Genomic DNA, 57,346 nt, shown 5'->3' with positions numbered 1-57,346 from the left:
GCACCGGCGCGGGCGGCCAGATCGCGGTGGGCTACGTGAAGGGCCGCCCGGCCGACGGCAGCACCATCCTGCAGACGCCGACCTCGATCCTCACGATCTACCCGCACATCTACAAGAAGCTGCCGTACGACCCGGTGACTGACATCACGCCGGTGAGCCTGGCCTGCGTGTTCGACTTCGGCTTTGCCGTGGGCCCGGCCGTGCCGGCCAGCGTGAAGACCGTGCCGGAGTTCCTGGCCTGGGCCAAGGCCAACCCGGCCGGCGCCAACTACGGCTCGCCGGCATCCGGCTCCACGCCGCACTTCATCGGCGCGCTGCTGGGCAAGAAGGGCGGCGTCGAGCTCAAGCACGCGGCCTACCGCGGCACGCAGCCGGCCATGCTCGACCTGCTGGGCAGCAACATCTCCGCGGTGTCGGGGCCCATCGGCGACATCACGCAGCACCTGCCCACCGGCAAGGTGCGCATCCTGGGCGTGTCGGGCGCCAAGCGCAGCCGCTTCGTGCCCGACGTGCCCACCTTCGGCGAACAGGGCCTGAAGGACATGGCGCACAGCGAGTGGTTCGCCTTCTTCCTGCCGGCCAAGGCCTCGCCCGAGCTGGTGGCGAAGCTGAACACGGCGATGAAGAACGCGCTCGCGCAGAAGGACGTGATCGACGGCCTCGGCACCTTCGGCCTGGAAGCGATGTCTTCCACGCCCGCCGAGCTGACGGAACTGTTGAAGAAGGACACCGCCAAGTGGGGCCCGATCGTGAAGGACGTCGGCTTTACAGCGGAGGGATAGGACCACCCCGTTTCTTGCTCACTTCGTGTAGCCGAATCCCCCTCAAGGGGCAACACCAGCGGCCCGGCAAAGCCGGTTCCGCGGTGTTCCCCGCGAAAGCCTCGGAAAGCACAACGAGCAAGCCATTTAAAAGGAACTGCCATGAACACTCTCGCCACCCCGGCCGCCTCGGCGCTGGTCCATCCCTCGATCCACCCCGACGAGCGCGCCGCGCGCGAGGAGCTCGCGGCCTGCTACCGCGTGTTCGCGATGCTGGGCTGGGTCGAGATGATCTACAACCACATCACGGTGCGGCTGCCCGACAGCGTGACGGGCGGCGAGAAGCAGTTCCTCATCAACCCCTTCGGCCTGCACTACAGCGAGGTCACGGCCAGCAACCTGGTGAAGATCGACCTGCGGGGCAGGGTGCTCGACGGTTCGTCTTACCCGGTGAACCCGGCCGGCTTCACGGTGCACGCGGCCATCCACGACGGCCTGCCCGGCGCGCACTGCGTGATGCACACGCACACCACCGCCGGCGTGGCCGTGGCCTGCCTGCAGGGCGGGCTGCAGCAGACCAACTTCTATACCGCCCAGCTGCACGGCATGGTGGCGTACCACGACTTCGAGGGCATCACCATCCATGCCGACGAAGGCCCGCGCCTGCTCAGGAGCATCGGCGACCGCAACGCGGTGATCCTGCGCAACCACGGCCTGCTGGCCTGGGGGCAGACGCTGCCGCAGACCTTCGCGATTTTGTGGACGCTGCAGCGCGCCTGCGAGATCCAGATGGCCACCTTCTCGATGGGCGCGGCCATTCCGGTGAGCGAGGAGATCGCGCAGCGCTGCACGCGCGACGCGCTGCAGTTCAGCCCCGAGCACGGCGCCGGGCAGGATGTGTTCAATGCGCTCGTGCGCCAGGTGGACCGCATCGACCCTTCGTACCGCAACTGAACTGAGGCGAGCTTTCCCATGAAGATTTGCATCTACGGCGCCGGTGCCATCGGCGGATGGATCGGCGCCGGCCTGGCGCAGGCGGGCCAGCGGCTGAACGTGGTGGCGCGCGGCGCGACGCTCGAGGCGCTGCGGCGCGACGGCCTGTCGCTGATGCGCGGCAGCACGGGTGGAGAGGTGCGCACGCGCGTGCCCGTCAACGCGGTGGCCGACCCTGCCGACCTCGGCGTGCAGGACCTGGTGGTCATCGCCGTGAAGGCGCCCGCGCTGGCCGGCGTGGCCGAGCGCATCGGGCCGCTGATCGGCGCCGACACCATCGTGCTGGTGGCGATGAACGGCGTGCCGTGGTGGTTCCTGGAAGGCGGCTTCGGCGGCGAGATCACCGGCCACCGGCTCGCGGCGGTCGACCCCGAAGGCGCCATCGCCAAGGCCATTCCGTCGCGCAACGTGATCGGCTGCGTGGTGCACGCGAGCTGCTCGCTCGACGGGCCGGGCGTGGTGCGGCATCACTTCGGCAACGGGCTGATCGTGGGCGAGCCTTCGGGCGAGGCCACGCCGCGCGTGCGGAAGCTGGTGGAGCTGCTCAGCGCCGCGGGCATCGACACCACGCTGTCGCCGCAGATCCAGAAGGACGTGTGGTTCAAGCTGTGGGGCAACATGACGGTGAACCCGATCAGCGCGCTGACGGGCTGCACCACCGACCTCATCATGGGCGACGACTATGTGCGCGGCTTCATCTCGGCGGTGATGCTGGAGGCCAAGGAAATCGGCCGCCGCATCGGCATCGAGATCACGCAGAGCCCGGAAGACCGGCACGCCGTCACCATGAAGCTCGGCGCGTTCAAGACGTCGATGCTGCAGGACGTGGAAGCCGGCCGCTCGGTGGAACTGGACGCGCTGGTGACCGTGGTGCGCGAGCTGGGTGAACTGACCGGCGTGGCGACGCCGTTCACCGACGCGCTGCTGGGGCTGGCGCGCCTGAGGACGCGGCAGCTCGGCCTGTACTGAGCCGATCCGGGCCCCCGTCGCAAGATCGCTTGACCCGGCCCCTGCGGCCGCCTCGATAAAGGCGCTGTCCGTTCCAAGCCAAGAGGTGATCTCGTGAATTCTCCAGCCGCCCGATTCCTGAACCCTGCCGAGGCCGCCCGGCGGCTCGGTGTTTCCGCCAAGGCGCTGCGCCTGTACGAGCAGCGCGGGCTGTTGACGCCGGCCCGCACCGAGGCCGGCTGGCGCTCCTACGGACCCGGCGAAATGGCCCGGGGCGCGGAGATCGCCGCGCTGCGCAAGCTCGGCCTGAGCCTCGCGCAGGTGGCGCGCGTGCTGCAAGGCGACGCCGCGGGGCTGGAGCCGGCGCTGGCGGCGCACCAGGCGATGCTCGAGGGGCGCGTTCGCCAGCTCGGCGACACCATGGAGAAAGTGCGCGGCCTGCGTGCCGGCCTCGCGCGCGGCCAGGCGCCGGCAGCCGGCGAGCTGGCGCGCCTGCTGAAGCCGGCCGAGGGGCTTTGCATCGCCTTCGATCTGCCGTGGCCCTGGGGCGGCGAGCGCTTCGAGCTGCGCGGCATACGGCCGCTGAACTACATCGTCGGCCCGCTGGGCAGCGGCAAGACACGGCTGGCGATGCGCCTGGCCGAGACCATTCCGGGCGCCGCATTCCTCGGGCTGGACCGGACGGCGAGCCCCGGCGCGGCCCTCGCACCGGCTGTCGCACCGGCTGTCGCCGAAGCCCTGGCGTGGCTGGTGGAGGACGGCGCCACGGCCTCCGACGCGCTGGCCGCCCTGCTGGCCGGGCTGGCGGCAGAAGGACCCTCGGCGCTGGTGGTCGACCTGGTGGAACAGGGGCTGGACCCTGCGACCCAGCAGGCGCTCATCGCGCACCTGCGCCGGCGCGGCCCAGGCGTCAGGCCGCTCTTCATGCTCACGCGCTCCTGCGTGATCCTCGACCTGGCCGCGGTGGGCGACGACGAATCGATCATCCTCTGCCCCGCCAACCACAGCCCGCCGACGCTCGTCGCGCCGTACCCTGGCGCCGCCGGCTACGAAGCCGTCGCCAGTTGCCTCGCCACGCCGGAAGTGCGGGCGCGCACGGAAGGCGTCATCGCCTGGCGGCCGAGAAGGGAAGCGGCCTGAATCAACGGTGATCGGGCCCGGGCAGCGTCACCCACCACGCCGCCGCCACGATCAGCAAGCCCCCGGCCCATCCCCAGGGCCCGATGCGCTCGCCGAACCCGTGCACCGCGATCAGCGCACCGAACACCGGCTCGCTGCCCATCAGCAGCGACACCCGGCTCGGGCTGGAGCGCGAGGCCGCACGGTTCTGCGCGAAGAATGCGAACACGGTGCACAGCAGCACCAGGTACGCCATGCCCCACCAGAAAGACGCGGTGGCCGGCGGCATGTGCCACGCGCCGTTGGCCGGCGAGGCGACCAGCGCGATCGCCGCCGCGCCGAGCGCCATCACGCCGGCCTGCACCGCCGTGAGCGTCAGCGCCGGCAGCGCGTGGCGGCCGGCCAGCCGGCGCGTCAGGCACACCATCACAGCGCGCAGGAAGGCGGCGGCCACCATGAGCCCGTCGCCCCAGCCGAGCGACAGGTCGGCGGGCGAAGTAGCCGACAGCATCGCCGCGCCGAGCGCCGACAGCCCCGCCGCCCAGAACACGCGCCGCGCCGGCCGCCGGCCCAGCAGCCACCATTCGACGAAGGGCGTGATCGCCACGCACAGGCTGACGAGAAAGGCCGCGTTGCTCGCGCTGGTCAGCGACACGCCGAAGGTCTCGCACACGAAGATCGCCAGCAGGTTGGCGCCGAGCAGCCCGCCCACCGCCAGGCCCTGGCGCCATTGCGCCCCGAACAGCGGCCCGAGCGCCGGCAGCAGCACCACGAAAGTCAGCCCGAAGCGCAGCGCGATGAACTCCAGCACCGGCAACTGCTGCGTCGCCTGCTTGGCCACCGCGTAGCTGCCGCCCCAAACGGCCGCCACGAGCAGCAGCATGATTTCGGCCGAGCCGATGCCTGCCCGCGTCTTTGAATCCATACTGTCGGCCCGCCGTCGATGAACAACCCAGGGGGAATTGTTCCGGGCATCAACCGGGCCGCACAGCCATCGGCCGGAACAGGACTATTGCGTCGTGGGAACGAATTCATTTCTCAAAGTGCTGCCCGAGATGGTGACCTTCCTGCGGGTCGCCGAGCTGGGCAGCTTCTCCGCGGCAGCCGATCTGCTGGGCATGACGCCCTCGGCCGCGAGCCGGCAGGTGAAGCGTCTGGAAAAGGAGATCGGCGTGCAGCTGCTGCAGCGCACCACGCGCCAGCTGAGGCTGACCGAGCCCGGCGCCGAGGCCTTCGCGCGCTGCCGAGAACTGGTGCTGGCGGCGCAGGGCACGATGGACATCGCGCAGCGCTTTTCGAAGACGCCGAGCGGGCTGGTGCGCATCAGCGCGCCGAAGGCCTTCGCGCGGCGCGTGCTGCATCCGCACATCCTCGACTTTCTCGGGCGCTACCCCGAGGTCGACGTGCAGCTCGTGGTGGCCGACCGCGACGTCGACCCGATCCGCGAGGGCGTGGACCTGGTGGTACGGCTGACCACCGAGCCGCCCGAGGGGCTGGTGGCACGCCGGCTGATGGCGGTCGAGCACATCCTGTGCGCGGCGCCGGCCTATCTGGTGCGGCATGGCGCCATCGCGCATCCGCTCGATCTGCCGGCGCACAGCTGCCTGTCGCTGGGCGAGCACGAGCGCGACAACCACTGGCGCTTCAGGCAGGGCGACGAAGAGGCCGAGGTGGTGGTGCGCGGGCGCTATGTGTCCAACCACAGCGAGGTGCGGCTTGACGGCGCGCTCGCGGGGCTGGGCGTGGCCTGCCTGCCGGCGTTCATCGCCCGGCCGGCACTGGACGACGGCCGCGTGGTGCGGGTGCTGGCCGATTGGGAGTTCCAGGGCAACTATCGCGGGCACGCCTACATCCTGCACCCGCCCGACCGCTTCATGGCGCCCAAGTGCCGGGTGCTGATCGAGCACCTGCTGGGCGCGCTCAGTGCGTCTTCGTCAGGACGCGAACGGCCTCGGGCAGCGAGTTGACCTGCGGCATGAAGCGATCGAGCAGCGCGCCGAGCGCGACCGCGCAGATCACCGCGCCCAGCAGCGGCTTCCACGTCAGCCGCACGGCGGCCATGAGCCAGCCTTCGCGCGCCACGCGCACCGCGGCGCGCGCCGACACGTAGGAGAACGCGATCTCGATCGCCACCGCCAGCAGCGCGTCCCAGCTGAAGTACAGCAGCACCAGCGACCCCGCGCCGAGCACCACGGCCACGCAGATCAGGAAGACCGCGACGATCGGCACGACGATGATCGCGCCCTCGTCGGCACTGCCCGCGACTTCGAGCGCGCCGCCGACCATGTCGGAAAGGCCGCCGTCACCGCCACCACCACCTCCTCCGTCCCCCAGGTTCACGTGGCCGTGCGAACCGCTGCCGCTGCCGCCGCCGCGTCCGCCGCCGAACTCGACATCGGGCGCATCGAGGTCGACATCCAGCGCCCGCCCCTCGACCAGCCGCTTGGCCCACCAGCGCAGCACCAGCAGGTAGCCGAGGTACCCCACGCCCAGCGTGAGGAAGTAGCGCACCGCCAGCGAATCGACGTGCAGCAGGTGCATCTGCAGCGCCGACACGCACCACATGAGCAGCAGCGTGAAGCTGCCGATCAGGATGCCGTGCGTGCGCAGGCTGTAGTTGCGGTGCAGGTCGCGTTCGACCTGCGTTTCCCAAAGGCGCACGGAGCGCCAGTTGGAAAGAACCTTCATTCGCCTTCGGTGGCGGCGGCGAAGGGCACGCGCTGGGCCACGGCGCACATGAGCTCGTAGCCGACGGTGCCGGCGGCCCGCGCGACTTCGTCGATGGGCAGCACCGCGCCGGTCTTCGCCGAGTTGCCCCACAGCGTGACCTCGCTGCCGAACCCGGCGTCGGGCACCGGCGTGAGGTCGACGGTGATCATGTCCATGCTCACGCGCCCGACCATGCGGGTGCGCACGCCGTTCACCAGCACCGGCGTGCCGGTGGTGCAGTGGCGCGGATAGCCGTCGGCATAGCCGACCGCCGCGACGCCGATGGTGAGCGGCCCCTCGGCCGTGAAGCTGGAGCCGTAGCCGATGGTGTCGCCGGCCTTCAGCGTCTGCACCCCGATGAGCTGGGTCGACAGCGTCATGGTCGGCTGCAGCTGCCAGTGCGCGGCGTCGTGTTCCGGGTAGTCGGGGGCGCTGCCGTACAGCACGATGCCGGGGCGCACCCAGTCGCCGCGCGTCAGCCTGGCGTGGCGCAGCGTGGCCGCGCTGTTGGCGATGGAGCGCTCGCCCGGCAGGTCGCGCGTGAAATGCTCGAACACCTCGAGCTGGTGGGCGATGCCGCGCGGGCCGTCGGCGTCGCTGAAGTGCGTCATGAGCGAAATCTCGTCGACCTGGGTCAGCGCGTTGAGGCGGGTCCAGGCGGAGCCGAAGCGCTCGGGCGTGAAGCCCAGGCGGTTCATGCCCGAATTCATCTTCAGGAACACGCGCTGCGGCTTCAGGGTCTTGTGGGCGGCGAGCATGTCGATCTGCTCGTCGCAGTGCACCGCGTGCCACAGGTCCAGGCGCGAGCACAGCTCCAGGTCGCGCGCGTCGAACACGCCTTCGAGCAGCAGCACCGGGCCGCGCCAGCCGAGCGCGCGCACGCGTTCGGCCTCGGCCAGGTCGAGCATCGCGAAGCCGTCGGCCCCGCGCAGGCCTTCATAGACCCGCTCTATGCCATGGCCATAGGCATTGGCCTTGACGACGGCCCATACCCGGGCTTCGAGGGCCGAGCGGCGTGCGCGCTCGAGGTTGTGACGCAGCGCGTCGGTGTGGACGGTGGCGAGAATGGGGCGCGGCATGGGGGCTCTGGCAAGTCGGAGAAAATGCAGACCACGTTTTAGCACCTTCGGGAATGGGGTCGAACACCGTGGGGATGCGCAATTGCGCGCCGCACCCCCGTGCTATAACCGCCCATTCGCCTCGGACGCGACACTTTTTCACTACCGCCAGCAGACCCTCTGGCCAGCCAGCCCATCGATGAAGCGCGGTTTCTACACGATCATGTCGGCCCAGTTCTTTTCGTCGCTGGCCGACCAAGCGCTCTTCGTTGTTGCGGTCGACCTGATGCGGACTTCGGGCGCACCCGAATGGCAGCGGGCCGCACTGGTACCGATCTTCGCGGTCTTCTACGTGGTGCTCGCCCCGCTGGTGGGCGCCTTCGCCGACGCCTTGCCCAAGGGCAAGGTCATGTTCATCAGCAATGCGATCAAGGTGCTCGGCTGCCTGATGATGCTGTTCGGCTCGCACCCGCTGCTGTCCTACTCCATCGTCGGGCTGGGCGCGGCGGCGTATTCGCCGGCCAAGTACGGCATCCTGACCGAGCTGCTGCCGGCCTCCCAGCTGGTCAAGGCCAACGGCTGGATCGAGGGCCTGACCATCGCCTCGATCCTGCTGGGCATCGTGCTCGGCGGCGCGCTGGTGGGCCATGCGGTGTCCAGCAAGCTGCTGGCCTTCGACTTCCCGTTCATCGACACCGGCATCAACTCGCCGGCCGAGGCGGCGATCACGGTGCTGATCTTCGTCTACGCGCTGGCCGCGTGGTTCAACACGCGCATTCCGCACACCGGTGTCGAGATGCGCCCGCTGCGCTCGAACCCCGAGCACGGCCTGGCGCGCAACATCGCCGCGCTGCTGCCCGACTTCTGGCACTGCAACGCCCGCCTCTGGCGCGACCGCCTCGGCCAGATCTCGCTGGCCACCACCACGCTCTTCTGGGGCGCGGGCGGCAACCTCAAGTACATCGTGCTGGCGTGGGCCGCGCTGGCGCTGGACTACAACACCACCCAGGCCTCGGCGCTGACCGGCGTGGTGACCATCGGCACCGCCGTGGGCGCCATCGTGGCGTCGATGCGCATGCGGCTGGACATGGCCACCCGCGTGATCCCCATGGGCATCGCGATGGGGCTGATGGTGATCGCGATGAACTTCATCGGCAACGTCTGGCTGGCGGTGCCGTTCCTCATCATGCTGGGCGGCCTCGGCGGCTTCCTGGTGGTGCCGATGAACGCGCTGCTGCAGCACCGCGGCCACAACCTGATGGGCGCGGGCCGCTCCATCGCGGTGCAGAACTTCAACGAGCAGGCCTGCATCCTGCTGCTGGGCGCCTTCTACAGCGTGTGCACCGGCCTGGGCCTGTCGGCCTACGGAGCGATCAGCGCATTCGGCCTCGTGGTGGCCGGCTGCATGTGGATCATCAAGCGCTGGCACGAGAACAACCTGAAGAAGTACCCGGAAGAAGTCGAACACCTGCTGGCCATCGCCCGCAGCGACAAGCATCATTGAACTCCCCCAGGCTGCGCGCACTTCGTGTCGCTTCGCCTACCCCCTCGCCGGGGGCAACACCGGCGGCCCGGCAAAGCCGGTTCCGCGGTGTTCCTGAGAAATACGCGCCGTCATGCCCGCCCTCGCACTGATGTTCAATGCCTTCGTCTGGGGCGTTGCCTGGTTTCCGTTCCGCCAGATGGCCGGCCATGGGCTGCATCCGCTGTGGACCACCTGCCTGATCTACCTGGCCATCGCGGTCGTGATGGGTCTCGTGCGGCGTCACGCCTGGCGGGGCTTCGCGGCTTTTCCGGGGCTGGTGCTGCTGGGGCTGGCGGCCGGGCTCACCAACGTGGGCTTCAACTGGGCGGTGACGCAGGGCGACGTGGTACGCGTGGTGCTGCTGTTCTACCTGATGCCGCTGTGGAGCGTGCTGCTGGGCTGGCTGCTGCTGGGCGAGCGGCCCACCGGCGGCGCGCTGGCGCGGGTGGCGCTGGCGCTCACCGGCGTGGTGGTGGTGCTGAAGGCGCCCGGCACCGACTGGCCGGTGCCGTCGAGCCTGCCCGACTGGCTGGGCGTGGGCGCCGGCTTCAGCTTCGCGGTGACCAACATCGTGCTGCGCCGCCTGCGCGCGGCGCCGGGCGAATCGCGCGCGCTCGCCATGTTCTGCGGCTGTTCCACGGTGGCGGGCGTGGCCGCGCTGGCGGGCACGGCCTTCGGCGCCATCGATTCGCCGATGCTGGCGTCGCCCGGCTGGCTCGGCTGGGCCGCGCTGCTGGGCACGGGCTTCATCGTCGCCAACGTGTGCCTGCAATACGGCGCGTCGCGGCTGGCGGCCAGCGCGACCTCGGTGATCATGCTGTCGGAAGTGCTGTTCGCGAGCGTGTCGTCGGTGGCGCTGGGCGCGGCCACGCTGGACGCGCGCATCCTGATGGGCGGCGCGCTGATCGTGCTGGGCGCCCTCTGGTCGGCGTTTGCGCGAACGCCCGTGCCGCGCGATGATCGCGCTCCCGCTCCCACCTGAGGAAAAACCCGCATGACCAGCATCTACGACTTCGAGGCCAACCAGATCGACGGCAAGCCGGTGAAGCTCTCCGCCTTCAAGGGCAAGGTGCTGCTGATCGTGAACACGGCCAGCAAATGCGGCTTCACGCCGCAGTTCGCCGGCCTCGAGGCGCTGCACGAAAAATACGCGGACCAGGGGCTCACGGTGCTGGGTTTCCCGTCGAACCAGTTCGGCTCGCAGGACCCAGGCACCAACGAGGAAATCGGCGCCTTCTGCACCAGGAACTACGGCGTGAGCTTTCCGATGATGGAGAAGATCGACGTCAACGGCAGCAATGCCGCGCCGCTGTACCAGTGGCTCACCAAGGAAAAGCCGGGCCTGCTGGGCAGCACCGCCATCAAGTGGAACTTCACGAAGTTCCTGGTCGGGCGCGACGGCACCGTGCTCAAGCGCTATGCGCCGCTGGACACGCCGGCTTCGCTCACGCGCGACGTGGAAGCGGCATTGGCGGCGGCGGGCTGACCCCGCCGCAAGCCGTCAGAAGCGGAAGTCGGCGGTCTTGGAGCCGCCGCTGCCCACCGTCACCGTCTGGGACTTCGCGGCGCCACCGGCCGTGGACGCATCGATGACATAGCGCCCGGCGGGCACGTCGACCAGGCAGACCGGGCCGTTGGCGCGGAACGCCAGCGCCGCGGCGTTGCTGGCGTCGCCGCCCTTGATCGTGACGTCCACATTCGCCAGGTAGGCGCCGTCGGCACGTGCGAACAGCAGCGCCAGCGGATGTTCCTTCATGGCCGCGCGCATCGCCTGCGATTCGTCCGAGCCGATGCCGCCGCACACATAGCGTGCCGAGCCGGCGCCCTGCCACGCCGGCATGGCGCCCTGTGCCTGCGCCGCCACGGCGCCGGCTGCGCAGATGCCCGCGAGCAGCGCGCGCCGCAGCAGCCTGGAAGAAGAAACGAGGGGGGCGGAAACATGGGACATGGCACTGGCTCCTTGCGAAATCGGTGCCGCCATGATGCGCCGCCACGCGCCTTCGCGCGAGTCGGACCGCGCCCTCCCCTGCTGTGCGATCAGGCCGCGTCCAGCGCGGCGTCCAGCAGCTCGATCCAGTGCCGCACAGGCGTGTCGCCGCTGCCGCTTTGCAAGTGCGTGATGCAGCCGATGTTGGCCGAGGCGATGACCTTCGGCTGCAGCTGCTTCAGGTGCCCGAGCTTGCGGTCGCGCAGCGGGTAGGCCAGCTCGGGCTGCAGCACCGAGTAAGTGCCGGCCGAGCCGCAGCACAGGTGCGATTCGTTCATGGCCACGCGCATGTCGAAGCCCAGCGCGCGCAGCTGCGTCTCGACGCCGCCGCGCAGCTTCTGGCCGTGCTGCAGCGTGCAGGGCGGGTGATAGGCCACCACGCCCGCAGGCGCCTTCACGCGGGCCTTTAGCAAGGGCACGAGGTCGGGCAGCAGCTCGCTCAGGTCGCGCGTGAGTTCGCTGATGCGCGCGGCCTTCAGCGCGTAGGCCGTGTCGTGCTGGAGGATGTGGCCGTACTCGCGCACGGTGACGCCGCAGCCCGATGCGTTCATGACGATGGCCTCGACCTCGTTGCGCTCCACGAAGGGCCACCAGGCGTCGATGTTGGCGCGCATCTGCGCCTTGCCGCCGTCCTGGTCGTTCAGGTGGAACTTCACCGCGCCGCAGCAGCCCGCTTCGGGCGCAATCAGCGCCTGGATGCCGGCCGCGTCGAGCACGCGCGCGGTGGCGCTGTTGATGTTCGGCATCATCGACGGCTGCACGCAGCCCGCGAGCATGAGCACCTTGCGCGCATGCGTGGCGGTGGGCCAGGCACCGGCTTCCTGCTTCGCGGGCACCTTGGCCTTCAGGGCCTCGGGCAGCAGGCCGCGCACAGCCTGGCCGAGCTTCATCGCGGGGCCGAAGAGCGGCGACGGCAGGCCTTCCTTCAACAGCCAGCGCTTCGCAGATTCGGCCGCGGGGCGCGGCACTTTCTCGTCGACGATCTTGCGGCCGATGTCGACGAGGTGGCCGTACTGCACGCCGCTCGGGCAGGTGCTCTCGCAATTGCGGCAGGTGAGGCAGCGGTCGAGGTGCAGCTGCGTGCTGCGCGTCGGCGCCTTGCCTTCGAGCACCTGCTTGATGAGGTAGATGCGCCCGCGCGGTCCGTCGAGCTCGTCGCCGAGCAGCTGGTAGGTCGGGCAAGTGGCGGTGCAGAAGCCGCAGTGCACGCATTTGCGCAGGATGGCTTCGGCCTCGCGGCCCTCGTCGGTGCCGCGGAATTCGGGGGCGAGTTCGGTTTGCATGGTTGTTCTTGTCGTGCTCAGGAGGACGCGAGCAGGCGGCCGCGATGGAAGAGGCCGTGCGGATCGAACTCGCGCATCAGCGCGCGCTGGATGCGTTCGATGGGCGCGCTCATGCTGTCGAACCGCGGTACGTGGGTTTGCGCGGCAGCGGCAGGCAGGCGGAACAGCGTGGCATGGCCGCCCGCCGCGCGTGCGATCTCGCGGATGCGCACGGCCTGCCCGGGCGGCGCCTTGTACCAGCGCTGGCCGCCGTGCCATTCGATGAGCGGCGCGGCGGCGCCGTCGAGCGCCAGCACGGGCGCGGTCTGCGGCACGCTGAGGCGCCATAGCGCATCGCCGCCTTCGTCGGCGGAGAACCACGGCAGCTGCTGGTCGCGCAGCGACTGCCAGTCGGCGGCCGCGCGCAGGTCGTCCTTGCGCTCGCCGCCCAGATGCGCGCATGCGGCCTCCACGGCGGCGACGGCGCCGCGCAGCCGCAGGTACAGCGCGCCCGCGCCGGCGTATTCGAACCAGCAGCTCGCATTCAGCGGCAGCGGCCGGCCGCCCCACTCGTTGAGCAGCCGCAGCGCATCGGCCTGGCCGCAGGCGAATTCGAGCGTGGCTTCGGCCGGCGGGACAGGCAACACCTTGAGGCTCACCTCCGCGATCACGCCCAGCGTGCCGAGCGAGCCCGCGAGCACGCGCGACACGTCATAGCCCGCGACGTTCTTCATCACCTGGCCGCCGAAGCTCAGCACCTCGCCGCGTCCGTTGACGAGCGTGGCGCCGAGCACGTAGTCGCGCACTGCCCCGACGCTGGCTCGCGCAGGGCCACTGAGCCCCGCCGCGACCATGCCGCCGACGGTTCCGTCGTTGCCGAAGCGCGGCGGTTCGAAAGGCAGGCACTGGCCTTTGTCGGCGAGTGCCGCTTCGAGTTCGGCAAGCGGCGTTCCGGCCCGCACGGTGACGACCAGTTCGCTCGGTTCGTAGCTGGTGATGCCGGTGAGCGAGCGCGTGTCGAGCACCTCGCCTGGCGGCGTTTCGCCGTAGAAGTCTTTCGTGCCACCGCCGCGAATGGACAGGGGCGTGGCTTGTGTCGCGGCGGCACGGATGCGCTCGACTATCTGGTGGAGGGCGGTGTCGATGCTCATCGGGCTTGTTGTCTTTGATGTTGTTGTTCGGGGCGAGTGCACAGGCCACCGGGTACTCCCCTCCGCGAATGTCCCCCGCCTTCGGCTCCTCCTTTATTTCGCTGCGGGGAGCACCCGGCGCCCTGTGCACATCGGGCGCTCTCCCCGTGCTGTCGGATCAACCGCTGCGTCCATCGATCACGACGGCGGGGTACCTTGCGCAGCGAAATAAAGGAGGAGGCCGCAGGCCGGGGGACATTCGCGGAGCAAGGTACCCCGTCGGCGTGAGCGCGCCCCGAACGAGCCCGACAAGAAAAAACAAGACAACCCTTCATCAGAACCTCGGCAGATCCGGATGCGACAACTTCCCCCCTCGCACCACCTGCTTGCCGTACTCGGCACAGCGCTGCAGCGTGGGGATCACCTTGCCGGGGTTCAGCATCCCTTCGGGATCGAACGCGCGCTTCACCCCGAACATCTGCTCGTTCTCCGCCGCAGTGAACTGCACGCACATGCTGTTGAGCTTCTCCACGCCCACGCCATGCTCGCCCGACACCGTGCCGCCCATGGCTACGCTGGTCTCCAGGATGTCCGCGCCGAAGAGCTCGCAGCGGTGCAGCTCGTCGGGGTCGTTGGCGTCGAACAGCACCAGCGGGTGCAGGTTGCCGTCGCCCGCGTGGAACACGTTGCAGCAGCGCAGGTTGTATTTTTTCTCCATCTCCTGGATGGCCAGAAGAATGTCGGCGAGCCGCTTGCGCGGAATCGTGGAGTCGAGGCACATGTAGTCCGGGCTGATGCGGCCCGATGCGGGAAACGCGTTCTTGCGCCCGCTCCAGAACTTCATGCGCTCTTCCTCGCTGGTGCTGCAGGCGATGGCGGTGGCGCCGCAGCCGCGCAGCACGGCGGTCATGCGGCCGATTTCTTCTTCCACCTCCTCGGGCGTGCCGTCCGATTCGCACAGCAGGATGGCGGCGGCGTCGAGGTCGTAGCCCGCGCGCACGAAGTCTTCGACCGCGGCGGTCATGGGCTTGTCCATCATTTCCAGCCCCGCCGGGATGATGCCCGCCGCAATCACCGCGGCCACCGCGTCGCCGGCCTTTCGCACGTCGTCGAAGCTGGCCATGATGCAGCGCGCGAGCTGCGGCTTGGGCACCAGCTTGACGGTGACCTCGGTGGTCACGGCCAGCATGCCCTCGCTGCCGATGACCAGCGCGAGCAGGTCGAGCCCCGGTGCGTCGAGCGCGTCGCCGCCGAACTCGAGGGGCTCGCCCTCGGCCGTGAAGCCGCGCACGCGCAGCACGTTGTGCAGCGTCAGGCCGTACTTGAGGCAGTGCACGCCGCCCGAGTTCTCGGCCACGTTGCCGCCGATGGTGCAGGCGATCTGGCTGGACGGATCGGGCGCGTAATAGAGGTTGAAGGGCGCGGCAGCCTCGCTGATGGCCAGGTTGCGCACGCCGCACTGCACCACCGCCGTGCGGCTCACCGGGTCGATCTTCAGGATGCGGTTGAACTTGGCGAGCGACATCGTCACGCCCATGGTGTGCGGCATGGCGCCGCCCGACAGCCCGGTGCCCGCGCCGCGCGCCACCACGGGAACGCCGAGCTGGTGGCAGGTCTTGAGCACGGCGGCCACCTGCGCCTCGGTCTCGGGCAGGGCCACCACCAGCGGACGCGCCCGGTAGGCGGTGAGGCCGTCGCACTCGTAGGGCGTCGTGTCTTCGTCGTGCCAGATCAGCGCGTGGGCGGGCAGGTGCGCCTGCAGCGCGCGGACCACCTGGGACTGGCGCTCTGTTTTCTGTAGCGAATCGTGGTGCGTGGGGGTGAGCGGCGCGTTCATCGGCGGGCCTCTTTTCTTCTGTTCGCGGATGTCTCGGGTGTACCGCACTCTACGGACATTCCGGCAGCCCCGGGTTGATGGATTTTTGCCGGGTGCTTGAGAGAACTTTGCCGGCGGCGTCAGCGCAGGCTCTGTTCGAGCCAGTCGGCGAAGGCCGCGCACTCCCAGCGTTCCAGCGTGCCCGGCTGCCAGCAGATGTAGTGCCGGTGCGGCGACGCCACCGCCCGGTCGGACAGCGCCACCAGCCGCCCCGACTCGAACCACGCCGCGCCCATCTTCTGGCGCACCAGCGCCACGCCGAAGCCGCTGGCAGCGGCGTCGTACACCAGCCCCAGGTCGTTGAACTGCGAGCCGACGTGGGGCTCGGGCTGGTCGAGCCCGCAGCTCGCGAACCAGGTGCCCCAGGGCTCGAGCGGGCTGCGGATCAGCCGCGCGCTTGCGATCTCGGCCGCGCTGCGAAAGCCGTGGAACGGCCCGAACTCGTTGAGGTAGCTCGGGCTGCAGGAGGGCACCACCTGCTCCTCGAGCACGAGGCGGTGCTCGCAGTCGGCGTACCCGCCGGGGCCGTAGCGCACCTCCAGGTCGGCCTGCTCGGCCGTCACGTCGAGCAGCGGAATGGACACCTGCAGCACCAGTTCGATGTCGGGATAGATGTTGCGGAACAGCTCGAGCCGGGGCATGAGGAACTGCCGGCTGAAGGTCGGCGTGACGGCGATGCGAAGGCGCGTCGCGCGCTGAGCCGCGCCGCCGCCCAACGGCGTGGCCTGCAGTGCGGCAAGCCCGGTGCGCACGTTCGCAAGATAGGCCGCGCCGTCGGCCGTGAGGCTGAAGTCGCTGCGCCCGAACAGCTTGAAGCCCACGTGCGCCTCGAGCTGGCGGATGCGGTGGCTCACCGCGCTGGGCGTGACGCACAGCTCGTCGGCCGCGCGGCCCGCATGCCGCAGCCGCGCCACCGCCTCGAAGGTCAGCAGGCACTGGATCGGCGGAATGTGCTGCAGAGCCATGCGCGCCTGAGAACCCTCTTCGGCCTTCAGTCTTCGAAGAAGCTCACCGGCAGTCCCGGCGTGTCGACCCGCATCGCGATCACCATGCCCGAGGCCGGGCGCTGCGCGATCTCGTCAGCCGGGCGGCCCTTGCGGGCGCTGGTGACGAACAGCGTCTTCAGGTCGTCGCCGCCGAAGCAGGGCATGGTCGGGCACTGCACCGGTACTGCGACGGAGGCCACGCGCTCGCCCGAGGGCGAAAAACGCAGCAGCTGCGCGCCTTCGAACATGGCCACCCAGTAGTGGCCCTGCGCATCGATGGTGGCGCCGTCGGGGCGGCCGTCGTAGTGCAGCGGCGACGCGGGCGTCCAGCCTTCGGGCTTGGCGCCGAACTGCTGGAACACTCGCACATGCGAGAGCGAATTGGCCTCGGCGTCCCAGTCCCATGCATGCACCACGTGCGCCGCGGTGTCGGCCCAGTAGAGGGTGCGGGCGTCGGGCGAGAAGGCGAGGCCGTTGGCGGTGGTGGCCTGGTTGGCCATCTGCGTGATGGTGGGCGAGATGCCGGTGTCGCTGCGCGCGTCGAGGCAGTAGAGCGCGGCGTTGGGCCGGTCCTTGGCCTCGTTGAGCGAGCCGCCCCAGAAGCGGCCCAGCGCGTCGCACTTGCCGTCGTTGAAGCGCATGGTGCGCACGTCGTGCTCCACGCGCGCCATCGCGGCCAGCTCGCCGCCCCATTCGCGCGCACGGTAGATGCCGTCGCGCAGCGCAATGACGAGGCCGCCGCGCCGCGCCGGTGCCATGCAGCCGGGCTCGGTGGGCAGGGCCCAGCGCTCGACCGTGGCGCCCGGCGTGCCGATGTCGCCGCGCGTTCGCAGCACGGCGCGGCCGGGAATGTCGAGCCAGTAGAGCGATCGTTCCTGAGGGTGCCAGAACGGCGATTCGCCGAGCTCGCAGAGGCTGTCTTCGATGGAGGTCCACATGGTGGGCCGATTGTGCTCCCGCCCATTGCGCCTGCGGCCAAAAAAAAGCCCGCCGGCGCCGGAGCGCTTGCGGGCTGAACATCCAAAGGAGACCTCGCTTGAAAAACTTGTTCTTCAGTTCAGTAGCACCGCGGAACCGGCTCTGCCGGGCCGCAGGTGCTGCCCCCTGCAAGGGGGCTTCGGTTTACCTGTTGTATGCGGTTTCGCCGTGGGAAGAAATGTCGAGGCCTTCGCGCTCTTCTTCTTCCGACACACGCAGGCCGAGGGTCAGGTCGGCGATCTTGTAGGCGATGAAGGCCACCACGCCGGACCACACGACCGTGAGCGCCACGCTCTTGATCTGGATCCAGACTTGCGCGCCCATCGAGAAGGTGTCGGGCGTCGCGCCGCCGGTGCCGCCGAGGCCCTTGGCCGCGAACACGCCGGTCAGGATGGCACCCAGGATACCGCCCACGCCGTGCACGCCGAACACGTCGAACGCGTCGTCCGCACCCAGCATGCGCTTCAGGCCGCCGACACCCCACAGGCAGACCAGGCCGGCCAGCAGGCCCAGCACGATCGAACCCATCGGGCCGACGAAACCGGCGGCGGGCGTGACGGCCACGAGGCCGGCGACGGCACCGGATGCTGCACCCAGCATCGAGGCCTTGCCCTTGTGCAGGCTCTCGCCCAGGATCCACGACAGCGCGGCGGCAGCGGTGGCGAGCACCGTGTTGATGAAGGCCAGGCCGGCCAGGGCGTTGGCGGCACCAGCCGAGCCGGCGTTGAAGCCGAACCAGCCGACCCACAGCAGCGAAGCGCCGACCATGGTGAGCGTGAGCGAGTGAGGCGTGAACGCTTCCTTGCCGTAGCCGACGCGCTTGCCGACCATGTAGGCACCCACGAGACCGGCCACACCGGCGTTGATGTGCACCACGGTGCCGCCGGCGAAGTCCAGCGCGCCGTCCTTGCCCAGCAGGCCGCCGCCCCACACGATGTGGGCGATCGGCACGTAGCTGAAGGTGAACCACAGCACCGAGAACAGCAGCACGGCCGAGAACTTGGCGCGCTCCGCGAAGGCGCCGACGATCAGCGCCACGGTGATGGCCGCGAACGTGCCCTGGAAGGCGACGAACACGTATTCGGGAATGGTGGTCAGCGCACCGAAGGTTTCCTGCGTGATGCCCTTCATGAAGATCTTGTCGAATCCTCCGAAGAAGTTGCCGTCACCCGAGAAGGCCAGGCTGTAGCCGTAGACGGCCCACAGGATGCTGATGAGCGAGAAGATCACGAAGACCTGCATCAGCACCGACAGCATGTTCTTCGAACGGCCCAGGCCGCCGTAGAACAGCGCGAGGCCGGGGATGGTCATCAGGATCACGAGGAGGGTCGAAGTCAGCATCCAGGCGGTGTCGCCGGAGTCGATCTTCGGAGCCGGGGCAGCGGCGGGTGCGGCCGCGGGCGCCGCTGCGGCGGGTGCCGCGGCTGCATCGGCCGGAGCCGCCGCGGCGGGCGCTGCCGCTGCGGGAGCCGTTGCGGCCGGTGCCTCGGCAGCAGGCGCTGCCGGGGTCTGTGCGAAGCCGGAAGTACCGGCGGCAAGCACGCTCAAGCCGAGCGCAAGAGAGACAAGCAGTTTTTTCATAATCGTTGTTCTTTCGGGCCAGGACTCGATCAGAGGGCTTCGCGGCCCGTTTCGCCGGTGCGGATGCGAACGACCTGCTCGAGGTTGTAGACAAAAATCTTGCCGTCGCCGATCTTGCCGGTACGGGCGGCGCCTTCGACGGCTTCGATCACGCGATCCACGAGGTCGTCGGAGACGGCCGCCTCGATCTTCACCTTGGGCAGGAAGTCGACCACGTACTCCGCGCCGCGGTAGAGCTCGGTGTGGCCCTTCTGGCGTCCGAAGCCCTTCACCTCGGTGACGGTGATCCCCTGCACGCCGATGGCCGACAGTGCTTCGCGCACCTCGTCGAGCTTGAACGGTTTGATGATGGCTGTGACCAGCTTCATGAGTTTTCTCCTTTGGATGGAAATGAAACGATGCGGCAGCTTGGGCCGCATCTCGTTGTTCTGCTGCTTACAGCGTCTTCGTCAGCGTGAGGATGAAGCGCGCCTTGTTCGGCGAGTAGGTGGTCTGGCCGATGGGGCCGAAGCCGAGGTCGATGCCCGGGTTGGACACCGCGAGGTACGAGCTCTTCTTGTTGGCGCCCTGCACCGAGCCGGTCAGCGACAGGCCGTTGCCGAAGTCGTAGCTCGCGCCCACGTTGTAGTCCACGTAGCTCTTGTAGCCCAGGCTGCGGATGTCGCTGGACATGTTGGTGTAGCCCACGGCCGCCTTCAGCGTGACCTTGGGCACGATTTCCTTGCTGTACGACAGGTTCAGGTAGCCGGTGTTGGTGCCCTTCAGGCCCGAGCCGGCCTTGTTGCCGGCGTAGCCGAAGTAGTCCTTCGACACGGTGTGCGAGTACTTGGCGGTGAACGAACCGAAGGTTTCGTTGGCATAGGTCGCGCCGACGTACAGCTCGGTGGTGTTGCCCGCCGAGTTGCCCGGGTAGATGTAGGTGAGCGCACCCACGTCCATGTCGAGCGGGCCGGCCTTGAACTTGTAGCCGCCGTAGATGTCGCTCTCGATGCTGTTGCCCTTCTGCCAGTTGACGCTGGAGTTCCAGTTGCCCACGTAGAAGCCGCTGCTGCCGAAGGCGTAGTCGAAGCCGCCCTGGATCGCGGGCTTGAAGCCCTTGGTCTTGGCGTAGTCGTTCTTGCCGATCATGTCCTGGTCCTGGCCGCGGAACTTGTAGTTCGTGGTCAGCGAGACGTTGCCCGTGAAATCCGGGGCGGGCGCGGCGGCCGGGGCATCGGTCGTCGCCTGGGCCAGGGCTGCGCCCGAAGCGGTCAATGCAGCGGCCAGAACGATCATCGCCTTGGCGGCGGTACGGTGCGTCATCGGGAAACTCCTCGCAAGTGTGTTGTTGGACCTGAGAGGCTCAAAGCAGGGAGCGTGCCAAACTGCACAAATACCTGTGCCCCATGCGACTCGCCCGCGTCGTGTTGTGAGCGAAATCGTTACAACGCTTGTTTCGAGCGGTTGCGGCTTTCAACAGGTTCGCACCACCGCGGACACACCACAGATGGACGCACCATCTTGGGGACAGGGAGAGAAATGAGTTTGTCTTTGGTGCAGGGCCGAGCCTTGCTGGGGCTGGAAGCGGCCAGTGTCACGGTCGAGGTGCATCTGGCCAACGGCCTGCCCAGCTTCACGCTGGTCGGCCTGGCGGAAACCGAGGTCAAGGAAGCCCGCGAACGCGTGCGCTCGGCTATCCAGAACGCGGGGCTCGAATACCCCAACAACAAGAAGATAGTGGTGAACCTGGCCCCCGCGGACCTGCCCAAGGACTCCGGGCGCTTCGACCTGCCCATCGCGCTGGGCATCCTCGCGGCCAGCGGGCAGATCGACGGCGCCAGGCTGGCCGGACACGAGTTCGCGGGCGAACTGTCGCTCTCGGGCGAGCTGAGGCCGGTGCGCGGCGCCCTGGCCATGGCGCTGGCCCTGCACACGCGCGGCGTGGCGACGCGGCTGGTGCTGCCCCTGGACAGTGCGCACGAGGCCGCTCTGGTGCCCGACGGCGAGGTCTATGGCGCACGGCATCTGCTGGATGTGGTGCGGCAGTTCGTGGTCGACACCGAGGCAGCCTCGCAATGGCCCGATCCGCCGCCCGACGGCTGGGCGCGGATCCGTGCGGCGCCCGGCGCCAGCGCACCGCGCTACGCCGACCTGGCCGACGTCAAGGGGCACGCGGGCGCCAAACGCGCGCTGGAAATCGCCGCGGCCGGCGGCCACAGCCTGCTGATGATGGGCGAGCCGGGATCGGGCAAGTCGATGCTCGCGCAGCGCTTCGCGGGGCTGCTGCCGGCCATGAGCATCGAGGAGGCGCTCGAGAGCGCGGCGGTGGCCAGCCTGGGCGGCCGCTTCGCGACGGAGCGCTGGATGCTCCGGCCCACGTCTGCGCCGCATCACACGTCCAGCGCGGTGGCACTCGTAGGTGGCGGTTCTCCGCCCCGGCCCGGAGAGATCTCGCGCGCGCACCACGGCGTTCTCTTCTTGGACGAGTTTCCGGAATTCGCCCGCTCGGCGCTGGAGGCGCTGCGGGAGCCGCTGGAAACCGGCACCATCACCATTGCCCGCGCCGCCCGGAGTGCCGAATTCCCGGCCAGATTCCAGTTGATCGCCGCGATGAACCCCTGCCCTTGCGGCTACCTGGGTTCCGCTTCAAAAGCCTGCCGCTGCACGCCCGACCAGATCTCGCGCTACCAGGGCAAGCTCAGCGGCCCGCTGCTCGACCGCATCGACCTGCACATCGAGGTGCCCGCGGTGTCGGCGCAGCAACTGCTAGACGCGCCCCCCGGCGAATCGACGGAGAGCATCCGCGGCCGGGTGATCGCCGCGCGCGAACGTGCGATGCAGCGCCAGGGGTACGCCAACCAGTCGCTGCAGGGCAGCGCGATCGACCAGCACGCCGGCCTCGACGATGCGGCCCGCAAGTTCATGTTCAACGCGGCGGCCAAGCTGGGATGGTCCGCGCGCAGCACGCACCGCGCGCTGAAGGTGGCACGCACGATCGCGGACCTGGGGTCGGCGCAGGCGGTGCAGGTGGAGCATCTGGCGGAGGCGGTGCAGTACCGGCGGGCGCTGCGGGGCAGCGCCTGAAGAATCCGGAGGCAGCTGCAGCCCGCTACTTGAACTCGTGACTCACCACAGGCGCCGACTTGCTGTCCTGCACGGTCACCCGTTGCCGATACACCTCGAGGTCGCCGTTGCGCACCTCGATGTTGTAGATGCCGGGACGCAGCGGCAGCGACTTGAGCGGCGGGCTCACGCCGCGGTCGGCGCCGTCGACGAAGACCTGGCCCCAGGGGCGGATGTTGAGCACCACGCGGCCCATGCCCGGTGCGGCGGCGGTCGCGTCGGGCGCGGCCGGCACCGTGGGAGGAGACAGCCGGTTCAGCTCGGCAATGGCGTTGCGGGCGTCGCGGGCGTGCAGCCCTCGGCGGTAGCGGCGCAGGTAGGCCTCGTAGCCTTCGCGTGTGTTCTCGGCCTGGGCCAGGCTCCAGTCTTCCGCCTCGGCGGTCGCAAGCGCCGTATCGGCCGGTGTCGTGGCCGGCGGATTGACCGGCACGTTCTCGATCGGCGTCAGCGGTGCGCCGGCCGGCGTGGCAGGCGTTGCGGCCGGCGCACCGGCGACCGTGGTGCCGGCGCTGCCGCCAACAGCGGCCGGGGCCGTCGTCGGGCCTCCATCGGTGACAGGCGGAGTGGCTGCTGCCGGCGTGCCCGATGCGGCACCGGCATCGGTGGCCGGCGGAGGCATCACCGCGGGCGGCGACATGTTGCTCGACATCGGCGAAGCCGGCGGCGGCACCGGCACCATCGCGGTGGAGGTCTGCTGCGGCTTCATGCCGGAGGTCAGGCGCAGCCCGATCCAGCCACCCACGGCCACGAGCGCGAACACCAGCACACCCACCATGACCCAGGGCGGACGGCGCGACGACGCAGCTTTCTGCGTCCTGGTCTTCTTCACTGCCGGCGCCGGTGCCGGGGCCGGCGCCTCGACGGCAGCCACCGGCAAGGGTTCCAGCGGCACCGGCCCCGACATCGGCGAGAACTGCTGCGGCGCGAGCGGCGGAGGCGGAGGTGTCGACGACACGGGCGCCGCAGGAATGATCACCGCCGGCACGCCCATGCCGCTCACATAGATGTCGCCCAGCTTGACCAGCCCCAGTTCTGCGGCGAAGGCGGCCACGGTCTGCGTGCGGTCCTTGCTGTGCACGGCCAGGGTGTGGTCGACCGCGGCGCAGAAGCCCGGGCTCAGGTCGTCGCGGCCCATCGAAGACAGCGGCACGTAGGCGTCCTGCACGCTGCGCACCACGGCCGAGGGCGGCGGATGGCCGGTCACCGCACGGTAGAGCACGGCGCCCAGCGCGTACAGGTCGGTCCAGGGGCCCTGCAGCAGGGTGTTGTCGTCGGCGTACTGCTCGATGGGCGAGTAGCCCGACTTCACCATCACCGCCACCTCGTCGACCAGGTCGGCGATGGACTTTCGCGCCGCGCCGAAATCGAGCAGCACCGGCAGGTCGTCGGGCTGGATGAAGATGTTGTCGGGCGCGATGTCGCGGTGGAAGCACTGGCTGCGGTGCAGCGTCTCCAGTGCCCCCAGCAGCGGCCCCAGCATGCCGAGCAGCCAAGCCTCGTTAATGCGGCCGGGTTCGTCTTCGGCAAGGCGCCTCAGGGTGCGGCCCTTGTAGAGCTGGATCGCCATGTAGGCGGTCGAGTTGGCCTCCCAGAAACGATGCACGCGCACGAGCGCGGGATGGCTGAACTGCGCGAGTGTGCGCGCCTCGTTGATGAAACTGCGCAGCCCCGCCTGGAAGGTGGCCGCGAGGCGCTCGGAGCGCACGAGCACGCTGTCGTCGCCCACGCGGCGCGCGAGCATCGACGGCATGTATTCCTTGATGGCCACTTCGCGCTGCAGCGAGTGGTCGTACGCGCGGTAGACGATGCCGAAGCCGCCCTCGCCGATCACCTCGAGCAGTTCGAATTCATCGAGCCGGTGGCCCGGCTCCAGCGGATGCGGGCGTTCATCGGCTGGCGTATCGGCCGCCGCGCCTGCGCTGCCCTGCGTGGTGCTCATGCGTCTTCTCCTCCCTCGGGATGTCGGCTTTTCATGCCCATGGCACATGCCCCTGCGAAAACAACTTGGAAAACAGCGGTGTGTTGAGCCCGCCGCCATGGGCCGCGGTGCGCAACGGCGAACCGTCGGCCTGGTTGGTCCACCAGTAGCTGGTGCTGCCGAGCGGGTCGAAACACAGTGGAAGCTCCGGCCAGCCGAGCCGCTGCTGGGCGCTCGCGCCACCCGCTGTAGGCCCGAGGATCGAGAGAATGTCGTCCGAGCCGCCGCTGGCCGTGTGAAAGCCGGCGCGGCCCGCGGCCAGCACCTGGCCGTCGAACTGGTCCGGCGCCACGCCGTGGCGGATGGCCTGCAGCAGCGCGCTGCCGCATTGCCAGTACCACGCTGCCGAGCCCTCCAGCACCGACGGCCGGTAGTTGCGCGCGGCCACCTGCAGGGTGACGCACACCGGGTAGTAGCGGCCCACGCGGTCGCAGCTCGGCGCGAGGCAGCCGAACTGCACGGCATCGACGCCCTGCGTGGCGGGAATCGCGAAGTTCCACACCGGCGCCACGGCGTAGTGCCGCGTCATGGCGTCGGGCCAGCGCTTGAAGCTGCCCAGGCCGTTCTGCATCCAGCGGTCCCACCACGCCTGCAGTTCGCGCGGCATGCGGCGGTAGAGAAAGTCGCCGGCGGCGGGCAGCTTGCCGTACCAGCCGATCTGTTCGTCGACGGGCACCCAGGCCTGCGGGGGAATGCTGCTGTTCATTGCGTATGCCTCCCGACAACCTCGCGGCATATGCCAAGAGCACCGCGGAACCGGCTTTGCCGGGCCGCCGGTGTTGCCCCCTGCACGGAGGGCGGAGAAGCGGCACGAAGTGCGCGAAGCCTGGGGGTGCTCATGATTTCCCGGGGCACGAGAAGCTGTTCATCTGCGCAAGGCGAAGCGGGTTGTAGACGCTGTTGGCCGTTACCGCCAGCACCACCTTCTTGCCCTGCAGGTCGAAGGTCGCGGTGAAGGATTCGGGGGATCTGCCCGACGAAATGGAGGCCTTGTCGAACAGGCGGTGCAGCGCCCACGGCCCCTCGGTCACGATGCCGCCGGCGGGCGTGCCGTTGGCGGTTGTCACCTGCAGGCGCACCTGGTTGCTGTTGCGCGGCCCGGGCCACTTGACGGTGCTGGGCGCCTGCGGGCCATGCGCATAGCGCACTGTCTGGCCGTCGACGTCGAGCGTGAACTGCGTGAGCGCGGCGTCCATGTCCTCGGGACGGATGTCGAGCGTGAACGACGGCGTGCGCCCGCCCGCCATGCCCGAGAAGAACACGTCGCGGATCGCCTGCGCCTTCTGGAACGAATCGAGGTAGGCCGAGCGCCCCGCGGCGCTGCCGTCCACGCCGCGCTTGAAGGCCCACGGGTTGACCGAGGTGTCGACCTGGGTGATGAGGTTCTTCTGGAAGAAGTCGTCCATCATCCCGCCCGGCGCGAACAGCTGCGCGAAGTCGCCCGAGGCCACGTCGCGGCTGGAGCCGCGCGAGAACGGGTAGCGCCCCGCGATGGCCTGGTTGCAGAACGTGCCGATGCTGGCGGCCGCGCTCTGGCCGATGTTCTGCCGCGTCACCGCCGCCGCCTTCGACGACGCGGTGGCCGACAGGTCGTTGAGCATGCCCTGGAACGGCACCGGCAGGCGCCCCGCTTCCGCCTGCACCTTGGTGACGGCGTCGCTCGACGGCGGGATGTTGCCGCTGCGCAGCGCGGTGTCGGTGGCCGTGAGGAAGGTGTAGAGCTCGTTGATGAGCGCGGCGGTCGCGTCGATGGGCGCCTGCCCGCCCTGCTTGGGTGCCGTCACCATGCGGCGCAGCGGCTCGAAGTGGTTGTCGACCAGCGACTCGGGCCTGTCCACCTGCGCATTGCGGCGCTGGCTGCCATCGGGCTGGCCGATGAGCTGCTCGATGCGCTCGCGCGTGCTGGCCACGCGGTTCTGCGCCTGGTCGAGCAGGCTGCGCGCGGCCTCGTCGTGGTTGCGCAGCAGGTCGGTCTCGCGCGCGGCGCCGCGGATGATGCGCGACATCGGCGACTCCGAGGTCGAGAGCACGCGCGTCATCTGGATGCTCTGCAGCAGCGAGCGGCTGTCTGCCAGCCGGATGTCGGTGAGGTACTCGTCCCACACGCGGATGTAATCGGTCAGATAGAGCCTGCGCACTTCGCGCAGCAGCAGTTCGCGCGAGGTGATGTCGGCAATGCCCGGCGCGCGGATCTGCAGCACCCAGCGGTCTTCCTGCTCGAGCGACAGCGTGGTCTCGGCCATGCGCTTGTCGAAGATGTCCCAGTAGCCGCGGTAGGTGAAGAGCGTGGGAATGCCGTCGGTCAGCGGCTTGCCGCTCGCGCGGCGGATCACCAGCGCCGATTCGGCGCCGCCCGCCTCCGCGATGGTGAAGGCGTTGGGCGGGCTGGTCTGCAGCAGGATGCGCCGCAGCCGCGCATAGGAGCGCTGCGCCAGCGGCACGCCGGCCAGGCGCTCGCGCGTCTGGGTGATGAGGCGCTCGTCCTTCGCGAAGGGCGAAGTCAGCACGCGGCCCGCGAACAGCGCCTTCAGGTGCGACTCGAGGTTGGTGCGCTGTTCGCGCGTGAGCGACGCGCCGATCTTGCGGTCCACGTCGCTCAGCAGCCAGGCCTGCAGGAAATCGGCGTCGTAGCGCTCGGCGTCGAACAGCATCAGGTAGGCCTTGAGCGCCTCGTAGCTGTATTCGGCGTCGTTCTTCGAGGCCTCGCGCAGCGACTGCTCCACGCGCTGCGCGGCCTGCGGCAGCAGCACGGTTTCCAGGGCACGCTGGTAGACGCCGTCGGTGGCGGCCTGCAGCTTCTCGCCCTGGTAGAGGCCGAAGCGGTACGACAGCGGCGGATCGCCGACGTCGAAGTGGCTCGACTTCGGCAGGTCGCGCAGCCGGTCGAGGATCAGCAGCGAACTCGCGATGTCGCCGCCCGAATCGACCACCGTCGGCAGCTCGCCGCGCGCCGCCGCCTTGTTGAAGGCCTTGGCGTTGCCGTCGACCTCGGCCACGTAGTCCTTGTTGTTGCGCCAGCTGTTCACGCACGCGCCCAGCAGCACCACCAGCAGCACGCCGATCAGGCTGTAGCCCGCGATGTCGATGGCGCGCTTGCGCCGGTACCAGCGCAGGTTGGTGCCGGCCACGCCCGCGTCGCGGAAGATCACCTGCTGCAGCAGTTCCTTCAGGAAGTAGCTCTTGCCCGGGCCCGGCGGCGGCGCGGGCGGTGCGTTGACCTGCAGGTAGCGCTTGATGGCGCCCATCACGCGGTCGAAGGCCGTGCCTTCCTGCGTGCCGCTGGTGAAGTACACGCCGCGCAGCATCGACGCGGCCTCGAACTTCGACGGATTGAACACGTCGGCCAGGAAGGTGCCGAGGATGTCCTCGAAGCTCGCGAACTGCTGCGGCAGCAGGTAGGCCTGCGCGCGCCGCATCGGGTCGGGCTCGGCCGCCAGCAGCTCGGGCAGGCGTTCGTCCAGGCGCTGGTGCAGCAGCCTGTATTCCTGGTGGAAGCGCTCGCGCAGGTCGCCGCCCTTCAGCGGGGCCGCGCCCTTGCCGGCCTTCGCGTTCCTGTTGGCGGCATTGCCTTCGATGGGGAAGGTGAAGCCCCACACCTGCTGGCGCTCGGCGCGGCCCAGCGAGCCGAAGTATTCGTTGAAGCCCGCCAGCAGGTCGGTCTTGGTGACCAGCACGTACACCGGAAAGTCGATGCCCAGGTCGTTGCGCAGCTCCAGCAGCCGCTTGCGCAGCGCCATTGCGTGGCGCGCGCGCTGCGCGTCGTCGGCCAGCGGCAGGTCGGCGATGCTGATGGTGAGGATCGCACCGTTGATGGGCTGGCGCGGGCGGAACTTCTTGAGCAGTTCGAGGAAGCCCTTCCACTCGCTCTCGTCGGTCTCGCGGTTGCTCTCGTGCGTGGTGTAGCGCCCGGCGGTGTCGATGAGCACCGCCTCGTTGGTGAACCACCAGTCGCAGTTGCGCGTGCCGCCGATGCCGCGCACGGCCGCCTTGCCGAGTTGGTCGGCCAGCGGGAAGTCGAGGTCGGAGTTGACCAGCGCCGTGGTCTTGCCCGAGCCCGGCGCGCCGATGAAGATGTACCAGGGCAGCTGGTACAGGTACTGCCGGTCGAACACCGAGAAGCGGCTGGCGGGCTTGCCGTCCGCCCCCTGCCCGAAGCGCATGTTCTTGAGGATGGCCGTGGCGTCGGTGAAGCCGCTCTGCAGCTCCTTGATCTCGGGCGCGTCCTCGGGCTTGGCCTCTTTCTCCTTCTTGGAAGGCGTGCGCAGCTGGTTCAGCAGCTGCGCATTGAGGCGGTGCTCGCGCCACTTGCGGTAGACCAGCCGCGCGAGCCACACCACGAACATCAGCGCGATGACGGCGATGCGCACGATCTCGTCTTCGAGCGGGCGGTAGCGGCCCACCGCGATGGCTGGGCCGATGATCCAGATCAGGAACGCGAGCGCGACCAGCCCCAGGAACACCCAGAGGTCGCGGCTGATGAGAAAACGGAAGATGGCGCGCAGCATCAGCGGGCTCCTCCCGGCTGTTGTGCCGCAGGCGCGGGTACGCCTGCCACCGGCGCCACCAGCAGCGTGACCTCGACGCGACGGTTGCGCGCGCGGTTGGCCGGCGAGTCGTTGGGCGCGATGGGGTCGGCGTCGCCGCGGCCTTCGGCGCGCAGGCGCTCGGGCTTCGAAAGGCGCGTGGCGATCATCTTTTTCACCGCGTCGGCGCGGGCCTGCGAGAGTTGCCAGTTCGACGGAAAGCGCACGCTGCGGATCGGCTGGTCGTCGCTGAAGCCGCTGATGAGCACATTGCCTTCGACGGCGTTGAGCGCATCGGCCACGCGCGCGAGCACCGGCGCATAGCGGTCGAGCACGCGGTCGGAGCCCGATGCGAACAGGCCGTCGCCGCGCAGCACCACCACGCTGCGGTCGGCCTCGTCGCGCACCGTGAGCAGGCCGTCGCGGATTTCGGGCTCCAGGAAGCGCTGCAGGCGCGGCGTGGGCGCGGGCATGACCACGGCGCGCGCGGTCTGCGGCAGCCGCACTGCGTTGACGGCCGCGAAGGCGCCGTCGGACGTGCCCGCCAGGTTGAACGTGAGCAGCGCGAACGCCACCAGCAGCAGCACCGCCGCCACCGCGCCCACGGCCCACACCGGCAGCCAGTTGCGCGCGCGGCGCACCGGCGCGCTCGCGTCCTGCCAGTGCGGCGACAGCGGCACCGCGATCTCGCCGCGCGTCTGCCGGATGATCTGCAGCAGGCGCTGCTTGAGCGTTTCGAGCTGCGAGCGACCGTTGTCGATGACGCGGAAGCGCCCCTCGAAGCCCAGCGCCAGGCAGAAGTAGATGAGCTCGATCAGGTGCAGGTGCTGCTGCGGGTTCTGCACCAGCCGCGACAGCAGCTGGAAGAATTTCTCGCCGCCCCAGGTTTCGTTGTGGAACATCACCAGCAGGCTCTGCGACGACCAGATGCTGCCGCCCCACGGTGTGAGCGCGGCGGCCTCGTCCACCGCCGTGCACAGGCAGTAGCGCGCGCCGATGATCACCTCGGGCGCGATGCCCGCCTGCTGCGCGCGCGTCTCGAAGCGGCGCACCTCGTCGACCAGGTGCTCGCGCAACTGCGCCGGCGCGGGGTGATGGCCGGTTGCGCGGATCTGCGGAATCAGGTCGAGCAATGGATTGGCGGCCGCCACCAGCGGGTTGTTGCCCGCGAGCGCCGTGTCGCCCGCATGCGGACGCCGCGCGTCGTGCCATGCGGTGAATGACTCGGGCTGCGCGCCCATGCCGCGTTGCGCCGCGGGCATGCCGCCCGGGTCCGCAGCGCCCCCACCCCCTGGATTCGGCGGCACGAAACCTCCCGCGCCGACGGCCATGTCGTTCACACCGTTCATAGAGTCCCTCACGGACGGATGGCCCAGAACTCCATGGCCAGCCCGGGAAAGTCACCGGCCAGGTGCATGGCCACGCCGCCCGACTTCTCGAGCTGGCGCCACATGTCGCCGCTCTTGTCGAGTTCGAAGTAGTGGTAGCCCGCGTTGTACGGAATCTGCCTGGGCGCCACCGGCAGCGGGCGCACGGTCACGCCCGGCAGCTGCAGCTGCACGAGGTCGCGGATGCGCTCGACAGAGCCGATCTTCACCTGCGTGGGGAAGCGCTGCTGGATGGCGTCGGCCGGCAGGTCGGCATGCACCGCAAGCACGAAGCCCGCGTTGCGCACCAGCACCGGGTCGGGCATGCGGCCCACGCGCACGCCGTGGCTGCGCTCCTCGAGCTCGATGGCGATCGCGCTCTGCTCGAGCACGGCCGACAGCGAACGCCGCAGCTCTTCCATCAGCGGACGAATGCTTTCGTTGAGGTTGTCGTGGTCGTACACCGGCCACAGCACCGGGCGCCGCGTTGGCGAAGTGTGCGTCGCCAGGTGGCAGGCCAGCTTGAGCCAGTCGATGAACAGCTGCTCGGGGTGCACCTGAACCGCCTGCTGTGCATGCCACGTGAGCGCGAGATAGCGATTGACCAGCTCCAGCAGCAGGAAGTCGGACACCTCGCTCACGCCGCCGCGCCCGGGCTGCGACAGCCGCGAGGCCAGTGCCTCGGACCGCTGCGTGAGCAGGCCGTGCAGCTCCGCGATCATGCTGCGCAGCATGGTGTGCGCGGAAGCATCGAGCACCGGCGGAATGTAGTTGGCGTCGACCACCAGCTTGTGGTCGGTGCGGCGTTCGATCACGCGCACCGCGCCGATGGCCTGCCATTCGGCAGTGAGCGATGACGCGCGCGCAAGGCGCAGGCGCGGCGCGGCAAGCTGCAGCACCGCCGGCCCCAGCGCGACCGCGTTGCCGTCGTTCACCTCGCGCTCGATCACGCCGAAGCGCGCGGCCGAACCTTCGTCCTCCGCGAAGATGATCTCTTCGCTGCCCGGCCTGCGCAGCGGCAGTGCGAGCACGATGAGCTCATCGGTCAGGTCGTTGGGCACTTCATAGGGCAGCGGTGCGTCTTCGGCACCGAAGGAGAACGGCGTGCCATCGGGCAGTACGCCCGCGCCGCCGAGCAGCGACACACGGCCCAGCGCATAGGCATCGCGATCTATCTCGAGATGCAGCCAACCCCAATAAGCGCCTTGCAGGCCGGCGGTGCGACGCGTCACGTATTGCTCGACGTAACGCTCGAGCTGCTGGAAATGCTGCGGCCGCAGGTACATGCCCTCGGACCACACCACCCTATTCGCCAACGCCTGCGGATGAACGCCGTTTCTTCCAGCGCCCTGATTGCGAACTGTCACCAAAGAACCTCCTGGGAGTGCTCACATGGAAGCGGAAGGCGCATGCACGGACGCCCTCCCATCGAACGATTTTTTTGCTCCGATGCTACACGGCGCGTCTTACGATTTGCACCGCTTTTCAAGCGCGGATTTCTCGCACTTTCGTACTAGGGAGCACAGAAAATTAACGACTTGGTAGCACCTCGATGCCACTCTTGCGCACCACGACCTGTACGGCCTGCTCGCTCGGCGAGAACTGCCAGACCTTGTACAGGTTCGTCTGCTTCGGCTCCTTGAGCGGCAGCACGATGCGCCAGCGCGCGGCTTCCAGCTTGCGATAGCCCGCGATGATGCCGATGGCGCGCGAATCGAGACCCGCCTCGCGCTTGAAGACGCGCTCCTCGCCGCTGCGCATGATGGCCTGGTCGGCGTTCACGAGTTCCGTTGCCAGCGTCTCGCGGTCGCGGTCCTGTAGTGCAAAGTAGTCTGCCGTCTCGAAGTTGCCGGAAGATTTCAGCTCGAACACCTTCACCAGGATGGGCGCTGCCTGGCCGCGTCCGTCGGGGTTCACGCCGTCGTCGATGCGCACGGTGACGGCATACGGTGTGGGCAATGACTTTGCCGTGGAAGCGCACCCACTGAGGCCCGCCAACAACGGTGTGGATGCAAGTGCGCCTTGCAGCAGGCTTCGTCGATGCATTGATATCTCCCTGGCTGGTTCGCGGCCTATATTATCGAAGTCATGCGCATTCACCATGCGCATCAGCGTCGCTGTCGCAACACTGCGGCACACTGCCTCGAACATTGCTTTCGCAAAGTAGGAGAGAAGATTGAAGTCATGTCTGCCTGCTCTGGCGTTCACTCTTTGCGTGATCACGGGTTGCACGACCCCGCCGCCGCCCGAGCCCGCACCGCAACCCGAGCGCCTGAGCCAGCAGGTTGCGCGCACCACCCTCGAGCGCGCGCAACAGGCCTATGACGAAGGCGACTACGCCAAGGCCATCAGCACGCTCAAGAGCGGAGGCGTGTCGGTGTTCGACGGCGCGGAGCCGGCCACGCGCCTCGACGCGATGAAGCTCGAGGCCTTCAGCTACTGCGTGGCCAACCAGGTGCCCGAGTGCCGCGCGCAGTTCCGCAAGATCCTCGACGCCTTCCCGAACTTCGACCTCAACGTGGCCGAGCGCAAGCACCCCGTGTGGGGCCCGGCCTTCGAAGCCGCGAAGCGAATGAAGCGTTGACCGGCCACGCCGGTCCCCGCGCCCTGCGCACCTTGCGCGGGCGCCACAAGAACATGGAGATGCCATGCGTTGGACGGTGATCGAACATGCCGGCAAGCCGGTGGCCTCGGGCCCCTCGGCGCTGCTGGCCGCACCCGGAGGAACGATCGGGCGCAGCCCCGACAACCACCTCGTGCTGCCCGACGAGCAGCGACAGATCTCTCGCCTGCAAGCCACGGTGCGCTTCGACGAAGACGGCTCGGCGGTGCTTCGCAACATGAGCGCGGTGCTGCCCATCAGCGTCAACGGGCAAACACTGGTGCACGAGCAGGAGGCCCGCGTGGCCGACGGCGACCGCGTGGCGATCGGCAGCTACGTCCTGGAGGCCGCGAGCGCGCAGCGCGCAGCGCCGGCCGTGGTGGCTGCGCCGCCGCCGCCGCCGCCATCGCCACCGCCCTCTCTCCCTCCTCCTGCTTCGATGCCGGCGCCACAGCCGTTCGCGCCGGCGCCGGCTTCGTCCGCGCCCATCGACGCCTTGCTGCCGGCTTCTTCAGGCTCCGACGTGTTCTCCGACCTGTTCGGCGAAGGCGCCCTGCCCATCGGCGAAACGCAGCCCACCGTGGCAATGCCGCCGCCCATGCCGATGCCGCGCGCGCCGGTGCCGCCGCCTCCCTCGCCTGCCGTTCAGGTGCATGTGCCGGTACCGCCCCCGCCACCCATGCCCGCGCAGGTACCGCCGAAGTCGGCAGCCCCGGCCTCGTCGCAGATTCCTTCCGCCGAAGACTGGGACGCCATCCTCGCGAACGCGCCGCGCCGCATCGACACCACGCCCGCGCCCATGCCAGACCCGATGGCGCACGAGCCCTTCGAGCTGCCGTCGCAGGCGCGCCGCAACCCCATCGACCCGCTCGCGGAAATGAACCCGCAGGCAAACCAGGACATGTCCGACATCGCGCTCAGGCGCGGGGTCGATCCACTCTCTTTCTTCGCGGCCGACGACAGCGCGCATTCGCCGCTGTCCGACCCGCGCCCGACCGCGCTGACGCAACACGACGCAGGGCTGCCCGGCGACGTGCATCCCGCGCTCGACCTGCTGCAGAACAACAAGCCGGCCTCGCCGGGGTACAGCCATTCGAACCATGCGCGAGAGGTGACGGCGCAGTTCCGTCCGCCGTTGCCGGTGGCGCCCGCGCCCGTGCCTGCACCCCCTCCCGCGCCTGCGCCGGCACCTGCCGTCGCCGTGGAGAAGATTGAACAGGCACCTCCGCCACCGCCACCGCCACCGTCTCCTCCTCCACCACCGCCTCCCGCGCCACCGCCAGTGGTCGCCGCACCGGCCACGCCACCACCGCAGCCGCAACCCCCTGCACCCACTGCACCCACTGCCGACTCTTCGTCCGAAGCCCTCTTCAAGGCTTTCCTCGAAGGCGCGGGCGTGCCCGAGATCGCCGGCCAGCAGCCGCTCGACATCGAGGCCATGCAGCGCCTGGGCCGCATCATGCGGGCCTTCACCGACGGCACCATCGAGCTGCTGTCCTCGCGCGCCATGCTCAAGCGCGAGGTCCGCGCCGAGATCACGATGATCGTGGACGAGGAGAACAACCCGTTCAAGATCCTGCCCAACGGCCGCGCGGTGCTGATGCAGATGTTCGGCGCGCGCATGCCCGGCTTCCTGCCGCCCGAGGCCGCCGTGCACGACGCGCTCGGCGACCTGCAGTCGCACCAGCTCGGCATGGTCGCCGGCATGCGTGCCGCGCTGCTCACGCTGCTGCAGCGCTTCGATCCCGCGGCGCTCAGCCGCGACACGCCGCACGACGGCGGCATCGGCGAGAAGCTGCTGCCCGGCGGCCGCGAAGCACGCCTGTGGCGCCAGCTGCAGGCGCTGCATGCCGAGACCACGTCGGCCGTGGAGGACGACTTCCAGGCCGTGTTCGGGCGCGCCTTCCAGCAGGCCTACGACAAGGAGATGGAACGGCTGAAGGAGGCGCGCCGTGATTGAAGCCGCCCGCTCTTCCTCGTCGTCCTTCGCCGTGCCGATCTCGACCTCGCAGTTCTCCTGCGTGGGCGAGCGCAGCGGCAACCAGGACGCCATCGGCTACCACCTCGACGAGCGCAACGGCTGCTTCGTGGTGAGCGACGGCGTGGGCGGCAACGCGGGCGGCGAGCTGGCCTCGCGCATCGCGGTCGACACCGCGCTCGACACCTTCGTCGACGACCCCTCTTTGGCCGCCGGCAACATCCAGCGCTGCGTGAAGGCGGCGAACGACGCCATCCTCGCGAAGCAGCGCGAACTCGCCGACCGCAGCCGCATGAGCGCGACCTTCGTTTCGCTGTTCGTCGACCGGGCGAGCAACCAGGCCTGCTGGGCCCACGTGGGCGACAGCCGCCTCTACTGGTTCCGCCGCGGCGCGCTGATGCAGCGCACCGAAGACCACAGCCTGTCGGAACGCTCGGGCGACGCCGCCGCGAGCCAGCACCACGGCGGCGAGCGACTGGTGAAGACCAATCTGCTGTACCGCGCGCTCGGCGCGCGCGCCGCGGCCGAGGCCACCATCACCGCGACGCAGCGCCTGGCCGACGGCGACGCGTTCCTGCTGTGCACCGACGGGCTCTGGCAGCTGATCTCCCAGCAGGTGATGGAGCGCTCGCTGCAACTGGCCGACAGCGCCGAAGAATGGCTCGCGCTGCTGCGCCGCGCGGCCGAGGCCAAGGCCGACGAGACGCAGGACAACTACTCCGCGCTGGCCGTGTGGGTGGGGTTTCCGCAGCAGGTCACGCTGGCGGGGCCGGTCTGAATCGATGCGCCTTCAGGGCGCCAGCATCAGCACCTTGAACTGGCTCGGCACGACGCGCATGCCGACGATGTTGCAACGGTTCTGCACCGTGATGCTGGTGACCCGCGTGGCCGGCGTACCCTTGAGAAGCACCGTGAATGCGCCCGTCACATGCCGCGACTGCTGCATGAACGTCTGGGACACGACCCCGCCCAGCACCCCTGGCTGGTCCCCCAGGGTGATCGGCGTGGTGGTAGCCATGTTGTGCGCCGGCATCGCCATGAAGAGGATGTTCCAGGCATTGGGAATGGCCATCGGCCCCAATGCCATGTTCGGGTATGGAATGGGCACCGGCGACTTGCAGACGTCGGGGAACGCCATGTCCATCCCCATGAGCTGACAGTTGGCAAACATCTGGTAGCTCCTTGCCTAGCCCATGTGGATCTGCGCCGCGTCCACTTTCACCAGCTCCTGGCCGGTGACCACCGTGTGGTGGCCGTGGATGCGCACCGTCTCGCCGGCCTTGTAGTCCATGTGGCCGGCTCGCACCTGGTCGACTTCATCCGTCAGGCGCAGCGTCTGGCGCGCCATTTGCACGATGCGGTCGGCCACGGTCTCGAAGACCTTGCCGACCAGCCGGACGCTTCCGGCCGCCGCCTGCACGGAGCGCGTGACCAGCCGCAGTTCGCCGATTTCGCACTCGCCCTCTTCCGTCTTGAGCACGAAGCGTTTTTCCGAGCGAAGCCTGAGCTCCGAAGCGCTCGCGATGGTCACCCGGCCGTTGCCGCTGGGCGCGAAGGTGACATCGCCCGCCGCCTCGATGCAGCTCGATGACGCGTCGGCCTGCTCGATCACCGCGATCAGGTAGGCACGCGCGCTGTCGGGACCGGACACCAGCACGGTGTCGCCGCTGGCGGGCTTGAGCAGGCAGCTGGCCGCGCGACGGCAGACCCAGGCGGCACCGTCCTCGTCGTCGACAGTGACGCGCCCGTCCGGCAGCAATGCGGTGACCACCCCCTGGAAGTGGACCGGAGCCGTCAGCTTCGAGGCTTTACGCAGTGAGACGACTGGCATGGAGATCTCCTTGTTTGATGGATGAACAGTGGAACGTGCAGGCTTGGCGACATCAGCCCGGATGCTGGATCTCCTGGGCCCTGAACAGCTCCGGATCGTTTTCGACGATGCCGCCGCTGCCCGAGAAACGCGCACCCGTGCGCTCTGCGCGATGAAAGCGGGTGCGCAGAAAGCGCGCATCGCGCAGATCCGCGCCGTGCAGATCGGCATATGAAAAATCGGCGTCGTGCAGGTCCGCCTCGCGGAAGCTGGCATTGCCTGCCTTTGCGCGATGGAACACGCTCAGCGGCAGGCGCGAGCGGCTGAAATCGGCTCCCTCGAGCTTGGCGTCGGCCCAGATCGACTGATCGAACACGGCGTCGCTGCAATTCGCTTCACGCAGATCGGCCTCGGGGAACATGGCCTGGGCGGCATCCGCGCCGCTGAAGTTCGCCCTGGTCAGCGTGGCGCCCTTGAAGTTGCTCTGCGTGAGCACGGCGCGGCTGAAATCGACGGCCGCCATCGCGCTGTCGGTGAACTGGCAGCGCAGGAAGGCCGTGTGCTGCAGGCGCTGACCTTCGAGATTGCACTCCATCAGGATCGAACCGTCGCATTGGGCCTGGGCGAACTGCACCGTGCGCAGATCCATGCGGAAGAACATCAGGTGCAACAGCCGTGCCCCACGGCAGTCGAGCTGGTCGACCGTTGATTCGGTGACGACGATCTGATCGCAGATGCTCGGCTTCAGCACAGCATGCCCGAGCTCGCACCGGGTGAAAGCCACGCGCTCCAGTTGCGCGTTCCCGAAATCCGCGCGGCCCAGCGAGGATTCGAAGAAGTTGGTGTCCTGCATGAACACGCGCCCGAGCTGCGCGGCCTCCAGCCGGCACCGGAACACGCGCGCGCCCTTCAGGCTGGCGGCCGACAGGTCGGCCTGGTCGAGATTGCATTGCGTCAGCGCACTGTCGTCGAGGCTGGCACCGCGCAGATTCGCGCGGCTCAGGTCGACACGCTCCAGCTGGGCGCCCGACAAGTCGATGCCGCCGAGATCCTGGCCCGCGAAACTCGCCCCCACCACCGGTTCGCCATGCCGGATCTTGTCCAGAAGTTCCTCGACTTTCATCGAACCGGCTCAGTCTTTCTCGCGGGCAAGGTCTTGGCGCCCTGGGTGTAGGCGCCGATGAAGGTGGTCGAGCCGTCGATGGCGGCCTGCGACACGTCGGCGCGGAACAGATTGGCGTCCTGCAGGCTGGCAAAGCGCAGATCGGCCTTCGAAAGATTGGCGTCGATGAGGCTGGCACCGCGCAGCGATGCCTCGCGCAGGTCCGCGCGAATGAACAGGCTCTCGCCGGCATGCAATGCCTCCAGCCGCGCGCGCCGCAGGTCGCATTCGGAGAAGTCGCAGCCTTCGAGCCGCGCCCCCGCGAGATCGGCGCCGACCAATATGGCGCCGCGCAGGCCGCACTGCCGCAGCGAAGCGGCGCGGAACACGGCCTGCACCAGGCTGCAGCCATGCACGAAGGAACAGGTGACGAAGCTGGCCTCGGTGAAGTCGACGCCCTCGTGCGCATCGACGGTGACGAAAGCACAGGCCTCCAGCGAGGCTCGCACGAAGGATGCCCCCTTGAAGCGGCACTCGATCCAGCTCACCTGCTTGAACGCGGCGTCGTCGAAAGCGATGTCTTCCAGTGCCAGCTTGACCATCGCCATCTGCTCCCACCGGGAGCCGCGCGCATCGCAGCGCGCCCATTCGCTTTCAAACAGGTCGGCCTGGTCGAACGCGGCACGCGCAAGCACGCAGGAGCGAAAAACGGTCTTGTTGCATCGCGTGTTCACGAAGCTCGCGCCCGTGAAGTTCACGCCTTCGCATTGCGCCCCACCCAGGTTGGCCTCGTCCAGCCGCGCATCGGTGAGCGAAGCCCGGACCAGCCGCGCGCGCGCGAGCACCGCGCGCGTGAAGTTGCAGCCATCGAGCCGCGCGTCGCTGAAGTCGACGTCTTCGAGGTTCGCTCCGGTGAAGTCGGCGCCTCGCAGATCCATGCCCGAGAGATTGGCGCCGACGAAGTTCATGCCCGCGAAACGACGCTCGCCGCTGGCCGCGGCCTCGAGGCGCCGCCGCAGCCGCCTGGAGCGCAAGCTGCTGGCCGGCGGCGCCGGCTCGAGCAGGTGCGCGCCATGGAGGTGGCCCAGGCGCACGCTGCGCCCGGCCTGTTCGCGCAGCCGCGCGCTTTCGGCGGCTTCCTCGGCGGTACGGGGTGTCGGGCGCTCGCGCGCCGCGTCTTCCTCCATGCGCGCGAGGTCGCGCAGCAGGCTGTCCGGGTCGAATCGGCGCTGCACAGGCTTGCCGGTCCGCGAAGCCACCTCGGCCATGGCCTTGTCGATGCTCGCCTTGATCTCGCCGGACAGCTCGCGCGGATCCATCTGCGACAGCGGCGGGATGTCGACATCGGGATGGGCGGCAGCCGGCATGCCCTGCGCGACGGCCTGGGCGCGGCCCTCGGCGCCGCGGGCGAGCGCCGTCTGGCGCATCTGCTCGAAGGCCCGATCGGCTTTTTCGGCGAAATCGGGCAGATCGTCGATGGAGGCCGGTGGCTGCAGGTCCGGCTCGGCCAGGGGCGGCAGATAGCGTTCGGGATCCAGGCCCTGTTCCAGCAGACGGGCGCGCAGGCGTTCGCGCTCGCGCTGACGGCCCGCGCGCAGGTTGCGCACCATCGGGAGCGAGGCGATATCGGGCATCTGCTCGCCTGCCCACGGCCCCATGACCTCCTTGGGCACCAGGTCGCTGTCGCGCAGGACCAGCACCGCCTTGGCTGGGTCGATGCGCTGCTGCAGCACCTGCTGGTAGTGGGCGACCGGCCGCGGCTGTCCGCGCAATTCGAGCGCGGGCATGATGTGCTTGACGTCGGCAGCGTCGTCTTCCGCGATGGGCGATGCACCGTGCCAGACCAGGATGACCCGCTCGGCGTGCGGAAAAAACCAGGCCGTGCTCAGGCGCAGCGCGATCTCCGACAGCGCACCGCCGTCTTTCTGGAAGCTGGCGAAACAGCGCGCCTGCCAATCGGGCAGCTGGCCGCGCATCACCGGCTGCCGCGGGTGCATGTTCCACAGTTCGTAGGCGGCGCCCGGCGGCAGTTCGCTCTGGCCGGGCAGGCGCTGGTCGGCGGGCGCGGCATTGAAGTAGCGCCAGTCCATGTCATCGGCGAAACCGGGGTAGTCGTGCTTCAGCCACTGCTGGTCGTAGGCGCGCCCCATCAGCCCGAGCCGCTGCGGCCGATCGGGGGGCACCGCGCCGAAGCCAGCGGCCACTACGCGCCGCCCGGGTGTGTCCTGGCGCGCGCCGGGCAACTCGACATTGGGAAGCCGGCGCGTACGGACGCCGTTGATCACTTCATCGAAGCTGCCGATGCCTTCCGGGTTTTCGGCCTCGCCCGGTCCGCCATAGGCATGTGCCCAATCGAGCTTCAGGCGCTCGAACGGCTGTGCGGCCGTCGCCCGGCCGTCGAGCCAGTAGCGGTCCCCGCTCACCAGCAGCGACTTGGCCTGGCCATGGAAGACGGCCTGGGCCGCGCACAGCGTCTTGTCGTCCTGGTGCGCCGTGTACGCATAGCCGCTGACCAGCCACTCGGGCTCGATCTTCGGCACGCCCATGTCCAGCACGTTGCCCGGCCCGATCTCGTCGGCCGCCAGCTTCCAGAGATCCTGGTCGGGCATCAGCAAAGGCTCCGGCGCCAGGCTGGCCATGGCGAAGACCGATACGCCCAGGAAGTCCCGCCGCTGCCGTCGGAAGGGCCGCGTGATGATGCTCAGTCGGAAGGGCTTGATGGTCTTCATGGCGGCATCGCACCCGCTTCAGCGCACCGGCTGGTCGATGGCGATCTCGCGCGAGACCGGGTCGAAGCGCAGCTTCACGGAGCGCCCCGGCGCGAAGTCGGCAATCTTCACCGGGCTGATCGGGGCGACCAGTTCGGTCTCGTAGGCGGGCGATCCATCCCCGGGCTGCACCTGCAGCTTGAGCCGCACGAGGATGTAGATGCGCTCGACCCGCGTGGCGGTGTCATGGCTCTCGAGCACCACGCCCACGGCCGGCTGGCCGGTACGAAGCACCCGCTCGGCGCGATCGGTGCCCATCACCTGGCGGTTGACCGTGCTCTGTGTGCTCATCACGCGGGTGACATGGCGCTTGGCCACCGTGGTCAGCACGAACACGATCAGCGCGATGACGGCGATGGGAACGATCAGGTACCAGTACTTGGTGAACCACACGGCGAGAAGATCCAACACGTGCCCCGGTTTCAGAGATAGACGGTGATTCCCCTGGGGTTCACCTTGATCTGCGACAAGTCGATCTTCATCGCCCTGTTGTCCGCCGTGAAAACCGTCTGGGTGGTGGTGAACAGGCCCATCGCACCGCTGGAGGAATACACGTCGAACTTGTTGATGGCGCCCGTGAGCGAGTAGGCATTGAACCCCAGGTTCAGCCCGGCAATGCTGGTCACCAGGCCGTTCACGAACAGGGAAGTGCCGTTGAGGCTCACGTTGATCCCGTTGATCCCCATGTTGAAGCCCTTGAAGGCAATGCCCCAGTCCGTGAAGGTCACCTTCTTGGCCGACTTGTCCTCGACATGGGGCGCATCCAGCACGATCTTGGTCGGCGACTTGACCGTGATGTCCGCCGCGGTGCTCTCCAGGTTCATGGGGCCATCGGTCGTCGCCTTCAGCGAGGTGGTCGCATGCACCTTCTGCGCGCCTTTGACGAGATAGTCCTCGTCGCCGTCGACCGTCACCTTCTTGCCCTTGGTTTCCTCGGTGTACAGGCCGACCACCTTGGTGGTCTGGGGACCGGCGATGTCTTCCTTGAGCGAGGTACCGATGATCCGCTCTTCACCGCTGTCGACCGTGTCCTTGCGCTTGCCGGTGACATGGATGGTCTGGTTGCCGATGACGTCGATCTGCTGGTCGCCGCCATCCACCTTGATGAACTGGTTGCCGCCGTTGACGGTGATCGTCTGCGGCCCGCCCTTGTTCACCGTCAGCGTGTGCGGCCCGTTGACCGTCTCGTCGAGCGATGTGTTGGTCGTGTAGGTGTCCGCGCCCTCGATCAGCGTGTCGCGCGTGCCGTCCACGGTGTGGGTTTCGTTGTTCTCCACGCTGAGGCTGAAGTCCTTCTGCGCGTGCATCTTGATCGACTCGCTGCCGGGGTCGTCGTCGATCACGAAATGGTTGGCGAGCTCGCCGTCGCCCTTGATGGTGCGGCTGATGAAGCCGCTGACCGTCGCCTTGGCCGGCAGTTCGAGCGGCGGCATCTGGTCGGCGTTGTAGACACGGCCGATGATGATCGGCCGGTCGGGGCAACCGGCGATGAAATCGACGATCACTTCCTGCCCCACGCGCGGGTGGTTCACCGCGCCGAAGTTCGAACCGGCCCACGCGCTGGACACACGCACCCAGCATGAGCTGTCCTCGTTGCGCTGGCCGTAGCGGTCCCAGCGGAACTGCACCTTCACGCGGCCGTACTTGTCGATCCAGATGTCTTCACCGGGCGGGCCCACGACCGTCGCGGTCTGCGGGCCATGCGTGGTCGGCATCCGCGTGACGCGCGGCGCACGGAACGGAAACGACGTGGGCTGCACGTCAAAGTCGAAGCTGTAGAAACCGTCGGGACTGCCCGTCGCATAGCCGCCCTCGCGCAGGTTGTACGTGACCGAGACGATCAGGTATTCCTTGTTGTCCTCGTCACGCGGCGCGTTCTGCATGTCGAAGCGGTAGCCGGGCGCCATGCCGCGCACGTTGCAGTGGCCGGTGTCGACTTCGGCCTGCGCCTGCGCTTCCTCGAGCCGGATGCGCGCGTAGTGCTCGCCCTGCCCCGCGTCGCTGTAGCCGCCGAGCCACTCGTACATCTCGTAGCGGCCGTGGTCATTCTCGCGCGGCTGGCTGCGCGTGTTGAGCAGGTCGGCCTTGGGCTTCTTGAAGTCGAAGTCGTCGACCACGTAGGTGCCCGGGCGAATCTCCTCGGTCACCTCCCACTGGTCGATGACTTCGCGGCCCGTCTCGCCCGCGCGATCGCTGGCGAGGTAGCCGATGCGCGGATAGCCCGGCAGCGTGTCGTGCGCACCCATGTCGTCGGCCAGAACCAGCGTGTGCTGGTTCTCGTCGTGCCTGAAGTAGTAGTAGATGCCTTCGTGTTCCATCAGCCGGCTCACGAAGGCGAAGTCGGTCTCCTGGTACTGCACCGAATAGTCGCGCTGGCGGTAGGTGGCGCTGAGCTTCTTCTCGAACGCGAACCCGTACTCGCCGAGCACTTCGTCCAGGATGTCGACCACCGACTTGTTCTGGAAGATCTTGCAGTCGCTGGTGCGCGTGAGGTACCAGAGCCACGGCCGCACGAGCGCCCGGTACACCACATAGCGCGACGAACTCTCTTCGCGCCCGATCATCGTGAAGCGCGTGATCTGCCCGTTGAGATAGCGCGGCGTCCCGTCGATGGTGACGATCTCGAGCGTGAGCGGCTTGCCGAGCACCGCCTTCATGTCGACGGATGTGTTGGGGCTCAGCAGGTCGACTTCGAACTCGAAGAGCTCCGACAGCGCTTCCTTGCCGTGCATCGAACGGAACAGCAACTGGTCCGGTGGAAGCGGCGTGTGTGCGGTGACGACTCTGGCCATGCGGTGCTCCCTTTCTTCGCTCAGTGTTCGGAAAATTCGTAGTGGAAGTCGTCTCCCGCCGCGCCCAGCCGCACGGCGGCGAGCTTGCGCGCACTGACCGTGGCGCCGATGACTTCCTCGCTCAGCCGCGGGAGGATCGTGTGCGTGAGGATCGCGTCGATCATCCGGCCACCCGACTCAATGGCCGTGCAGCGCCTTGCGACCAGTTCGACCGCGCTGTCGTCGTAGGCCAATGCAATGCCGTGGTTCGCCTGCAGGCGCGCAGCGATGCGATCGAGCTGAAGCCGGATGATGCGATGCAATGCTTCCGCGTGCAACGGGTAATAAGGCACTACAACCAGGCGGCCGAGCAGCGCGGGCGCGAACACCTTCAGCAGCGGCTCGCGCAGCGCGGCGGCCAGCGGCTCGGGGTCGGGCCGCAGGGCGGGGTCTTCGCACAATTGCATGACCAGGTCGGTGCCGACGTTGGAGGTCATGATGATCACGGTGTTGCGAAAGTCGATGTGCCGGCCTTCGCCGTCTTCCATCCATCCCTTGTCGAACACCTGGAAGAAGATCTCGTGCACGTCGGTGTGCGCCTTCTCGATCTCGTCGAGCAGCACCACGCTGTAGGGCCTGCGCCGCACGGCCTCGGTGAGCACGCCGCCTTCGCCGTAGCCCACGTAGCCCGGAGGCGCGCCCTTGAGCGTGGAGACGGTGTGCGACTCCTGGAACTCGCTCATGTTGATGGTGACGAGGTTCTGCTCGCCGCCGTAGAGCGCCTCCGACAATGCCAACGCGGTCTCGGTCTTGCCCACGCCCGAGGGGCCGCACAGCAGGAACACGCCGACGGGCTTGTTGGGGTTGTCCAGCCGCGCGCGCGCCGTGCGGATGCGCCGCGAGATGGTCTCCAGCGCATCGGGCTGCGCGACCACGCGGGCCGAGAGAATCTCGCCGAGCTTGAGCACCGACTGCGCGTCGTCGCGCACCATGCGGCCGATGGGAATGCCGGTCCAGTCGGCCACCACGGTGGCGATGGCCTGGGCATCGACCGCCGCAAGAATGAGCGGCGACTCGCCCTGCAGCTGCACGAGCCTGTCTTGCGCCTGGGCAAGTTCGGCGCGGATCTCCTGCGCGGTCATCGCGGGCTCGGCATCCGACGTCTGCGCATCTTCCTGGGCATCTCCCGGGGCGTCGTCGGCCTGCGCCGGCACCGCCGCGGGCGAGAGTTGCTTGCGCAGCGCCACGATGCGCTCGACCAACGCACTTTCTTCCACGCGCCGCGTCTCCAGCAGCGCAAGCTCGGCCTGTGCCGCCGCCACCTCCGCCGCGATGTCTTCCACGCGCTGGTGCTCGCCCACGCCGATGGCCGCCTCGCGCCCCGCAATGCCCGACTCGATGCCCAGCACCTCGATGCGGCGTTGCAGGTCTTCGATGGCGGCCGGCAGCGCATGCTGGCTCAGCGCCACCCGCGCGCATGCCGTGTCGAGCAGGCTCACCGCCTTGTCGGGCAGCTGGCGCGCCGGGATGTAGCGGTGCGACAGGCTCACGGCCGCCTCGAGCGCGGCGTCGAGGATGAGCACGCCGTGGTGCTTCTCGAGCTCGGCCGAGATGCCGCGCAGCATCACCACCGCCTTCGGCTCGGTCGGCTCGTGCACCTGGATGGTCTGGAAGCGCCGCGTGAGCGCCGGGTCTTTCTCGATGTATTTCTTGTACTCCGACCAGGTGGTCGCGCCGATGGTGCGCAGCCGCCCGCGCGCGAGCGCCGGCTTGAGCAGGTTGGCCGCGTCGCCGGTGCCGGCGGTGCCGCCCGCGCCCACCAGCGTGTGCACTTCGTCGACGAACAGCACGATGGGCTTCGGGCTCTTCTCGACCTCGTCGATCACCTGCCGCAGCCGCTGCTCGAACTCGCCCTTCACGCCCGCGCCCGCCTGCAGCAGCGTGGGGTCGAGCACCCACAGCGACACGTCCTTCAGCGAAGGCGGCACGTCGCCGGCCGCGAGGCGAGAGGCCAGTCCCTCGACCACCGCCGTCTTGCCGACGCCGGCCTCGCCGGTCAGCAGCGGATTGTTCTGGCGCCGACGCATGAGGATGTCGATGATCTGGCGGATCTCGTCGTCGCGGCCGTACACCGGATCTAGCTCGCCCGCGCGGGCCTTGGCCGTGAGGTCGCTCGCGTACTTGGCCAGCGCGGAGCCGCCGGCCTGCGCGCCATCGCCCTGGTGCGCATTCGCCGAAGCCACGGCCGGCACGCCTTGCGCGGCGGCCGCGTCGTAGTCGTCTTCGGGCGAACCTTCGGTCCACGCCGCGAGTTGCGCCACCAGCACGTCGGGCACGATCTTGTCGAATTCGCGCGAAATGCCCGAGAGCACCTGCCGCAGCCCCGGCGTCTTGATGATGCCCGCGAGCAGGTAGGCGCCGCGGATGGATGTGGCCTCGAAGCGCAGGCTCGCATACACCCACGCGCGCTCGACCGCGTTGTCGACGTGCTCCGAGATGTCGCTGATCGAGGTGGCGCCGTGCGGCAGCCGGTCGAGCGCGCGCACCAGGTCGTTCTCGACCGCGTCGAGGTTCAGGCCCGCGCGCTTGATGATGCGCAGCATGTCGCTGTCCTGCAGCTGCAGTATCTGGTGCAGCCAGTGCACCAGCTCGACATAGGCGTTGCCGCGCAGCTTGGCGAAGGCGGTGGCGGTTTCCAATGCCTTGTAGAGCATCGGGTTGAGCTTGGAGAAAAGCGAGACGCGTCGGATATCTGTCATGAACTTGAGTCGGAGGGAGCCGCCGATGCGGAACGGGAAAACAATGCCTCGGGCTGGAACACCATGTCGCCCGCGTCGGTGTCCTGGAGGCGCGTGCCGAGCCAGCTGCCCCAGCCGAGTTGCTGCCCGCCGCCGAGCTGCATGCCGCGGGCGTCCTGCTTGCGCAGCAGGAGCCGAAGCTCCCACGCGAATTCGATGCCCACGTACTGGCGTACCCAGTCGACCACCTGCTGCAGGCGCCTGGTGCCGGGCAGAAGCTCCTGGAACTCCTGGTGCGACAGCGGGCCGAGCTCGACGCGGAACTTGCTCTGCGCATCGCGCACCGCGATGCCGACAGTGGCGCCGCCGCCCAGCCTGTGGTTGCGGCCCGAGTGGCCGAGCGTGCTGAGCTGGCGCTCGTCGATGCGCACCCAGTCGCTCACGAATTCCTCGATGCGCACGGGCACGTCGAAGTACAGCCGCAGGATCTGGATCAGGCCCTCGGGGTTGCGCGTCTGGCGCACGAGGTGGCCGGCCATGAACGTGCGCGCATGGTCGGCGATGCGGTCACGCCCCTTGAGGCCCGGCTGCCCCATGTTCATGAGGCTGGCGACGTAGTCGACGAAGCGGTGGCCGTCGGGGCGGTCGAGGCTGTTGACCGACTGCGCGTCGGCCCAGGCCCGGTAGAACAGCAGGATGAGCCGGTGATGGAACAGGTCGGCGAACGCGCTCAGCGTGTCGTCGGCATGGTGGCGCTTGCGCTCGCGCGCGTACTCGGTCATGTGCAGCGGCAGCGGGCCGTTGGGACCGAACAGGCCGAAGCCGTAGATCGAGATGCGCGGCGGACCGTCCTGCGATGCATCGACGCCCGCCACGTTCGACGGCGCGAAAGCCATCGAGGGTTCCTGCCCCAGGCGCAGCGGCTCGTCGATGGGGCGCGGCGCGCGGCCAAGCAGCGGATGGTCGCTGCGCGCATCGAGCCGGCGCAGCAGCATGAACAGGTCGTGCCCGAAAGGCTGGTCTACCAGCTGCGCCCAGAGCTCGGGGTCGGCCTCGGGCAGGCCGCGCGACACCGGCGTGGCTTGCAGGGGCTGCGGGACGCTGTAGCAGACATCGGTCGAGTCCTGCCCGGCCTCGCCGTCCCGCACCGGCAAGGCCCCCACGTCGTCGGTGAAGCCCTCTTCGCTCATACGGCGGGGCGGCGTCCGATGCGCGGGGTCCAGCGCGCGATTTCTCCGCGCTGCAGGCTGGACAGCGCGAACTCGGTGAATGCATTGAGCGACACGTGGCGGCTGAAGAACTGCTCCAGCACCGCGCCGAACAGGTACGGGCTCGCGCCGGAGAACGCGACCTCGTCGATCTTCAGCGCGATCTCCACGCCGCGCCCGAACACGATCGGCCCCGGTTCGGGCAGGCGGCGGAAGACCGGCGCCAGCGCCATCGAACGCACGCCCTGGATCTGCCGGCGCACGGCCGGATCGGCCAGGTTGCCATAAAGGTCGAGCATCTCGCGCAGCGCGGCTGCACCCTGCGTCGCGTCGACGTCGGTCAGGCTCAGGTAGTTGAGGCCGAGATGGCTGATGAGCCGCCAGGTGAGCGCGCCCTCGGCCAACGCCGGATAGGGTCGCGACGGCCCGCGCAGGATGCGTATCGAGCGCACCGGCGCCGACACGCGCAGCGTGAAATCGGACTCCAGCCCGGTCGGCAGCAGCAGCGGCAGGTCGCGGTTGGTGCACAGCGCGTCGAGCGTGATGTGGCGCAGGCTGTGCGGGAACGGCGCGTCATGCTGGTCGACCAGCGACACGTACACCTCGCTGCCGGTGTAGCTGGTGCGCGTGCCCTGTGCGCGGGCGCGGTCCGACACCAGGCGCGGCTCGCGGCGCAGCGAGAAGTAGGCGCCGAAGTCGCCGTCGTCCGCCGCGAACGAACCCAGGAAGGGCCGGAACTCGCGCTCTTCCGATCCGTTGGCCATGTGGCCGGTCACGCGCTCGACGGTGAAGATCTCGAAGTCGCGCGGCCGCGTGCGGTCGATGACCGCATGGTGCTCGTGCTGGCCAGGCCCGACCGGAATGCGGTCGCTGCGGCGCGGCACGAGGTTGATGATCGGCGTGCAGAACAGCGAGAAGTGCCTGGCATCGACCAGCCGCTCGAGGTCGGCATCGGCGCGGTCGAGCAGGATCACGATTTCCATCGTGTTGCCGCCCATGGCCTGTGCCGCCGCGCGCAGCTTGTTGACGCTGAAGAACAGGTAGCGGTCGGGGAAGGCGAAGTACTCGTGCAGCAGGCGGTAGCCCTGGAACGAGCGCGCGTCGTAGGGCAGCAGCGCCTGGTCGGGCGCGAAGCCTTCGTGGCGGATGGCATCGTCGCCGAGCGGCACGATGCGCGCGGTGCTGCCCGGGCCGCTGCGGCATACGGTGCCCACGGCATGGTGCGCCACGAGTTCGAGCACGCGCAGCGCATGCAGCTCGGCGCCCGACAGGAAGAACTCGAGCCGCTCCAGCGGCATCTCGGAGAAGCGCGCGCCGCCCACCGCTTCGAGCCGGATGGTGAGCGCGCTCTTCGCCTGGCGCGCAACCGCCGGCATGGCATGAGCGATTTCCGCCGGCACCGGGCCGATGCCGGCCTCGGCCACGCGCACGGGCCACAGCGTGACGGCGTGGCCGGTGCGGAACTCGCAAGCCGTCTGCTCGCCCTTGATCATGCGCCCGCGCAGGATGGTGTGGCGCGGCAGCTCGTAGCCGGCCTTCAGCGAGCCTTCGTTGAGGTTGCCGTCGATCTGCACCACGGCCATCGCGGGCAGCGGCGCGAGGAAGTTGGGGTACACCACCTCCAGCAGCCGCTGCGAGAAGCGCGGAAATTCCGCGTCCATCTTGAGCTGGATGCGCGCGGTGAGAAAGCTGAAGCCTTCGAGCAGGCGCTCGACGTACGGATCGCTGACCTCGATGCCGCGCATGCCCAGGCGGCCCGCGATCTTGGGATAGCGCTGCGCGAACTCGGCCCCGAGCTCGTGCATGTAGGTGAGCTCGCGGTTGTAGTAATCCAGCAGCCGCGCATCCATCAGTAGCTCACCCCCAGGCTTCGCGCACTTCGTGTCGCTACGCCTCCCCCCTCACCGGGGGCAACACCAGTGGCCCGGCAAAGCCGGTTCCACGGTGTTTCTTGAACAGAAGGCAAGAGCCACTGCATCACAACCCTCCCGTGGGCCGCAGCACCATGTGGCCGCTCTCCAGGTCCAGTTCGGAACGCAGGATGAATTCGATCGGATAGGGCACCGACCACAGCGTGCCGCGGATCTCCAGCGCAAGCAGGTTGTGGTGCTCGAGGTCGGTCGCGTCGGTCACGCAGCGTACGTCGATGCTGTCCTTCATGATGCGCGGCTCGAAGTCGATGATGGCGGCGCGGATGGCGGCCTCGACATCGGCGAAGTCGACCTCCGACATGCGCCCGCCGGCCCAGCCGCGCACGCCGTAGTTCACCACCGAGCGGCGCGCGCGCGGCATGGCGTTGATGTCGTGGTCGGCACCGAAGTTGGTGGTGTTGAGCAGCCACTGCAGGTCGCGCAGAACCGAGTCGCGCAGCAGCTTGCCGCTCATGAGGAACGCGCCGGCGCGCTCCTGCCGGCTCTGCGGCGCCTTGTCGGTCAGGCGGTCCAGCAGCACGGGCTGGAGACGGTCGCGCGCAACGCTTTCCTGCGACTCGCCGTCGATGCTGTTGTCCATCAATGCGCTCATGCGGTGGCGTCCTCGCGCGTGATCTCGATCAGCCGCAGGTCGAGCAGCGAATGGTCGCCGGCCTCGCTGATCAGCGTGCGCTGGCCGACGCCCGCGTATTGTTCTTCGCCGGCCAGCGGCAGCCAGTCGGTGCGGCGGCCCAGCGTGGTCTCGTCGTCGAGCCCTTCGAGGCTGCCCGGGTAGCGCACGGGCACCAGCCCGTTGAGCGCGCGGCCGTCCTGCAGTTCGATCTCGGCCGGCGCCCACAGCAGGTCGACCAGGTGCTGGGGACGCGAGAACTTGATGCGGCGTACCTCGGGAAGCGGCAGCCATGCGTAGCCCGAAGGCGTGAGCAGTTCCAGCACGGGGCCGATGCGGACGTCGCCGTCGCACAGCCATTCGAAATCGCTGCGCTGCACGGGCTCGCCGTCGAGCGCCTGTACGGCGCGGGCGTCGGAGCGGTCGACGCCGGTCAGGGCGCCGCGCAATGCGGGTGCGTCCTGGCGCGCGCTCTCGCGCAGGGCCGCGGCCTCCTCGGCGCGCTCGGCCGGCAGGGCGGCGGCGGCAACGAGCTGCTCCACCCATTCCGTGTTGCCGCCGACGATGGCCGGCGCGCGTCCGCCGGCCCAGAATTCGGCGCGATGCCGTTCCCCCGCGAGCGCCATCGAACATGTGACGCTGGCGGGCGTGAACGTGGGATCGAGCTTGGTGGCGAGCTTGAGCTGGTCTTCGGCCCGCTGCCACTCACCGCGCAGCGCAAGAAAGTGGCACAGGGCGAGCCGCAGGCTGGCGTTCTGGGGATTGGCGCGGATCTGCCGCTGTACCCATTCGGTGTGCTCGGCCACGGAACGTTCGCCAAGCACTGCAAACCCATCGCCCATGAAGTGTCCTCATTGACTGACCGGCACCACGGCGCAGGGCCGTGGCGCGAGAAAGAGGGAAAGGGAAAAAGGCGGCCGCGCGGGCCGCCGAAGGAAATCAGGCTTCCTTGTTTTCCTTGATGTTCCAGCCCAGCACCGTCTCGGCGCCCTTGCCGCCCTTGTCGGTCTGTTCCCAGTACTGCTGCTTCACCTTCGCGGCCTGGAAGGCGTACTGCACGAACACCGCGTCGGAGCCCTGCTCGGCCGTGTACTGCACCGAGGTGACGAGCACTTCTTCGAGCGTGACGCGCGTGTATTCGATCTGCGAGCCGCCGGCCTTGCACACCGACACCTCGACCTTGCTCAGGTGCTTGCCGCTGGCGCAGTTCTTCATGACCGAAGGCGCCGCCTTGTCGATGCGCGCGAGCACCTGCAGGTCGTTGAAGCTCGCCTTGCCCACGCCACCGCCACCGCCGCTGACCATGTTTCCAGGCTGCGTCGCTCCCCATGCAAACGACTTGATGTCGGTCCAGTCCTTGTGGTTCGAATCCTTCGATTCGCCGTTTGCACCTTCGACGCGCATGAACATGTCTACTGCCATGATTAACCCCCAAAGTTATTTGCGCCCGGATTCGGGACGCTGTTGAATTAGCTGCTGTCCTTCTTGTTGGATGGCAGCTTCGAAACCAGCCGCAACGACACCGTCAGCCCTTCGAGCTGATAGTGCGGCCGGAGAAAAAACTTGGCAGCGTAGTAGCCGGGGTTGTCCTCGATGGCTTCCACCTGGACCTCGGCCGCCGCCAGCGGCTTCATTGCCTTCGTGTCCTGCGACGAGGTGCCGGGACTGCCGTCGACGTAGTTCATGATCCAGTCGTTGAGCCAGCGCTCCATGTCCTCGCGCTCGCGGAACGAACCGATCTTGTCGCGCACGATGCACTTCAGGTAGTGCGCGAAGCGGCAGCAAGCGAACAGGTACGGCAGGCGCGCCGCAAGGTTGGCGTTGGCCGTGGCGTCGGCGTCGTAGTACTCGGCCGGCAGCTGCAATGACTGCGCGCCGATGAAGGCCGCGAAGTCGGAGTTCTTGCGGTGCACCAGCGGCATGAAGCCGTTCTTGGCCAGCTCGGCCTCGCGACGGTCGCTGATAGCGATCTCGGTCGGGCACTTCATGTCCACGCCGCCGTCGTCGGTCGGGAAGGTGTGGGTGGGAAGGTTCTCGACCGCGCCACCCGATTCGACGCCGCGGATGGACGTGCACCAGCCGTACTGCTTGAACGAGCGGTTGATGTTCACACCCATCGCATAGGCCGAATTGGCCCAGGTGTAGCGGTTGTGCGCGGCGGAGTCGGTCTCTTCCTCGAACTCGAATTCGTCGACCGGGTTGGTGCGCGCACCGTACGGCAGGCGCGCCAGGAAGCGCGGCATGGCCAGGCCGATGTAGCGCGCGTCTTCCGAATCGCGCAGCGAGCGCCAGGCAGTGTGCTCGGTGTTCTGGAAGATCTTGGTCAGGTCGCGCGGATTGGAGAGTTCCTGCCAGGAATCCATCTGCATCACCGTGGGCGATGCGCCCGCGATGAACGGGCAATGCGCGGCGGCGGCGATCTTGGCCATTTCGCCGAGCATCTCTACGTCGGGCGGGCTGTGGTCGAAGTGAAAGTCGCCGATCAGCGCACCGAAGGGCTCGCCGCCGAACTGGCCGTACTCGGCCTCGTAGATCTTCTTGAACAGCGGGCTCTGGTCCCAGCCGATGCCCTTGTGGCGCTTGAGCGAGCGCGCGACTTCCCGCTTGGAGGCGCACATCACGCGGATCTTCAGCTGCTCGTCGGTCTCGGTGTTGTTGACGAGGTAGTGCAGCCCGCGCCATGCGCCTTCGAGCTGCTGGAAGTCTTCGTGGTGCAGGATCTGGTTGATCTGCTCGGAGAGCTTGCGGTCGATCTCGGTGATGATGGCCTGCACCGAACGGTAGGCGTCGTTGGAGATGGTGACCGTGTTCTCCAGCGCCTGCACGGCGAGCGTCTTGACGGCGTTTTCCACCGCCTCGCGGGCCTGGTCGGTCTTGGGCTTGAACTCGCGCTGCAGCAGGTCGGAGAACTCGTTCGGCTCGAGCGCCTCGACGGTGGCCTGTGCGCGCGCGGCGCCTTGCTTGGGTGCGGTACTCATGGTGGCGATGTCCTTGCTGCGAGCGCTTATTCGGAAGAGTTGCCGGGCGTGGCGGTGCCGACCTTTTCATTGGCAGCTTCCACGGCCTTGGCCACCGCGGGGTTGGGCGCGGAAGCCAGCGACTTCAGCAGCGCCGGGTTCTGCAGCGCCTGCGCGATGAGCTGCTCGGCACCGTTCTTGCCGTCCATGTACGACAGCAGGTTGGACAGCTCCGTGCGTGCTTCGAGCAGTTGCTGCAGCGCGTCCACCTGCCGCGCGATGCGCGCGGGCGAGAAGTCGTCCATGCTGTCGAAGGTGATGTCGACGTTCATCTGGCCCTCGCCGGTGAGCGTGTTGGGCACCTGGAAGGCGACGCGCGGCTTGATGGACTTCATGCGGTCGTCGAAGTTGTCGATGTCCACCGGCATGAACTCGCGCTCGGCGAGATCGGGCATCGGGTCGATCTGCTTGCCCGCGAGATCGGCGATGACGCCCATCACGAACGGCAGCTGGATCTTGCGCTCGCTGCCATAGATCTCGACGTCGTACTCGATCTGCACACGCGGCGCGCGATTGCGCGCGATGAACTTCTGACCACTGTTCCTGACACGGTTGTCTGCCATAAGCGTCCTCTTGAATCTGAAATGCGTGCGGATCTCACCCTGCCGCGCGCCGGCACACAGCCGCGCGGCACCCTTGCCTTTTTCCTCTTACTGCGTGCCGCTCCCGCCGTTGAGCGGACGCCCCGCGAGGCTTTCTATTTTTTGCAATCCCTCGGGCACGAGTTCTTCGATGATCTGGAAGAAGTTGAGCTCCAGCAGCCGCTGTGCGCGACGTATCAGCATGGGCGACGGATGGCTTGGCTCCGTTCGCTCCAGATACTGGCAGGCTTTCTCCAACAGCACTTGCACATCATCACGGCTGGATATTTCAATATCTTTAATGCGGACGGCGCGTAGTCCTATGCCGACATTTTCGGCAGTACCGTTCGGCATCGGCTGCAACTGCTCATTCGTCTGCGTACCCGCTGTGGAGTGGGACGCAGCGGGGTCGGCGTGGTCTGGCTGCGACTGTTCAGGCAACAGCTGGACCACGGTACGCAGCGATCGCTCGAGCCGCGAGAAGTCGGGCGCCCAGCTCTGGCCGAGCGCACGTTCGGAGGTCTCCCGAATGCGCTGCAGCAGTTCGAGCGCCTCGCGCAATGCCACCACGGGCGGCGCCGCCTTCTCGTGCGCGCGGCGTGCGGCGTCGCGCAGGCGGCCGATGCCGCCGGGGTAGTCGATCTGATCGGTCTTGCTCGAATCGAGCAGCGCTTCGACCTGCCGCAAGGTCATGGATGCGCCACCGTCGTCGAGCAGCCGTGCATCGCGCACGCTACGCCCGAGCCCTTCGGCCTCGGTCAGCGCGGCCAATGCGTTCATGCGCGGCAGAGGATCTTCGAAGCCGTCGTCGATCACGCGCGGATGCACGTCGTCCCAGAATTTCTGCAGTACCGCATCGACGAGCTGCAGGCCTTCGACATAGCCGGGCAGGCCGCGGCTCTCGGTCCAGGCCAGCGTGAGCGGCACCAGCACGCGAAGGTCTCGCGTCCGCGTGCACAGCTGCCTGGCGATGCGCTCCACGCGCGCCCAGTCGGGCGGCTCGGCGGGGATGATGGTCGTGCCGAACTGCTGCTCGCGCTTGCCTGTCGTTGCCTGTTGCAACGCCATGAAGTCGGGGTCGTACTCCAGGTCTTCACCGCACGGATGCGGGCCTTCCACAGGCGACTGCAATAGTTCGATCTCGCTTTGCGACAACCTCAACTCCCTGTTCAACCATTCTTAAGGCTCGGTATCTTGAGGGGAAGCCAACGCGTGGTCAACAACAACGGAGTGCAACGTACTGTCTCTGAATCACAAAGGAGTACAACTTCTCGAAAACATCAAACAGAACGCCTACAACTCCGAAGACAGCAACCCACGCGCACCCAAATTGCGCATCAACGCACTGATACCGAAAGTCCACATCGGCGCCTGGTCCGCATGAACCACGCGATTGACCAGTGCACCCAGCTCCGGCGCGGCAATGCGCACACGGTCGCCTACGACATGGGTGAATCCTTGCCCGGGCCCGTGACGATCTTGTGTCGGAGCGAACATGGTTCCCAGAAACAACATGAATCCGTCGGGGTAACCGTGATTTTTTCCCGTTGTTTGCGAGACAAGATCCAGCGGGTCTCGGCTGATCTTCGACAACGAACTCGATCCCTGCAGCGTGAAGCCTTCGGGCCCCGTCACTTCCAGCGCAACGGTGATGCGCCGCACGTCGTCGATGCCGAAGTGCGCATCGAACAGCCGGATGAAAGGACCGATGGCGCACGACGCGTTGTTGTCCTTCGCCTTGCCGAGCAGCAGCGCGCTGCGGCCTTCGAAGTCGCGCAGGTTGACGTCGTTGCCCAGTGCGGCACCGAGCGTTTCGCCGCGGCTGTTGACCGCGAGCACGACCTCGGGCTCGGGGTTGTTCCACACCGAGCCCGAATGGATGCCGACGTCGGCACCGGTGCCCACGGCCGCAAGCACCGGCGCCTTGGTGAAGATCTCCGCGTCGGGGCCGATACCCACCTCGAGGTACTGCGACCACACGCCCTGCGCGATCAGTACTTCCTTGACCTTCATCGCTTCGGGTGAACCGGGCACGATGTCGGCAAGGTTGTCGCCGAGCACGCCGCCGATGGCCGCGCGCGTGGCCTCGGCCTTCGATGCATCGCCGCGCGCCTGTTCCTCGATCACGCGCTCCAGAAGGCTGGCAACAAAGGTCACGCCGCTGGCCTTGATGGCCTGCAGGTCGCAGGGCGCGAGCAGCCAGGGCTTGGCCGCGTCGCGCACGCTCTCGTCGCTGTTGGCAATGGCTTCGTCGAGCGATGCGATGCGCGGCGCGCCCTGCAACGCACGGCGAACGGCCTCTGCAGGCGATCCCTTGGCTTCGAGCAGGTCGCTCATGGTCGGCGCGAGCTTCGACAGGTCGTACAGGCTGCCGTCGTGCACGCCCACGAGCACGGGGCCGACGCCCGGTTGCCAGAGGCGCCCGACGAGGGTGGCGCGCTCGGCGTCGCTGGGAAGGCTGGAAGAAGCGGAGAGGTTCAGTGGCATGGCGTGATGTCTCTTTGGATGGTGCTACGTGGCATCGTAGCGGCGCATCCGGGAAACGGCAGCCAAAGCCCCTGTCAGTGCCCCGCGGGGTGTGCCGGGGCGGCGCGCACGCGTGCCACCTGCGCTGGCAGGTCGGTCCACGCGGGCTCCTGCGGCGCGAAGCGCGCGCGCATGTAGCCGGCCAGCTCGGCGATCTGCCGGTCGTCGAGCGCTTCGCGGAACGCCGGCATGAAGCCGATGTCGCGCGTGGCGGGCTCGCGCACGCCGTCGAGGATGGTGCGCAGCAGGTTGTCGGGCCGCGCGCTCGTGAGGTTGCTGTTGAGCGCGAGCGGCGTGTTCACGCCGAGCAGCGTGGGGCCGTTGCCGTCGTGGTGGCATGAAGCGCAGGCGCTGTCGAACATGCGCTGCGCGGGGCCGAGCAGCTGGCCCTGCGTGCGCGCCGCGTTCTCTATCGCCAGCCGTGCCACGGCCTCGGGCGCAACCGCAGGCTCCGGGCTGAAGGAGCCGAGGTAGGTGGCCATCGCGCGCACGTCGTCGTCGGGCAGCTGCTGCATCTCGCGCACCACCTCGGCCATCGGTCCGCCGGCGATGCCGTGGCGCTGTGTGTGGCCGTGGCGCAGGTAGCGATAGAGCTCGTCGGCATCCCACGGCACGGCGGATTTCGACAGATGCGTGAGCGCCGGCGCTTCCCAGCCGTCGACCATCGCGCCCGAGAGGAATGCGCCGCCGCCCTGCTCCGCGCCCAGCGCGTTGCGCGGCGTGTGGCAGGCGCCGCAATGGCCCAGGCCGTTGACGAGATAGGCGCCGCGGTTCCACTCGGCGCTCTGCGTGGCCACGGGCTGCATCGGCGTGGGGTCGTGGAAGAGCGCGTTCCAGCCGGCCATCAGCGGCCGCATGCTGAACGGGAACCTGAGCTCGGACTTCGGCGTTTCCGCGCGCACTGCGGGCATGGACATGAAGTACGCATAGAGCGCCTGCAGGTCGTCGTCGCTGGTCTTGGCGAAGGCTGTGTAGGGGAACGCGGGGTACAGGTAGTGCCCGTCGCGCGAGACGCCTTCGCGCATCGCGCGCTGGAAGGCGCTGAACGACCAGCGGCCCAGGCCGGTGTCGGCATCGGGCGTGAGGTTGGTGGTGTAGAGCGTGCCGAACGGTGTGTCCATGGCGCGGCCGCCCGCATTGGACGCGCCGCCGGGCGCGGTGTGGCACACGGCGCAGTCGCCGGCGGCGGCGAGCACCCGGCCGCGCTCGATGGTGGCCTGGCTGTAGACCGGCGCGGTGAGCGACACGGGCGCGATGGCCGAACGCCAGCCGAGCAGGCCCGCAATGACACCGATTCCGCCGACGACGAGGGCTGCGCCAGTCGCCCACACGCCCTTGCGGCGCGGCCAGGCTGCATTGCTCCTTCCTCCTCTGGGGGAAGGCCGGGATGGGGGCACGGCAGCTTCGCCATCGGAGCGCCGCATGCCCCCACCGCCGCCCTCACCCGGAGGGGCAGTGAGCAGACCCCGGTTCAATTCAGCCAGCACCGTCTCCGGCGTGAACGGCGGCGAGCGGAACCGCACCCCCGTCGCATCGAAGATCGCATTCGCGATCGCCGCCGTGCCCGGCACCGACGACGACTCGCCCGCACCCAGCGAAGGCTCGCCCGGCCGCGGCATGTGCATCACCTCGATCACCGGCACTTCGCGGAAGTTGATGATCGGGTAGCTGCCCCACTCGCGGCTCGCGACCACGCCCGAAGGCAGCACGCCCGGCAGCTGCGCACCGGGCGGCCCTTGGTGGTGCTGCTGCTGTTGCTGCTGCGGCGCGAACTGCACCCGCTCCTTCAGCGCCCGGCTGGTGGTCTGGATCACGTTGCCG

General features: G+C 68.5%; 47 protein-coding genes (2 of these 47 only partly in view). 12 read left to right on the top strand and 35 right to left on the bottom strand.

Annotated elements, in window-relative coordinates; all coding sequences use genetic code 11:
- From WIX39_RS05690 to WIX39_RS05675, 4 genes are all read left to right on the top strand, one after another.
- Positions 1–782, top strand: partial view of a Bug family tripartite tricarboxylate transporter substrate binding protein gene (locus WIX39_RS05690; protein WP_081270038.1) — the 3' portion only. Its footprint begins 214 nt before the window's first position; 782 of the gene's 996 nt are visible here — the last part of the coding sequence; its start codon lies off the left edge, out of view; the stop codon is at positions 780–782.
- Positions 783–923: 141 nt separating this feature from the next.
- A complete protein-coding gene (locus tag WIX39_RS05685; RefSeq protein ID WP_081270039.1) occupies positions 924–1,715 on the top strand; it encodes a class II aldolase/adducin family protein in 792 nt (263 codons plus the stop codon).
- 18 nt (positions 1,716–1,733) lie between these two features.
- Positions 1,734–2,723: a 2-dehydropantoate 2-reductase gene (locus tag WIX39_RS05680; RefSeq protein ID WP_106936108.1), complete on the top strand. Its 990-nt coding sequence runs from the start codon at positions 1,734–1,736 to the stop codon at positions 2,721–2,723.
- 93 nt (positions 2,724–2,816) lie between these two features.
- Positions 2,817–3,842: a MerR family transcriptional regulator gene (locus WIX39_RS05675; protein WP_409194637.1), complete on the top strand. Its 1,026-nt coding sequence runs from the start codon at positions 2,817–2,819 to the stop codon at positions 3,840–3,842.
- A 1-nt stretch (position 3,843) separates the two neighbouring features.
- Here the strand turns inward: WIX39_RS05675 and WIX39_RS05670 are convergent, their stop codons facing one another.
- Complete coding sequence (locus WIX39_RS05670) at positions 3,844–4,746, bottom strand: DMT family transporter (protein ID WP_409194636.1); 903 nt, start codon at positions 4,744–4,746, stop codon at positions 3,844–3,846.
- A gap of 94 nt (positions 4,747–4,840) precedes the next feature.
- On the opposite strand from WIX39_RS05670, the gene WIX39_RS05665 reads away from it, so the two are divergent.
- Complete coding sequence (locus WIX39_RS05665; RefSeq protein ID WP_409194635.1) at positions 4,841–5,788, top strand: LysR family transcriptional regulator; 948 nt, start codon at positions 4,841–4,843, stop codon at positions 5,786–5,788.
- Here WIX39_RS05665 and WIX39_RS05660 read toward each other — a convergent pair.
- Positions 5,742–6,509, bottom strand: coding sequence for a hypothetical protein (locus tag WIX39_RS05660; RefSeq protein ID WP_409194634.1), 768 nt, complete (start codon positions 6,507–6,509; stop codon positions 5,742–5,744). The genes WIX39_RS05665 and WIX39_RS05660 overlap by 47 nt on opposite strands.
- Positions 6,506–7,609 (bottom strand): alanine racemase, encoded by a 1,104-nt coding sequence (gene alr / locus WIX39_RS05655; RefSeq protein ID WP_106936113.1) that lies wholly within the window; start codon positions 7,607–7,609, stop codon positions 6,506–6,508. The genes WIX39_RS05660 and alr overlap by 4 nt, the downstream gene beginning before the upstream one ends.
- Positions 7,610–7,787: 178 nt before the next feature.
- Here alr and lplT point away from each other — a divergent pair, with 178 nt between their 5' ends.
- From lplT to WIX39_RS05640, 3 genes are all read left to right on the top strand, one after another.
- Entirely contained in the window at positions 7,788–9,092 is a 1,305-nt protein-coding gene (gene lplT / locus WIX39_RS05650) for a lysophospholipid transporter LplT (RefSeq protein ID WP_081270045.1), read from the top strand.
- 112 nt (positions 9,093–9,204) lie between these two features.
- Positions 9,205–10,095: a DMT family transporter gene (locus WIX39_RS05645; RefSeq protein WP_409194633.1), complete on the top strand. Its 891-nt coding sequence runs from the start codon at positions 9,205–9,207 to the stop codon at positions 10,093–10,095.
- 12 nt (positions 10,096–10,107) lie between these two features.
- Positions 10,108–10,599, top strand: a complete 492-nt coding sequence (locus tag WIX39_RS05640) for a glutathione peroxidase (RefSeq protein ID WP_081270047.1) — start codon at positions 10,108–10,110, stop codon at positions 10,597–10,599.
- 15 nt (positions 10,600–10,614) lie between these two features.
- On the opposite strand, the gene WIX39_RS05635 is transcribed toward WIX39_RS05640, so the two are convergent.
- From WIX39_RS05635 to WIX39_RS05595, 9 genes are all read right to left on the bottom strand, one after another.
- Positions 10,615–11,061: a carboxypeptidase-like regulatory domain-containing protein gene (locus tag WIX39_RS05635; RefSeq protein ID WP_106936116.1), complete on the bottom strand. Its 447-nt coding sequence runs from the start codon at positions 11,059–11,061 to the stop codon at positions 10,615–10,617.
- Positions 11,062–11,150: 89 nt separating this feature from the next.
- On the bottom strand, positions 11,151–12,383 hold the full coding sequence (gene glcF, locus WIX39_RS05630) for a glycolate oxidase subunit GlcF (RefSeq protein ID WP_106936117.1): 1,233 nt from the start codon (positions 12,381–12,383) through the stop codon (positions 11,151–11,153).
- 17 nt (positions 12,384–12,400) lie between these two features.
- Positions 12,401–13,513, bottom strand: coding sequence for a glycolate oxidase subunit GlcE (gene glcE / locus WIX39_RS05625; RefSeq protein ID WP_199851864.1), 1,113 nt, complete (start codon positions 13,511–13,513; stop codon positions 12,401–12,403).
- Between the two features lie 313 nt (positions 13,514–13,826).
- Positions 13,827–15,329, bottom strand: coding sequence for an FAD-linked oxidase C-terminal domain-containing protein (locus WIX39_RS05620; RefSeq protein ID WP_409194632.1), 1,503 nt, complete (start codon positions 15,327–15,329; stop codon positions 13,827–13,829).
- A gap of 119 nt (positions 15,330–15,448) precedes the next feature.
- Complete coding sequence (locus tag WIX39_RS05615) at positions 15,449–16,333, bottom strand: LysR substrate-binding domain-containing protein (protein WP_106936119.1); 885 nt, start codon at positions 16,331–16,333, stop codon at positions 15,449–15,451.
- Positions 16,334–16,359: 26 nt separating this feature from the next.
- Positions 16,360–17,292 (bottom strand): SMP-30/gluconolactonase/LRE family protein, encoded by a 933-nt coding sequence (locus WIX39_RS05610; protein ID WP_106936120.1) that lies wholly within the window; start codon positions 17,290–17,292, stop codon positions 16,360–16,362.
- Positions 17,293–17,476: 184 nt separating this feature from the next.
- Positions 17,477–18,913 (bottom strand): ammonium transporter, encoded by a 1,437-nt coding sequence (locus WIX39_RS05605; protein WP_106936121.1) that lies wholly within the window; start codon positions 18,911–18,913, stop codon positions 17,477–17,479.
- Positions 18,914–18,942: 29 nt separating this feature from the next.
- Positions 18,943–19,281 (bottom strand): P-II family nitrogen regulator, encoded by a 339-nt coding sequence (gene glnK, locus WIX39_RS05600; protein WP_007833403.1) that lies wholly within the window; start codon positions 19,279–19,281, stop codon positions 18,943–18,945.
- Between the two features lie 67 nt (positions 19,282–19,348).
- Positions 19,349–20,215, bottom strand: coding sequence for a TorF family putative porin (locus WIX39_RS05595; RefSeq protein WP_081268199.1), 867 nt, complete (start codon positions 20,213–20,215; stop codon positions 19,349–19,351).
- A gap of 216 nt (positions 20,216–20,431) precedes the next feature.
- On the opposite strand from WIX39_RS05595, the gene WIX39_RS05590 reads away from it, so the two are divergent.
- A complete protein-coding gene (locus WIX39_RS05590; protein WP_106936122.1) occupies positions 20,432–21,976 on the top strand; it encodes a YifB family Mg chelatase-like AAA ATPase in 1,545 nt (514 codons plus the stop codon).
- 25 nt (positions 21,977–22,001) lie between these two features.
- Here the strand turns inward: WIX39_RS05590 and WIX39_RS05585 are convergent, their stop codons facing one another.
- From WIX39_RS05585 to tssJ, 6 genes are all read right to left on the bottom strand, one after another.
- A complete protein-coding gene (locus tag WIX39_RS05585; protein WP_106936123.1) occupies positions 22,002–23,954 on the bottom strand; it encodes a serine/threonine protein kinase in 1,953 nt (650 codons plus the stop codon).
- A gap of 31 nt (positions 23,955–23,985) precedes the next feature.
- Positions 23,986–24,699 carry a type VI secretion system-associated protein TagF gene (tagF, locus tag WIX39_RS05580; RefSeq protein ID WP_081268130.1) on the bottom strand — a complete coding sequence of 238 codons (714 nt, stop codon included), beginning with the start codon at positions 24,697–24,699 and terminating at the stop codon, positions 23,986–23,988.
- A 130-nt stretch (positions 24,700–24,829) separates the two neighbouring features.
- Positions 24,830–28,498 (bottom strand): type VI secretion system membrane subunit TssM, encoded by a 3,669-nt coding sequence (gene tssM / locus WIX39_RS05575; RefSeq protein ID WP_106936124.1) that lies wholly within the window; start codon positions 28,496–28,498, stop codon positions 24,830–24,832.
- Positions 28,498–29,865 carry a DotU family type VI secretion system protein gene (locus WIX39_RS05570; RefSeq protein WP_285411683.1) on the bottom strand — a complete coding sequence of 456 codons (1,368 nt, stop codon included), beginning with the start codon at positions 29,863–29,865 and terminating at the stop codon, positions 28,498–28,500. Before WIX39_RS05570 ends, tssM begins: the two co-directional genes overlap by 1 nt.
- 8 nt (positions 29,866–29,873) lie before the next feature.
- Positions 29,874–31,169, bottom strand: a complete 1,296-nt coding sequence (gene tssK, locus WIX39_RS05565; protein ID WP_234382947.1) for a type VI secretion system baseplate subunit TssK — start codon at positions 31,167–31,169, stop codon at positions 29,874–29,876.
- A 244-nt stretch (positions 31,170–31,413) separates the two neighbouring features.
- Entirely contained in the window at positions 31,414–31,929 is a 516-nt protein-coding gene (tssJ, locus tag WIX39_RS05560) for a type VI secretion system lipoprotein TssJ (protein ID WP_081268126.1), read from the bottom strand.
- Positions 31,930–32,059: 130 nt separating this feature from the next.
- On the opposite strand from tssJ, the gene WIX39_RS05555 reads away from it, so the two are divergent.
- The 3 genes from WIX39_RS05555 to WIX39_RS05545 all read left to right on the top strand — a co-directional run bounded on the left by WIX39_RS05555 (position 32,060) and on the right by WIX39_RS05545 (position 35,241).
- Positions 32,060–32,467: a TssQ family T6SS-associated lipoprotein gene (locus WIX39_RS05555; protein WP_106936126.1), complete on the top strand. Its 408-nt coding sequence runs from the start codon at positions 32,060–32,062 to the stop codon at positions 32,465–32,467.
- Positions 32,468–32,531: 64 nt separating this feature from the next.
- Positions 32,532–34,445 (top strand): type VI secretion system-associated FHA domain protein TagH, encoded by a 1,914-nt coding sequence (gene tagH / locus WIX39_RS05550; protein WP_409194631.1) that lies wholly within the window; start codon positions 32,532–32,534, stop codon positions 34,443–34,445.
- Complete coding sequence (locus WIX39_RS05545; protein WP_409194630.1) at positions 34,438–35,241, top strand: PP2C family protein-serine/threonine phosphatase; 804 nt, start codon at positions 34,438–34,440, stop codon at positions 35,239–35,241. The genes tagH and WIX39_RS05545 overlap by 8 nt, the downstream gene beginning before the upstream one ends.
- A gap of 12 nt (positions 35,242–35,253) precedes the next feature.
- Here the strand turns inward: WIX39_RS05545 and WIX39_RS05540 are convergent, their stop codons facing one another.
- The 17 genes from WIX39_RS05540 to WIX39_RS05460 all read right to left on the bottom strand — a co-directional run.
- A complete protein-coding gene (locus WIX39_RS05540) occupies positions 35,254–35,634 on the bottom strand; it encodes a DUF4150 domain-containing protein (protein WP_106936129.1) in 381 nt (126 codons plus the stop codon).
- A 15-nt stretch (positions 35,635–35,649) separates the two neighbouring features.
- Positions 35,650–36,294, bottom strand: a complete 645-nt coding sequence (locus WIX39_RS05535) for a DUF3540 domain-containing protein (RefSeq protein ID WP_409194629.1) — start codon at positions 36,292–36,294, stop codon at positions 35,650–35,652.
- A gap of 52 nt (positions 36,295–36,346) precedes the next feature.
- Positions 36,347–37,396 carry a pentapeptide repeat-containing protein gene (locus tag WIX39_RS05530; RefSeq protein WP_409194628.1) on the bottom strand — a complete coding sequence of 350 codons (1,050 nt, stop codon included), beginning with the start codon at positions 37,394–37,396 and terminating at the stop codon, positions 36,347–36,349.
- On the bottom strand, positions 37,393–40,104 hold the full coding sequence (locus tag WIX39_RS05525) for a DUF2169 family type VI secretion system accessory protein (protein ID WP_409194627.1): 2,712 nt from the start codon (positions 40,102–40,104) through the stop codon (positions 37,393–37,395). The genes WIX39_RS05530 and WIX39_RS05525 overlap by 4 nt, the downstream gene beginning before the upstream one ends.
- An 18-nt stretch (positions 40,105–40,122) precedes the next feature.
- Positions 40,123–40,554: a hypothetical protein gene (locus WIX39_RS05520; protein ID WP_285411677.1), complete on the bottom strand. Its 432-nt coding sequence runs from the start codon at positions 40,552–40,554 to the stop codon at positions 40,123–40,125.
- 11 nt (positions 40,555–40,565) lie between these two features.
- Positions 40,566–42,935: a type VI secretion system Vgr family protein gene (locus WIX39_RS05515; protein ID WP_409194626.1), complete on the bottom strand. Its 2,370-nt coding sequence runs from the start codon at positions 42,933–42,935 to the stop codon at positions 40,566–40,568.
- 20 nt (positions 42,936–42,955) lie between these two features.
- Positions 42,956–45,673, bottom strand: coding sequence for a type VI secretion system ATPase TssH (gene tssH, locus WIX39_RS05510; RefSeq protein ID WP_285411676.1), 2,718 nt, complete (start codon positions 45,671–45,673; stop codon positions 42,956–42,958).
- Complete coding sequence (gene tssG / locus WIX39_RS05505; RefSeq protein ID WP_106936136.1) at positions 45,670–46,842, bottom strand: type VI secretion system baseplate subunit TssG; 1,173 nt, start codon at positions 46,840–46,842, stop codon at positions 45,670–45,672. The genes tssH and tssG overlap by 4 nt, the downstream gene beginning before the upstream one ends.
- Positions 46,839–48,710 (bottom strand): type VI secretion system baseplate subunit TssF, encoded by a 1,872-nt coding sequence (tssF, locus tag WIX39_RS05500; protein WP_081268114.1) that lies wholly within the window; start codon positions 48,708–48,710, stop codon positions 46,839–46,841. Before tssF ends, tssG begins: the two co-directional genes overlap by 4 nt.
- 127 nt (positions 48,711–48,837) lie before the next feature.
- Complete coding sequence (tssE, locus tag WIX39_RS05495) at positions 48,838–49,383, bottom strand: type VI secretion system baseplate subunit TssE (protein WP_106936137.1); 546 nt, start codon at positions 49,381–49,383, stop codon at positions 48,838–48,840.
- On the bottom strand, positions 49,380–50,243 hold the full coding sequence (locus WIX39_RS05490) for a type VI secretion system accessory protein TagJ (RefSeq protein ID WP_409194625.1): 864 nt from the start codon (positions 50,241–50,243) through the stop codon (positions 49,380–49,382). Before WIX39_RS05490 ends, tssE begins: the two co-directional genes overlap by 4 nt.
- 97 nt (positions 50,244–50,340) lie before the next feature.
- Complete coding sequence (locus tag WIX39_RS05485) at positions 50,341–50,823, bottom strand: Hcp family type VI secretion system effector (protein ID WP_081268111.1); 483 nt, start codon at positions 50,821–50,823, stop codon at positions 50,341–50,343.
- A 47-nt stretch (positions 50,824–50,870) separates the two neighbouring features.
- Positions 50,871–52,379 carry a type VI secretion system contractile sheath large subunit gene (gene tssC / locus WIX39_RS05480; RefSeq protein WP_081268110.1) on the bottom strand — a complete coding sequence of 503 codons (1,509 nt, stop codon included), beginning with the start codon at positions 52,377–52,379 and terminating at the stop codon, positions 50,871–50,873.
- 26 nt (positions 52,380–52,405) lie between these two features.
- Positions 52,406–52,981: a type VI secretion system contractile sheath small subunit gene (tssB, locus tag WIX39_RS05475; RefSeq protein WP_081268109.1), complete on the bottom strand. Its 576-nt coding sequence runs from the start codon at positions 52,979–52,981 to the stop codon at positions 52,406–52,408.
- A gap of 87 nt (positions 52,982–53,068) precedes the next feature.
- Positions 53,069–54,160 (bottom strand): type VI secretion system protein TssA, encoded by a 1,092-nt coding sequence (gene tssA, locus WIX39_RS05470; protein ID WP_409196322.1) that lies wholly within the window; start codon positions 54,158–54,160, stop codon positions 53,069–53,071.
- 132 nt (positions 54,161–54,292) lie between these two features.
- The gene (locus WIX39_RS05465; RefSeq protein ID WP_081268107.1) at positions 54,293–55,486 is read right to left on the bottom strand and encodes a fumarylacetoacetate hydrolase family protein; all 1,194 of its coding nucleotides are present in this window, start codon (positions 55,484–55,486) and stop codon (positions 54,293–54,295) included.
- 74 nt (positions 55,487–55,560) lie between these two features.
- Positions 55,561–57,346, bottom strand: partial view of a molybdopterin cofactor-binding domain-containing protein gene (locus WIX39_RS05460; protein WP_409194624.1) — the end only. Its footprint extends 1,985 nt past the window's final position; only the last 1,786 of its 3,771 coding nucleotides appear in the window; the start codon falls outside the window, past its right edge; its stop codon occupies positions 55,561–55,563.

The sequence above is a fragment of the Variovorax sp. AB1(2024) genome, assembly GCF_037482385.2.
In the GTDB taxonomy this organism is placed as follows: Bacteria; Pseudomonadota; Gammaproteobacteria; order Burkholderiales; family Burkholderiaceae_C; genus Variovorax.
Note: the sequence above shows the minus strand (reverse complement) of the source record. Positions and strands in the feature narration are given on the sequence as shown.

Excerpts from the sequence above, each read along its gene's own strand:
- WIX39_RS05685 (WP_081270039.1), top strand. The coding sequence starts at position 924 with ATGAACACTCTCGCCACCCCGGCCGCCTCGGCGCTGGTCCATCCCTCG.
- WIX39_RS05680 (WP_106936108.1), top strand. The coding sequence starts at position 1,734 with ATGAAGATTTGCATCTACGGCGCCGGTGCCATCGGCGGATGGATCGGC.
- WIX39_RS05670 (WP_409194636.1), bottom strand. The coding sequence starts at position 4,746 with ATGGATTCAAAGACGCGGGCAGGCATCGGCTCGGCCGAAATCATGCTG.
- WIX39_RS05660 (WP_409194634.1), bottom strand. The coding sequence starts at position 6,509 with ATGAAGGTTCTTTCCAACTGGCGCTCCGTGCGCCTTTGGGAAACGCAG.
- alr (WP_106936113.1), bottom strand. The coding sequence starts at position 7,609 with ATGCCGCGCCCCATTCTCGCCACCGTCCACACCGACGCGCTGCGTCAC.
- lplT (WP_081270045.1), top strand. The coding sequence starts at position 7,788 with ATGAAGCGCGGTTTCTACACGATCATGTCGGCCCAGTTCTTTTCGTCG.
- WIX39_RS05645 (WP_409194633.1), top strand. The coding sequence starts at position 9,205 with ATGCCCGCCCTCGCACTGATGTTCAATGCCTTCGTCTGGGGCGTTGCC.
- WIX39_RS05640 (WP_081270047.1), top strand. The coding sequence starts at position 10,108 with ATGACCAGCATCTACGACTTCGAGGCCAACCAGATCGACGGCAAGCCG.
- WIX39_RS05635 (WP_106936116.1), bottom strand. The coding sequence starts at position 11,061 with ATGTCCCATGTTTCCGCCCCCCTCGTTTCTTCTTCCAGGCTGCTGCGG.
- glcF (WP_106936117.1), bottom strand. The coding sequence starts at position 12,383 with ATGCAAACCGAACTCGCCCCCGAATTCCGCGGCACCGACGAGGGCCGC.
- glcE (WP_199851864.1), bottom strand. The coding sequence starts at position 13,513 with ATGAGCATCGACACCGCCCTCCACCAGATAGTCGAGCGCATCCGTGCC.
- WIX39_RS05620 (WP_409194632.1), bottom strand. The coding sequence starts at position 15,329 with ATGAACGCGCCGCTCACCCCCACGCACCACGATTCGCTACAGAAAACA.
- WIX39_RS05615 (WP_106936119.1), bottom strand. The coding sequence starts at position 16,333 with ATGGCTCTGCAGCACATTCCGCCGATCCAGTGCCTGCTGACCTTCGAG.
- WIX39_RS05610 (WP_106936120.1), bottom strand. The coding sequence starts at position 17,292 with ATGTGGACCTCCATCGAAGACAGCCTCTGCGAGCTCGGCGAATCGCCG.
- WIX39_RS05605 (WP_106936121.1), bottom strand. The coding sequence starts at position 18,913 with ATGAAAAAACTGCTTGTCTCTCTTGCGCTCGGCTTGAGCGTGCTTGCC.
- glnK (WP_007833403.1), bottom strand. The coding sequence starts at position 19,281 with ATGAAGCTGGTCACAGCCATCATCAAACCGTTCAAGCTCGACGAGGTG.
- WIX39_RS05595 (WP_081268199.1), bottom strand. The coding sequence starts at position 20,215 with ATGACGCACCGTACCGCCGCCAAGGCGATGATCGTTCTGGCCGCTGCA.
- WIX39_RS05590 (WP_106936122.1), top strand. The coding sequence starts at position 20,432 with ATGAGTTTGTCTTTGGTGCAGGGCCGAGCCTTGCTGGGGCTGGAAGCG.
- WIX39_RS05585 (WP_106936123.1), bottom strand. The coding sequence starts at position 23,954 with ATGAGCACCACGCAGGGCAGCGCAGGCGCGGCGGCCGATACGCCAGCC.
- tagF (WP_081268130.1), bottom strand. The coding sequence starts at position 24,699 with ATGAACAGCAGCATTCCCCCGCAGGCCTGGGTGCCCGTCGACGAACAG.
- tssM (WP_106936124.1), bottom strand. The coding sequence starts at position 28,498 with ATGCTGCGCGCCATCTTCCGTTTTCTCATCAGCCGCGACCTCTGGGTG.
- WIX39_RS05570 (WP_285411683.1), bottom strand. The coding sequence starts at position 29,865 with ATGAACGGTGTGAACGACATGGCCGTCGGCGCGGGAGGTTTCGTGCCG.
- tssK (WP_234382947.1), bottom strand. The coding sequence starts at position 31,169 with ATGTACCTGCGGCCGCAGCATTTCCAGCAGCTCGAGCGTTACGTCGAG.
- tssJ (WP_081268126.1), bottom strand. The coding sequence starts at position 31,929 with ATGCATCGACGAAGCCTGCTGCAAGGCGCACTTGCATCCACACCGTTG.
- tagH (WP_409194631.1), top strand. The coding sequence starts at position 32,532 with ATGCGTTGGACGGTGATCGAACATGCCGGCAAGCCGGTGGCCTCGGGC.
- WIX39_RS05540 (WP_106936129.1), bottom strand. The coding sequence starts at position 35,634 with ATGTTTGCCAACTGTCAGCTCATGGGGATGGACATGGCGTTCCCCGAC.
- WIX39_RS05535 (WP_409194629.1), bottom strand. The coding sequence starts at position 36,294 with ATGCCAGTCGTCTCACTGCGTAAAGCCTCGAAGCTGACGGCTCCGGTC.
- WIX39_RS05530 (WP_409194628.1), bottom strand. The coding sequence starts at position 37,396 with ATGAAAGTCGAGGAACTTCTGGACAAGATCCGGCATGGCGAACCGGTG.
- WIX39_RS05525 (WP_409194627.1), bottom strand. The coding sequence starts at position 40,104 with ATGAAGACCATCAAGCCCTTCCGACTGAGCATCATCACGCGGCCCTTC.
- WIX39_RS05515 (WP_409194626.1), bottom strand. The coding sequence starts at position 42,935 with ATGGCCAGAGTCGTCACCGCACACACGCCGCTTCCACCGGACCAGTTG.
- tssH (WP_285411676.1), bottom strand. The coding sequence starts at position 45,673 with ATGACAGATATCCGACGCGTCTCGCTTTTCTCCAAGCTCAACCCGATG.
- tssG (WP_106936136.1), bottom strand. The coding sequence starts at position 46,842 with ATGAGCGAAGAGGGCTTCACCGACGACGTGGGGGCCTTGCCGGTGCGG.
- tssF (WP_081268114.1), bottom strand. The coding sequence starts at position 48,710 with ATGGATGCGCGGCTGCTGGATTACTACAACCGCGAGCTCACCTACATG.
- tssE (WP_106936137.1), bottom strand. The coding sequence starts at position 49,383 with ATGAGCGCATTGATGGACAACAGCATCGACGGCGAGTCGCAGGAAAGC.
- WIX39_RS05490 (WP_409194625.1), bottom strand. The coding sequence starts at position 50,243 with ATGGGCGATGGGTTTGCAGTGCTTGGCGAACGTTCCGTGGCCGAGCAC.
- WIX39_RS05485 (WP_081268111.1), bottom strand. The coding sequence starts at position 50,823 with ATGGCAGTAGACATGTTCATGCGCGTCGAAGGTGCAAACGGCGAATCG.
- tssC (WP_081268110.1), bottom strand. The coding sequence starts at position 52,379 with ATGAGTACCGCACCCAAGCAAGGCGCCGCGCGCGCACAGGCCACCGTC.
- tssB (WP_081268109.1), bottom strand. The coding sequence starts at position 52,981 with ATGGCAGACAACCGTGTCAGGAACAGTGGTCAGAAGTTCATCGCGCGC.
- WIX39_RS05465 (WP_081268107.1), bottom strand. The coding sequence starts at position 55,486 with ATGCCACTGAACCTCTCCGCTTCTTCCAGCCTTCCCAGCGACGCCGAG.